This window comes from Ottowia flava (assembly GCF_008017535.1).
GTDB lineage: Bacteria > Pseudomonadota > Gammaproteobacteria > Burkholderiales > Burkholderiaceae_C > Ottowia > Ottowia flava.
The window spans coordinates 332408-388163 of sequence record NZ_VRUA01000003.1; the positions used below are offsets into that span (position 1 = coordinate 332408).

Consider the following 55756-nt stretch of genomic DNA (forward strand, 5'->3'; position numbering starts at 1 on the left):
TTATGCGCGAACGCGCCGCCGATCTGGCTGGCCTGCTGCAGGACGCCAACAGCCACTTCTACGTCTGCGGCCTCAAAAGCATGGAAGAGGGCGTCGTGCTGGCCCTGCGCGACGTGGCGCAGGGCGCAGGCCTGAACTGGGACGACATCGGCCCGCGCCTGAAGAAGGAAGGGCGGCTGCACCTGGAGACTTACTGAAGCGCTGGTCCGCGCAGGCGCGCGGATCGCTTCCAAAACCATAGCTGCCCGCGCTGGCCTGTCCAGCGCGGGCAGTGTTTTTTTGTGCGAAACGGTGCGGGTGTCGCGGACGGCGGCCTGCCACCGATAATCGCCGCATGACCTGGCACGCCGACCTGCACATCGACTACCGCGCCGAGCACGGCCGCTGCGTCGCGCGGCACCGGCACAGCGGCCCGCTGCGCGTCCTGCAAAGCCTGTACCCCGAGGGCGATGCGGTGTGCCACAACGTGCTGGTGCACCCGCCCGGTGGCATCGTGGGCGGCGACGTGCTGGACATACGGGTGAGCGTGGGCGAGGGCGCGCATGGCCTCGTGACCACGCCGGGCGCGACGCGGTTTTACCGCAGCGAAGGCGAGGCTGGCGTGCAGCGCGCGGCGCTGCAGGTGGCCGGCGGAGGCAGGCTTGAATGGCTGCCGCAGGAGGCGATTTGCTACAGCGGTTGCCAGGCCGAGAACCACCTGACTCTGGACGTGGCGCCGGGCGGCGAGCTGATGGGGTGGGACATCACGGCGCTGGGCCTGCCTCTCGCCGACCAGCCGTTTGCCGCGGGCAGCCTGCTGCAGCACATCGAGGTGCCGGGGGGGTGGCTGGAGCGCGGCAAGATTGCCGCCAGCGATCAGCGGCTGCTGGAGAGTCCGCTGGGCCTGGGCGGGCACCGCTGTCTGGCGAGCGTGTTCTTCGTGGCCGGCGCGCCGCTGGACCGTACGCGGCGTGAACAGGCGCTCGACGCGGCCCGCGCTGCCCTGGGTGAGCCGACGGCACAGGCAGCCTGGGACGGCGGGGTGACCAGCCCCGAGCCGCGGGTGCTGGTGGCGCGCGTGGCGGCGCCGGTGGTGGAGCCCGCGGTGGCCGCGCTGCGGCGCGTGCGGGGGGCGTGGCGTGAGGTGCTGTGGGGGTTGCCGGACGTAGTGCCGCGCATCTGGGCGACTTGAGGGGCGTTGAACAGCCTGCGGACAAGCGGCGAGGGCGCTATATTAAGCGTAGCTGCCTGCGCAGGGGGCTGTAGGGCTAGCGCCAGATTTCTTTACAAAGCGCCGGGCGATGGCGCCATTCGAGGAAAAGAGAGTTGGCTGGGCAAACCTGGCTGGCTCTGTCAATGGCGCCTACGGGGCGCCTCCCACGATGAAAGGGTGCGGCGGTCGGGCGGCTGGCGCGGCCCGATGCGGCGTTTATTTGGTCAGGATCAGCTTGCCGAGCTTGGTGGCCTGCAGGCGGTAGACCGAGCCGTTGTGGCTGATCTCGATCGCCTTGCGGCCCTGCAGCAGCTGGTCGCTGGGCATGGGCGCGGCGGCGGGCGCCGCTTCGGGCTGCGCACGCGCGGCAGGGCGGGGCATGCGCAAGGTGGTGGTCGACACGGGTGCGGACGAGAGGCTCATGAGGGGTCTCCGGGGTCAGGGCGCCGTTTTGGGCTCGGTCACGAAGCCGATCTTCTTCAGGCCGGCCTGCTGTGCGGCGGCCATGGCTTGCGCCACGCGCTCGTAGCGCACGTCGCGGTCGCCGCGGATGTGCAGGTCGGGCTGCGGCTGCTTGGCGGCTTCGGCCTGCAGGCGCGGGGCCAGCTGGTCGTCGGCGATCTTTTCGTCGCCCAGCGCGTAGCTGCCGTCGGCCTGCACCGTCAGGTTGACGGTTTCGGGCTTGATCAGCTCCTTCTCGTTGCTGGCGCGCGGCAGCTCGACGTTGACCGCGTGCTTCATCACCGGCACGGTGATGATGAAGATGATGAGCAGCACGAGCATCACGTCGATGAACGGGACCATGTTGATCTCGCTCATCACCTCGTCGTGCTCGTCGGCGATGAATCCGGCCATGGTGTGTGCTCCGATCAGGCTTTCTTCATCGGCACCACGCGGGCGTCCGCCTGGCTGGCGGTCACGCGGGCACCGGTGACGTAGTAGGCGTGCAGGTCGTGCGCGAAGCGGCCCAGCTTGGCCAGGATGTGCTTGTTGCCGCGCACCAGCGCGTTGTAGCCGAGCACCGCGGGGATGGCCACCGCCAGGCCCAGCGCGGTCATGATCAGCGCCTCGCCGATCGGGCCGGCCACCTGGTCGATGCTGGCCTGGCCGGCCTGGCCGATGCTCATCAGCGCGTGGTAGATGCCCCAGACGGTGCCGAACAGCCCGACGAAAGGCGCGGTGGAGCCGACCGAGGCCAGGATCGCCAGGCCCGCCTGCAGGCGGCCGGTGGCGTTGTCGATGCTGTTGCGCAGGGCGCGCGAGATCCAGTCGCTGGCGTCCAGGCTGTCGTGCAGCTGCGCCTTGGTGGCGCGGTGGTGGGCGGCGGCTTCGCGGCCTTCCACCGCCAGTTCGCGGAACGGGTTGCGGTCGGCGTCGCCCAGCTTGTTCAGCCCTTCGGCCATGTCGGCCGAGTGCCAGAAGCTCTCGACGCGGGCGGCCTGACGCTTGGCGCGCATCACGTCCAGCGCCTTGATCAGGATCACCACCCACGAGGCCAGCGACATCAGCACCAAGGCCGCAAACACGCTGCGCGTCACCCAGTCGCCCTGGGCCCAGACGTGCGTCAATCCAAATTGCGAATTCATCTCACTCACTCCAAAACGTCAAACTCTTGAATGCGGCGCCGCTCAGTCGGTCAGCTCGAAATTGATCGGCACGTTGAACCACATCGCCTCGGGCACGCCATTGCGCGTGCCGGGCCGGTAGCGCCAGCGGTCGCGGGCGGTTTCCAGGGCGACCTGATCGAGCCGGTCGAAACCGCTGGAGCGCTGAATGCGCGCTTCCTGCGCGCGGCCGTCCGGGCCGATCAGCACACGCACGATCACGCGGCCGGTTTCGCCCAGCCGCTTGCTCATCGCCGGGTAGGGCGGGCGCGGGTTGTTCAGGTGGGCGGCGTTGGTCGACGGCTGCACCACCACTTCAGGCGCCGGCGCCGGTGGCGCGGGCGGGGCCGGCGGTGGGGGAGACGGCGGCGCCGGCACGGGTGCGGGGGCCGGTGGCGCGGCTTCCATGGCCGGGGCGGTGGGCGCGGCCTCCTGCACCGTTAGCGGCTTGGGGGCGGGCGCCGGGCGCGGCGCGGGTTTGGGCCGCGGGGCCGGAGCGGGCGCGACGCGCGGCTTGACCGGCTCAGGCGGTGGCGGCTGGACCACCGGTGCAGGCGCGGGCGGCGCGGCAGGCGGCGGTGGCGGCGCGATGAACTCGGCCAGGATTTCGGCAGGCACCACCACTTCCACGGCGCGCTGCAGCAGGCCGTTGTTCAGCGCCCACAGGCCGATGCCGTGCATCAGCACGACACTGCCCACGATGGCGGCGTTGCGGCTGATGTGCGGCACGGTTGGGGAAGGGGCGGGCACGGAGGCGGACATTGTGGGCGAAAACAGGCAACCGGGGCCCGCCGGGCGGCAGGCTGTGACAGGTGTCAGGAAAAAGGCAGAAAAAGAGGGCGCGACTCAGCGCCGAAGCACCCACCAGGTGGCGCCCGTCACCAGGGCAAGCGCCACGCAGGCGGCCCACCAGGCGCTGGCGCCCATGGGGCTCAGACTCCCGCCACTACGCCGGGCGCAGCCGGTGTTTGCAGGTGCAGCGCGGCCACGGGGTGGCTGGCGCTGCATTGTTCGACCAGTTCACGCGCGCAGCCTTCGCAGCGGCCGCAGCAAGTCGCCACACCCAGCTCAAGCTGGATGTCGTCAAAGCTCATTCCGGCGTGCGCCTGGCGCGTGATTTCGCGGTCGGAGACTCGGTTGCAGACACAGACAATCATGGTCGAACAGCAGCCCTGAGGCAGGGTGAATCGCAATGTCGCTATATTAAATGCGAGTCATTCTCATTGTCAACAACAATGATGGCGATAGGGCGAAACATGGGGCGGTACGGGCCTGGGTGCCGCGCTCATCGTCTGGTTGATGCTGCCGGGGGGTCTGCCGCCGGTTGGCTGCCTGCCCATCCATCAGGAGAGGCAGCCGGGGTGCTTTCCCTTGACTGAAAACATAGGAAAATGCCGTGCCAGCGCAAGCCAGAATTGCGCGGGCAGCTAGCATTTCGATAGTATTTTCAGGCTCTGTGCAGGTGCGCACGGGCTTGCGCGTGCACCAGGGCCAGCAGCGCCTGTTGCGTGCGCGTGGCGGGACGGCGGGCGCTGACGGCGGTGAACAGCGGAATTTCCAGCGCCAGCGCGCGTGGCGTGCGGATGCGGCGCAGCGTGAAGGCGTCCGGGCGTGGCGCACTCTCCACGGCGTGACGAGAGAGCACCGCGCAGCCGGCGCCGCCCGCGACCAGGTCGAGGATCGCCGGGACGCCGTCCACCTCCATCGCCACGTCCGGCTGCAGGCCGACGGCGGCCAGCGTGGTTTCCACGTGCATGCGGATCGCATTGGGCCGGCTGGGGATGACCAGCGGCAGGCGACTCAGCTCGCCCAGCGTGGCGTAGTCCGTGTCGGGGTCGGCAGGCGCCGCCGGGCCTGTGGCGCGCTCGACCAGCAGCAGTTCCTCACTGCACAGAGGGGTGATTTCCACTTCGGCCAGCGGTGTGGCGTTGTAGAGCACCGCCACATCCAGTCGACCGGCGACCAGGCTTTCGACCATGCCGGTGGACAGGGCCTCGCTGATCGCCAGCCGCGCCTGCGGCAGCTCGGCGCGGAACGCCTGCATCAGCGGAACCGCCAGCACGCGCGCCACGCTCGGCGGCAGGCCGAGCGCCACGCGACCCGACAGGCCGCCGCGCAGGCGCGCCAACTCGTCGTGGGCGTGGGCGACCTGGTGCAGGATGCCGCGCCCGTGCTCCAGCAGCAGTTGGCCAGCCTCCGTCGGCTGGGCGCCGCGGCCGTGGCGCTTGAGCAGGTTCTGGCGCAGCTCCACCTCCAGCAGCCGGATCTGCCGGCTCAGCGCCGGCTGCGCCACGCCCAGCGCGGCGGCGGCCCGGGTGAAGCTGCCGAGTTCCGCCACGCGGACAAAGTACTCGATCTGGCGCAAATCCATGTTTTGAATAGCTGTATTTGAGCTATACCTGAATGATATAGCTGCTAGTCCGGCCGATGGCTGGCACATCACGCCGGCGTCCGGACAATCGGGTCAGGTTCTACAAGCCGAGACGAGAAGAAGAAAGGGCGCGGCATGCGCCCGGAGCGAGAAGGGAATCCCGCGGTGCAAGTCGGCGCTGCCATGAGCCTCGCAATTCGGAGACAGACCTTGAGCGCACCCGCCCACCCGGCCACCGACGTCGTCGACGTCCAGCAATTTCTCAACGAGCACCGGTTTTCGCCCTACCAGTGGGGCATCTTCGTGCTGAGCTTTCTGATCGTGCTGATGGACGGGTTTGACACCGCGGCCATCGGCTTCATCGCGCCTTCGCTGATCAGCGAATGGGGCATCGACAAGCCCGCGCTGGCGCCGGTGCTCAGCGCCGCGCTGTTTGGCCTGGCCTTTGGTGCCTTGGGCGCCGGCCCGCTGGCCGACCGCTTCGGCCGCAAATGGCTGCTGATCGGCGCGGTCACGCTGATGGGCGTGGCGTCGCTGGTGTCGGCCACCGCCACCAACCTGACCGAGCTGGAGATTTACCGCTTCATCACCGGTCTGGGCCTGGGCGCGGCCATGCCCAATGCTGTCACGCTGATGAACGAGTACTGCCCGGACAGCAAGCGCTCGTTCATCACCAACAGCATGTTCTGCGGCTTCCCGATCGGCTCGGCCTTCGGCGGCTTCTTTGCGGCCTGGTTGATCCCGCACTACGGCTGGCGCAGCCTGTTGATCCTGGGCGGCATCGTGCCCTTGCTGCTGGTGGTGGTGATGCTGTTCGTCATGCCCGAATCGGTGCGCTTCATGGTCGTGCGCGGCGCGCCGGTGGAGCGCATCCGCAAGGTGCTGACACGCATCTCGGCCGACGCGGCGCGGGCCAGGGCTTTTGTCATGGGCGAGGTCAAGGGCGCGTTGGCGCCCTCCGAGCAAGGCAAGACCGGGCTCGGCCTGATTCTGTCGCGCCGCTACGTCGTGGGCACGGTGATGCTGTGGCTGGCCTACTTCATGGGCCTGGTCATCGTCTACGGCCTGGTCAACTGGATGCCGGTGCTCTTCAAGGAAGCCGGTATCGAGGCATCGCAGGCATCGATCATTGCGGCGCTGTTCCAGTTGGGCGGCATCGGTGCCATCTTCTTCGGCTACCTGATGGACCGCTTCAACGCCAACCGCATCATCGCCGCCGGCTATTTCCTCACCTGCCTGGCGGTGGGTCTGATCGGCCAGGTGGTCGGCTCGCCGCCGCTGGTGTTGGCCGCTGCGGTGTTCTTCGCCGGGCTGTTGATGAACGCCGCGCAGTCGTCCATGCAGGCGCTGGCGGCCGCCTACTACCCGACGGCCGGGCGCGCCACCGGCGTGGCGTGGACGCTGGGCATCGGCCGCTTTGGCGGCATCGCCGGGTCTTTTCTGGTGGCCGAGCTGGCGCGCCGCCACCTGCCGCTGCCCGAGGTCTTTATCCTCGTGGGTGTACCGGGGCTGATCGCGGCGGCCGCGCTGCTGATCAAGGACCGCTGCGCCCCCGACCCCGGCCAACCCGTTTTGGCGGCGCCTTCGGGCACCCATTGATCTGGCACAAGCGCGCCGTGGGCGCGCTCTGCCAATTTCTTATCTTGCAGGAGACCCCATGATCATCGATTGCCACGGCCACTACACCACCGCGCCCAAGGCGCTGGAGAACTGGCGCAACCAGCAGATCGCCGGCATCAAGGACCCGGCCGCCATGCCCAAGGTAGCCGACCTGAAGATCAGCGACGACGAGCTGCGCGAATCGATCGAGACCAACCAGCTCAAGCTGATGAAGGAACGCGGGTCCGACCTGACCATCTTCAGCCCGCGCGCCAGCTTCATGGCGCACCACATCGGCGACTTCAATGTGTCCAGCACCTGGGCCGCGATCTGCAACGAGCTGTGCTACCGCGTCAGCCAGCTGTTCCCTGACCACTTCATCGGCGCGGCCATGCTGCCGCAGTCGCCCGGCGTGGACCCGGCCACCTGCATCCCCGAGCTGGAAAAGTGTGTCAAGGACTACGGTTTCGTCGGCATCAACCTGAACCCCGATCCGTCCGGCGGCCACTGGACCAGCCCGCCGCTCACGGACCGCATCTGGTACCCCATCTACGAGAAGATGGTCGAGTACGACATCCCCGCCATGGTGCACGTCAGCACCAGCTGCAACGCCTGCTTTCACACCACCGGCGCGCACTACCTGAACGCCGACACCACGGCTTTCATGCAATGCCTGCAGGGCGACTTGTTCAAGGATTTCCCGACGTTGAAGTTCGTCATCCCGCACGGCGGTGGCGCGGTGCCCTACCACTGGGGGCGCTTCCGCGGCCTGGCGCAGGAGATGAAGAAGCCGCTGCTGCAAGACCACCTGCTGCACAACATCTTCTTTGACACCTGCGTCTACCACCAGCCGGGCATCGACCTGCTGACCAAGGTGATCCCGGTCGACAACATCCTGTTTGCCAGCGAGATGATCGGCGCCGTGCGTGGCATCGACCCGGAGACGGGCCACTACTACGACGACACCAAGCGCTACGTGCAGGCCACCGCCAACCTGAGCGACGAAGAGCGCTACAAGGTCTACGAAGGCAACGCACGCCGCGTCTACCCGCGCCTGGACGCGGCGCTGAAGGCCAAGGGCCAGTGAGCGCAGGGCGCAGGGCGCAGGGCGCAGGGCGCAGGGTGTGGAGGCAGGGCTTGCCGTTTTCCGAATGAAATCGGCCTCTAGCCTTACAGCCACCTGCGCGACCAGCTCCTGTTTTTGAAGCATATTGGAGACTTGAACATGTACGAACTGGGTGTCGTTTACCGCAACATCGAGCGCACCGACGCGAAGACCGCCGACGCGCTGGCCGAACTTGGCAGCGCCACCGTGCACGAAGCGATGGGCCGCGTCGGCCTGCTCAAACCCTACATGCGGCCCATCCAAGCCGGCCAGAAGGTCAGCGGCACCGCCGTCACGGTGCTGCTGCAGCCGGGGGACAACTGGATGATGCACGTCGTGGCCGAGCAGATCCGCCCCGGCGACATTGTCGTGGCTGGCGTCACCGCCGACTGCACCGACGGCTACTTTGGCGACCTGCTGGCCACCAGCTTCAAGGCGCGCGGCGCGCGCGCGCTGATCATCGACGCCGGCGTGCGCGACGTGCGCATGCTGGCCGACGAGATCCACTTCCCGGTCTGGAGCAAGGCCATCAGCGCCAAGGGCACGATCAAGGCGACGCTGGGCTCGGTCAACATCCCGGTGGTCTGCGCCGGGCAGATCGTGCACCCGGGCGACGTCATCGTGGCCGATGACGACGGCGTGGTCTGCGTGCCGCGCGCGCTGGCCGCCAAGACGCTCGAAGCCGCTGCCGCGCGCGAAGCCAACGAAGGCGCCAAGCGCGCCGAATTCGCGTCCGGCACGCTGGGGCTGGACTACTACAAGATGCGCGAAGGCCTGGCCAAGGCCGGCCTGAAGTACATCGACTGAAGGAGCCGACATGAGCCAACCCACCACGGGTGACTTCACCAAGACCGCCGGCTGGCTGGACTGGTACGAAGGCCCGAGCAGGCCCACCTTCCAGCTGCCCGCTGGCGCCGTCGACGCGCATTGCCACGTGTTCGGCCCCGGTGCCGAATTCCCCTACGCGCCTGAGCGCAAGTACACGCCCTGCGACGCCAGCAAGGCGCAGCTGTTCGCCCTGCGCGACCACCTGGGCTTTGCCCGCAACGTCGTGGTGCAGGCCACCTGCCATGGCGCCGACAACCGCGCCATGGTCGATGCGTGCGTTTCCAGCAACGGCCGCGCGCGGGGTGTGGCGACCGTCAAGCGCACCATCACCGACAGCGAACTGCAAGCCCTGCACGACGCCGGCGTGCGCGGCGTGCGCTTCAACTTCGTCAAGCGCCTGGTCGACTTCACGCCGCGCGACGAGCTGATGGAAATCGCCGGTCGCATCGCCAAGCTCGGCTGGCACGTCGTCATCTACTTTGAAGCGGTGGACCTGCCCGAGCTGTGGGACTTCTTCACCGCCTTGCCGACGACCATCGTGGTCGACCACATGGGCCGCCCCGATGTGACGCAGCCGGTGGACGGCCCGGAGTTCGAGCTGTTCGTCAAGTTCATGCGCGAACACCCCAACGTCTGGAGCAAGGTCAGCTGCCCCGAGCGCCTGTCCGTCACCGGGCCGAAGGCACTGAACGGCGAACAGAACGCCTACCGCGACGTCATCCCGTTTGCCCGCCGCATCGTCGAAACCTTCCCCGACCGCGTGCTGTGGGGCACCGACTGGCCGCACCCCAACCTGAAGGACCACATGCCGGACGATGGCCTGCTGGTGGACTTCATTCCGCACATCGCGCCTACCGCCGAGCTGCAACGCAAGCTGCTGGTGGACAACCCCATGCGTCTGTACTGGCCCGAAGAGGCTTGACGGCGCGACCGGTCGGCGCCCTGGCGTCGGCCTTCATCGAGGCAACACAGAGGAGAAACCATGGCACTGGAAAAACCCTACCTGGACGTTCCGGGCACCACCATTTTCGACGCCGACCAGAGCCGCAAGGGCTACTGGCTCAACCAGTTCTGCATGAGCCTGATGAAGGCCGAGAACCGCGAGCGCTTCAAGGCCGACGAAGACGCCTACCTGGCCGAGTGGCCGATGACCGACGAGCAGAAAGCGGCTGTGCGGGCGCGCGACCTGAACTGGGCCATGCGCACCGGGGGCAACATCTACTTCCTGGCCAAGCTGGGCGCGACCGACGGGCTGTCGTTCCAGCAGATGGCGGGTAGCATGACCGGCATGTCCGAGCAGCAGTACCGCGACATGATGATCGCCGGTGGCCGCAGCCCGGAAGGCAACCGCGTGGTGGGCGAGGGCGGTGACGCCCAAGGCCCGGCCAGCCAGACGGCAGCGTGGAAGGCCTGGCAGGAGGAAACTGCGCAAAAGCAACTGGCAGCCAAGGTGGAGTCTGCGCAGGCAGCTCCTAAAACCGCAGCGCAAGGGCACGCACGCATCACCGCGTCGGTGTATTCGTCGCACGTGCCGGCGATTGGCGCGGCGATCGATATGGGCAAGACGGAGGAGCCCTACTGGGTGCCGCTGTTCAAGGGCTTCGAACCCTCCAAACAGTGGATGAAGGACAACCGCCCCGACGTCGTTTTCCTGGTGTACAACGACCACGCCACCAGCTTCGACCTGGGCGTGATTCCGACGTTCGCCATCGGCACGGCGGCCGAGTTCGAGCCCGCGGACGAAGGCTACGGCCCGCGCCCGGTGCCCAAGGTGAAGGGCCACCCGGAGTTGGCCAGCCACATCGCGCAGTCGGTGATCCAGCAGGACTTTGATCTGACCATCGTCAACGACCTGAAGGTCGACCACGGCCTGACGGTGCCGATGAACCTGATGTTCGGCAGCCCGGACGCCTGGCCGGTTCAGGTCATCCCCTTTCACGTCAACGTGGTGCAGTACCCGGTGCCATCGGGCCAGCGCTGCTTTGCGCTGGGTCAGGCGATCCGCCGCGCGATCGAGAGCTACGACCAGCCGCTGAACGTGCAGATCTGGGGCACGGGCGGCATGAGCCACCAGCTGCAAGGCCCGCGCGCCGGCCTGATCAACAAGGACTGGGACAACCGCTTCCTGGACCGCCTGATCGCCGAGCCGGCCGAGCTGGCCAAGGTGTCGCACATCGAGTATGTGCGCGAAGCGGGCAGCGAGGGCATCGAGCTGGTGATGTGGCTGATCGCCCGCGGCGCCATGGCCGACGTGGCCGGTGGCAAGCCGCCCAAGCTGGTGCACCGCTTCTTCCACGTGCCTGCGTCGAACACCGCCGTGGGCCACCTTATCCTTGAAAACACGCTGTAGGGCAGACTGAATCTGCGCAGGCAGCTATTCAAACAGGAGTACATCACATGAGCAAACCGATCAAGGTCGCGCTGGCGGGCGCCGGCGCCTTCGGCATCAAGCACCTGGACGGCATCCAGAACATCGACGGCGTGGAAGTCGTGTCGGTGGTCGGTCGAGAATTGGACAAGACGCGGGAAGTCGCCACCAAGTACGGCATACCGCACGTCACGACCGACTTGGCCGAGAGTCTGGCGCTGCCCGAAGTCGACGCGGTCATCCTGTGCACGCCCACGCAGATGCACGCCGAGCAAAGCCTTCAGGCGCTGAAGGCCGGCAAGCACGTGCAGGTAGAGATCCCCCTGGCCGATTCGCTGAAGGATGCGCAAGCCGTGGTCGACCTGGCCAAGCAGACCGGCCTGGTCGCCATGTGCGGCCACACGCGCCGCTTCAACCCCAGCCACCAGTGGGTGCACCAGAAAATCGCCGCGGGCGAGTTCAACATCCAGCAGATGGATGTGCAGACCTACTTCTTCCGCCGCACCAACATGAACGCGCTGGGCCAGGCGCGCAGCTGGACCGACCACCTGCTGTGGCACCACGCCGCGCACACGGTTGACCTGTTCGCCTACCAGGCGGGCAGCCCCATCGTGCAGGCCAACGCCATCCAGGGCCCGATCCACAAGGACCTGGGCATTGCGATGGACATGAGCATTCAGCTGAAGGCGGCCAGCGGCGCCATCTGCACGCTCAGCCTGTCGTTCAACAACGATGGGCCGCTCGGCACCTTCTTCCGCTACATCGGCGACACCGGCACCTACCTGGCGCGCTACGACGACCTGTTCACCGGCAAGGACGAGCAGATCGACGTGAGCAAGGTGGATGTGTCGATGAACGGCATCGAGCTGCAAGACCGCGAGTTCTTCGCCGCCATCCGCGAAGGCCGCGAGCCCAACGCCAGCGTGGCGCAGGTGCTGCCTTGCTACCAGGTGCTGGACAAGCTGGAGAAGCAGCTGAACGCGGCCTGAGCGGCAGCCTGAGGCTGCCAAGCCAGCCGAGTGGGGCCGCAACGCTGTCGCGACCCTGCTGCGCTGGCTTTCGCGTGATATTTGAAAGAATCGGCCTTTAGCCGAGAAGGGGTCTGCGCGACCAGCTATTTAAACGGTAGCGCATCAGCGCGTTCAGCTTGGCGGCTCATGCCGCGCATGAGCGATGTGATCAAGACCCTGCGCGTATGTCGTCACCGCGAAGGATGGAAAGCGTCGCTTGAATTGGGTGGAATCGAACAGGTTGTCCTGCCGGTAGCGTGGCAGCAGCTCGCGGATCTCTCGTGCGGGGCCGGACAGCAGACCGGCCGCCGCGAAGACCCATTGCGGCACGACGGTGTACGCATCGCCGCAGCCCAACGCCTTGGCGGCGAGGGCAACGAAGCTGGCGTATGTGGGGCGGTCGTCGTCGCAGGGCAGGTGCCAGGTCTGACCGTAGGCATCGGCCGTGTTGCCCAGCATCGCCAGTGCGCGGCTGGCGTCGGGCGTCCAGATCAGCGTTCGGCGCGTGTTGGCGCGCGCCGGCACCCACGCGCGCTTGCCGGCCTTCATGCGGTCGATGACGAGCGCGTTGGTGAAGCTTTGCGTCTTGCCGGGGCCGTAGAACTCCGGCGCACGCCCGATCAACACCGGGATCTCACCGCGCGCCATTTCTTCCAGCACCATCGTGGCCGTCGCGGTGCGCACGCGGCCCTTGGCGCCGACCGGGGCGAAGGGCGTGTTTTCCGTCTGCAGGCGCGCGTCCTGCGGGTACATGTAGGTGTTGTCGAAGTAGGCAAAGCGCGCGCCCACCGCGCGCGCCGCGGCCAGGGCGTTGCGCAGCATCACGGGAAACTGCGTTTCCCACAGCTGCGTGTTGGGCGGCAGCCCGGCGGTGAAATACACGGTGTCGCTGCCTTGCACGGCGGCCAGGGTCTGCCCGGCGTCCATCAGGTTGGCAGCGAAGGCGGCGTCACTGGCGTTGACCTTGCGCGGCGTGCGGCTGATCAGGCGCAGGTCTTGCGTGTGGTGGCGGTGCAGCGCGCGCGCCAGCTCGATGGCGATCTGGCCGTTGGCGCCGAGGATGGTTTGCATGACGATGCCTTGCTGCAGGGTGTATGGCAGCATAAGCTTGAACACTGCCGGACGGCGTTGCCCGACCTGCTGCTGGCCGCCCCAGTGAACCTCTGCATGAACGAATCCGACCTTCGCCAACAGTACGAGGCCGCCGTCGCCGCCTTGGCGCGCGACGCGGCCCGGCAGTTGGCTGCGGGCGTGCCGAAAGAAGACGTGGCGCGCTGGGCAGTCGCCGCGCGGGACACGTTGAAGCTGCGCTACCGCGAAGCCACGCCGCCGCACGTGCTGGTGCGCATCGTCGCCAACACGCGGGCGCGTTACGGCAACGACGTCGGCCCGAGCGCAGACGACCTGCGCAGCGAGGGCAAGACCTGGCGGCAGATCATCGAGTCGGCCACGCGCGCAGGCGTCCACGGGGCCGAGTTCTTCTTCGGCGCGTCGCCTGATGAAAGGCTGCCAGAGCGCTGAGCTCGGAAGGGCATGGGTGCAGCTGTTCCGCAACTGCGCCAAGATGTGACGCATGTGACGTGCGCGGTACATGTCGTCCAGCGCGCGTGTCGGGCTTTCGACTCGCCAAGCGTCGGGTCCGAAGGCTTTGCCGTAAGCTCAAAGCATGCAACTACGACACATCGGCCCCTTCGCGGTCAGCCCCATTTCGCTGGGCTGCATGAACCTTAGCCACGCCTACGGCACCACGCCCAGCGCTGAAGATGCCGAGCGCCTGCTGCTTGCGGCGCTGGACGCAGGCGTCACCCACTTCGACACGGCCGCGCTGTACGGGTTTGGCGCCAACGAAACGCTGGTCGGGCGCGTGCTGAGCCCGCACCGCCAACGCTTCATGCTCGCCAGCAAGTGCGGGCTGACACGCGAAGCGGGCGATGGCACGGTGGCGGCGGGCCGCGTGATCGACGGCACTCCCAAGAACATCCGCGCGACTTGCGAAGGCTCGCTGCGGCGCTTGAAGACCGAGGTGATCGATCTCTATTACCTGCACCGCTGGGATAAGAAGGTGCCCATCGAAGAGAGCGTGGGCGCGCTGGCCGATTTGGTGCGCGCGGGCAAGATTCGCACCATTGGGCTGTCGGAAGTGTCGGCTGACACCCTGCGCCGCGCGCACGCCGAACACCCGATCACCGCACTGCAAACCGAGTATTCGCTGTGGACGCGCAACCCCGAGCTGGCGGTGCTGCAGGCCTGCCGCGAACTGGGCGTGAGCTTTGTCGCCTTCAGCCCCTTGGGGCGCGGCTACCTGGCCGGTGCGCTGCCGGATTGGGCGGCAGTCGAGGCGCTGCCGGAAAAGGACATCCGCCGCCCCATACCGCGCTTTTCGGCCGAGCATTTCGCGCGCAATCTGCCGCTGCTGCAGCGCTACACCGCGCTGGCGGCGGAAGCGGGCTGCACCCCTGCGCAATTGGCCCTGGCCTGGGTGCTGCAGCAGGGGCAGGACGTCGTGGCGATCCCGGGCACACGTTCGGTGGCGCACCTGCAGGACGACCTGGGTGCGGCGGCGCTGCGCCTGTCCGACGAAGTGCTGCGCCGCGCCGGCGAACTGGTGAATACCGCCACCGTCAGTGGCCACCGCTATGCGGAGCAGGCGCGGCGTGAGGTGGATACCGAGGACGTCGAAGCGTGAGTGGCGGCTCCTGCCGAGCTTGACGGTTATGCGGGCGCCGGTTCGGCAGGGCCGGTGCGCGTCGGCGCCGACGGGTGCCCGGGGGTGGCCTGCTGCGACCAGTCTTCTCGCGCCATCTGGGCGGTGGCGACAACGTCGGCGGCCAGATTCTCCAGCAGCATGATGTCGCGGTGATTCAGATTGCGCGCCTCGGTGTCCATGACGCACAGGGCGCCCAGGGCGCGTCCTGCGTCGTCGAGCAAGGGCGCGGCGGCAAAGAAGCGGATGCCGCGCTCATTTAGGCCCGGGTGCGTGGCGTAACGCGCGTCACGCAGCACATCCGGCACGATCAGCGGCTGGCCCGAGGCTACCACGTGCGCTGCCATCGAAAGCGCACGTTCGGCAGCGTGCTCGGGTGGCTCATCGTCATCGCCACCGACGGTGGTGGCGCTGCCGTGCAGCAATTCGGCGTCGCGCTCGACCAAGAGCACCTCGGCCATCGGGCAGTCAAACGCATCGGCCACGCGCTTGGCGACCTTGTCGAATTGTCCGCGCAGCGCCGGCGCGAGCAGCCCGCTGGCTTGGAGCGAGGCGAGGCGCTCGTTTTCCTCTTCAGGCAAGTGAGCCGCGGCAAAGGGCTGGGCGTCGGTCGTCGACAGGCGGCTGCGTGCCTGCGCCACCAACTCATCAAGCGAAGTCACCAGCACATCGGCGCCGATCTCTTCGATCGGGTAGGCAGTCGGACCGTCCGGGTTCGTGTGCCACGCAGCCAGGATGACGGAGACGTCCGGCCAGCGGCGCTTGAGACGGCGCACAAAGAACTTGGCCAGCGTGGTGGGATCGGGCGAGAAGTAGCTCAGGCACACGACCTCGACGCCACTCAGGTCCAACTCGGAAAAGTATTCGGTCGACATGGTGCCCACGCGCACCACCTTGGCGCCCACACCCGACAACGCCAACACATGCGCCGTCATGTCAGCGGCCAGCACGTCTACCGCCCAGCGGCCGCCGAAGCAGGCCACGCGCGTCGGTAAATCGGGTGGCGGGGGATACTGCTCGCGCAACTCCTCGATCACGCTTTCCATGCCCGACAGCACGCGCATGCGGTGTTCGGCCGTGGCTACGGTGCCGTGGGCGCTGGAGGCCAGACGCAAAGTGCCCAGGCGGACCCCGTAGTAGAACGCCAGCGGCGAGCTTTCGTCCGCCAGTTCGATGGCGAGGTCGGAGGCTTCTTCGATGTCTCCCGCCAGCAGACGCTGGTGCAGGCGGGTCGGTTCGTCCAGCGCCCGTTCGCTGCCGAGCAGAACCTCCAGAAACTGAAGCTGTGGCAGGTGGTGGCCCAGCACCAGCAGCACGACGGTGATCGGAGTGGACAGGATCAAGCCGATCGGTCCCCACAGCGCCGTCCAGAACATCGCGGCCATGATCAGTGACAGCGTGGACATGCCGGTGCTGGTGCCGTACAACCAGGGCTCGACGATGTTGTTGCTGATGACCTCCAGCGTGATGATCAGCGCCAGCGTCCACAGCACCACGCTCCAACCCGGGTCGACTGCGAAGGCCAGTGCCAGCGGAAAGATCGATGCGATCATTGGCCCCACATAGGGGACAAAGCGCAGCACCGCCGCCAGCAGTCCCCAGACCAGTGCACCCGGAATGCCGATGAACAGCAGGCCGATCGCCAGCGGGATGCCGTACGTGGCGTTGACCATCAGCTGCATCGACAGGTATTTGCTGACGCGCCGGGCGGCGTCGCCCAGCGCATCGGTGGTTCGGTGCAGATCGGCGCCCAGCAGGCGCACCGCACGGTCGCGCAGGTCGCCCTTGTCCAGCAGGATCAGCACCACGAACACGAACACAATGCCCGCCATGGTCAGTGGCGTGGCGACCTTGTCGAGCAGTGCGAGCATGCGCTTGCTGGTCGACTCGGACTGGCCGACGATCTCGACTTGGGTCGGCGCCGTCGCGCGAGCGGCCGGCTTGGGTGCCGGGGTTTCGATCTCCCGCTCGAAGCGGTCGGCGATACGCGAGTAGCGGTCCAGCATGCCTGGCTGGCGCAGAGCCTTGCCGATGGTGCGGACCTTCTGGTTGATGTTGTTCTCGTAGGCTGGCAGGTTGTTGGCCAGCTGTCGCATCTGGCCGTAGATGAACCAGCCTGCGCCTGCCAGCAGTGCGACCGCCGCGGTCACCACGAGCGCCACCGCCACGGTACGCGGAAGGCCCCTTCGCTTGAGCCACGACACCATGGGATCCAACACGAAGCCGAGCAGCGCCGCCAGCGCCAGCGGCATCAGCATGTCGCGTCCGAAATACAGCGCGGCGACCACCACGGCGGCGCTGACCAACCCGTACATCAGCGGTGGCCGCACGGGCGCAGCGCCCGAAGCCGATTCCGCCGTGAGCACGCCCGGGTCTTTAGCGTCGGTGCGGGGGGCGGCCAGCGTGGCCAGAGAACGGATTGGTTCGGGCACGTGAGATGAAGTGGGCGACATGGAATGCGGTGGCGCGATGCCGCCGTGAAGCGGCTGGCGCCCTGGACGCGCATCGGCCAATTGTGCGAAGCAGCGACGTCACCCGCTGTAGGACGAGCGCGCAACGCCAGGGGGCGCCACACGCTTGTCACCTGATGGCCGACAATTCATGGTTTTGCCGAGTACCGAAGTCTGGAGATCTGCCCATGCCCCGCCACCCCGACCGCGCCCTGCCATTGACCGGCGCCAGCAATTTTCGCGACCTCGGCGGCTATCTGGGCGCCGACGGCCGCAGCGTGCGCTGGCGCAAGCTGTTCCGATCCGATCACCTGGGCGCGCTGACCGCCGACGACGCCAGAACGCTGGGCGGCCTGGGCGTCGGCCGCGCTTTCGATTTCCGCGGCACCACCGAGCGTGCGGCCGTGCCGTACGACCTGAACGGCGTATCGCAGTATTCGCTGCCTATCGAACCGACGGTGGTGCAGCGCATGAAGGAACTGGTCGAGGCAGGCCAGGTGGTGAGCCCGCAGCAGACGGTCGAGCTGATGCAGCAGACCTACCGCGCCTTCGTGCACGACAACGCCGCGCGGTTCGCCACCCTCTTTGAGCACCTGCTGGAAAGCGACGCGCCGCTGGTCTTCCATTGCACCGCAGGCAAAGACCGTACCGGCTTTGCCGCGGCGCTCATCCTCATGGCGCTGGGCGTGCCGCGCGATGTGGTGATGCAGGACTACCTGCTGACCAACGAGCATTACCGCATGCCCGAATTGGATGAAAGTCGCGCACCCCGCGAGGTGCTGTACGTGCTATGGCGCGTGCAGGAAGACTTCCTTGACGCTGCGCTGGATGCGGTGGAGCAGGACTACGGCGGCATGCCAGCCTATCTCGCGCGCGAACTGCATGTGGGCGACGCCGAGCGCCGACGTCTCGCCGCCTTGTACCTGGATTGATGCTATATAAAAAGAAGCATTCCGCGCAGATGGTTGTAGGACTCCGCGCAGACTCGAATAGAAATTCGCTCTGACGGTCAGTCGTCCAGCCCCAGCACGCGCAGGCCCCAGGGCGTGCGTTGCCAGGCAACGACTTCCTCGCGCAGCAGGTGCGCAGACTGCGGCCACGCCTTGGCCCAGCCAGTCGGCATGGTCAGACAGAAGCCATGGACCGGCTCGGCGTCGGTGGAGGCATGCAGCGCCTCGTAGGCCGGCGCCTGACGCGCGTGGCACAGCAGCACCGCCAACCGCAGCGCCGCCAGCTGCGCCATGAAAAGGCGGTCATCGAACTGCATTTCCAGCTTGCGCAGCTTGCCATGGTGCCCCAACACCAGCTGGCTGAGCTTGTGCAACTCGTGCATGGCGAAGCCTGGCACGTCGGCGTTGTCGAGAATGTAGGCCCCGTGCTTGTGGTAATCGGCGTGGGCGATGCGTGCACCGATCTCGTGCAGCCGCGCGGCCCAGCCCAGTTCACGTTCGAGCGCCTGGCGCTTGGCCGGCTTGAGCGAAGGCAGCAACTGGTGCAGCAGATGCTGCGCGATGCGGCCGACCCGTTCGGCCTGCTGGGCGTCGGCGTTGAACTTGGCGGCCAGCCGTTCGACCGAGCTCGCACGCACGTCTGTTTGATCGTGCTCACGGTCGAGCATGTCGAACAGCGCACCGTGCCGCAGCGCGCCGTGGGCGTGCTGCATGGTTTCGATGTCGAGCAGATCGAAGATCGCGCGCAGCACCGCCAGACCACCGCCAATGATCGGGCGGCGTTCTTCCTTGATGCCTTCAAGCCGGATCGCGTCCGCTCGGCGCGTCTTGATCAGCTTGTCGCGCAGCCAGTCCAGGCCTTCCCGCGTGATCACCCCGGCGGCGGGCGCCTGGCCCGCCAGGAGCAGCGTGTTGGCCACGGCGCCTACGGTGCCGGACGACCCATAAGCAGCGTCCCATTGGGTGCGGCGGTGCGTATCCAGCGCTTCGTCCAACACCGCCTTGGCTGCGATTTCCGCGTTGTCGAAGTGCCTGACGGTCAGCATTCCGTCCGGAAAATGGCGCATCGACCAGGCCACACTGCCGACACGGTAGGACTCCATGTTGGTGGCGGTGTACCCGTGGCCGATGATCATTTCGGTGGAGCGACCGCCGATGTCCACCACCAGCCGGCGCTCGTCCGACTGGGGCAGCAGGTGGACAACGCCCTGGTAGATCAGGCGCGCTTCCTCGCGCCCGGAAATGACGTCGATCGGAAACCCGAGGATCTGCTGCGCCACGCTCAGAAATTCCTCGCGGTTGCGCGCCTCGCGCAAGGTTTGCGTGGCGACGGCGCGCACCTGGTGTGCCTTGAAGCCGGCCAGTCGTTCAGCAAAGCGTGCGAGGCAATTCCATCCGCGCTGCATCGCGTCCTGTGAAAGGCGACGGTCGGCGTCCAAGCCATTGCCCTGGCGCACGGTCTCCTTGTGGTACTCCATTCGCTGGATCTGGCCCAGCTCAAGGCGAGCGATTTCGAGGCGAAAACTGTTGGACCCGAGGTCCACGGTGGCAAGTCGGCTGCCTGTGTGCATGAATCAAAAAAGGAATAAGTGGCCGCTGCGTGCCGTGGGCGCCGATTGTGGCGCACCTCGATGTAACTTTTTGCGTTGCTTTGCTGAGTGGCAGCGGTCTTTGGTCAGAAAAGTCTGTGACGTCACAAGACTGTCACATTGACTTCATACAGTCCTTTCTGTCGAATCCAACCAACCAAAGGTTTTTTCCGCCATGAAACGCACATTCCTGAAAGCGCTGGCCGTGACCGCCCTGGGCGCCGTCGTCAGCACCACCGCCTTTGCCGCCGACATCACGGGCGCAGGCGCCAGCTTTCCGTACCCCATCTATGCCAAGTGGGCCGAGGCGTACAAGGCTGCTACCGGTGTGGGCCTGAACTACCAGTCGATCGGCTCGTCCGGTGGCGTGCGCCAGATTCGAGCCAAGACAGTGGCGTTCGGCGCAAGCGACGCCCCCGTGAAGGGCGAAGACCTGGACAAGGACGGCATGGTGCAGTTTCCCGCCATCATCGGCGGCAGCGTGCCGGTGCTGAACCTGGAAGGCTTCAAGCCGGGCGAGCTGCGCGTGACCGGCCCCGTGCTGGCCGACATGTTCATGGGCACCATCAGCAAGTGGAACGATCCCAAGTTCGCCGCCCTGAACCCGGGCAAGAAACTGCCTGACCAGGCCATCACCGTGGTGCACCGCGCCGACGGCTCGGGCACGACCTTCAACTGGACCGACTACCTGTCGGCCGTCAGCAAGGAATGGGCCGACAAAGTGGGCAAGGGCAACGCCGTGAAGTGGCCTGCCGCGACGTCCGTCGGTGGCAAGGGCAACGAGGGCGTCGCCGCCAACGTCGGCCGTATCAAGGGGTCGATCGGCTATGTCGAGTACGCCTACGCCAAGAAAAACAACCTGACGCACATGCAGGTGCAGAACCAGGCCGGCAAGTTCGTGAACCCGGACGATTCCTCGTTCGCGGCAGCCGCGAGCGGCGTGGACTGGTTCAGCGCCCCCGGTATGGGCGTGTCGATGGTGAACGCCAAGGGTGACAGCTCGTGGCCCATCTCCACTGCTTCGTTCATCCTGATGTACAAGGAGCCGTCGGACAAGGCACAGTCGGCCGAAGTTCTGAAGTTCTTTGACTGGGCGTTCAAGAACGGCAAAACCATGGCTTCCGAACTGGACTACGTCGGTTTGCCGGACAGCCTGACCAACGACATTCGCAGCAAGGTCTGGTCGCAGATCAAGAACAAGTAAATCCCGCTTCGAAGCCGCCGCGCCCGGCACCCTCGTGGTGCGCGGGCGCGCGTTCGAAATCGCAACGCACCGATAATCCAAGCTGACCGAGGAACCCATGAGTGCGGGAATGTCAACGCTCAACAACGCGCATCAGCCCCCTCTAGAAACCACGACGCGACTGTCCGCCAGTCGCGTGGGTGTCGCGCGCCGCCAGCGCGTGCAGGACGCCCTGTTTCACCGAGGTACGCAACTGTTTTCGCTCCTGGTGCTGGTTGCACTGGTGGGCATCATCGTTTCGCTTTTCATCAACGCCTGGCCGATATTCGAGAAGTTCGGCTTGCAGTTCGTCTGGCGTGTCGAGTGGGACGTCGTCAATGAAGAATTCGGCGCCGCCATCGCGATCGTCGGCACGGTGTTGAGTGCCGGTATCGCGCTGCTGATCGCCGTGCCACTGGCTTTCGGCATTGCGCTGTTTCTGACCGAGAACTGCCCGGTCTGGCTGCGCCGCCCGCTGGGAACGGCGATCGAGCTGCTGGCTGCTGTCCCTTCGATCATCTACGGCATGTTCGGCCTGTTCGTGTTTGCGCCGATCTTTGCGGACTACCTGCAGACACCGCTGCAGCATGTGCTGGGCGGGATGCCGATTGTCGGCTCGCTGTTTGGCGGCGCGATCAACGGCATGGGCATTCTGGCGGCCGGCATCGTGCTGGCGTTCATGATCCTGCCGTACATCGCGGCCGTGATGCGCGACGTGTTCGAGATCGTGCCGTCGATCCTGCGCGAGTCGGCCTACGGTCTGGGTTGCACCACCTGGGAGGTGGTGCGCAAGGTGGTGCTGCCGTACACCCAGAAGGGTGTGATCGGTGGCGTCATGCTGGGTCTGGGGCGCGCGCTGGGCGAGACCATGGCGGTCACGTTCGTGATCGGCAATGCCAACCGGATGCCCACCTCGCTGTTTTCCCCGGGCACTTCGATTGCCTCCACGCTCGCTAACGAGTTCGGTGAGGCTGCCGACCTGCACCTGAATGCGCTGTTCGCCCTCGGCTTCCTGCTGTTCGTCATCACCTTCGTGGTGTTGGCGCTGGCAAAGCTGATGATCATCCGCGCCGAGCGCGCCAAGGGGACGTGATCGGGTTCGTCCCGTTCGTTCCGCTACCAAGATTGGCACACCATGCAATCCGATAACGCGCTCTACAAGAAACGCCGCGCCGCTAACGCCGTTGGCCTCACGCTGTCGATGACCGCCATGGTCCTCGGTCTGATCGTGCTGCTCTGGATCCTGTTCGTGCTGCTGAGCAAGGGTCTCGGCGCCGTCGATCTGAATCTGTTCATCAAGGATACGCCCGCACCAGGTTCGGAAGGTGGCGGCCTGCGCAATGCCATCGTGGGCAGTCTGATGATGCTGGGGCTGACGGTATTGGTGTCTACGCCCGTTGGCATCCTGGCCGGCATCTACCTGGCCGAGTACGGCGATGGCAGCAAGGTGGCGGAGTTCACGCGCTTCGTCACAGACATCATGCTGTCGGCGCCTTCGATCGTGCTGGGCCTTTTCGTCTACGCCATCCTGGTGGCGCCGATGGGGCATTTCTCCGGTTTCGCCGGCAGCCTGGCCCTGTCGCTGATCGCCGTTCCGGTGGTGGTGCGCACTACCGAGAACATGTTGCGTCTGGTGCCAGGTAGCCTGCGCGAAGCCGCTGCGGCGCTGGGCGCACCGCGCTGGAAGGTGTCGCTGATGATCACCCTGCGCGCCGCCAAGAGCGGTGTCATCACTGGCTTGCTGCTGGCTGTGGCCCGCGTCAGCGGTGAAACGGCGCCCTTGCTGTTCACGGCGCTCAACAATCAGTTCTTCAGCACCAACATGGATCAGCCGATGGCCAACCTGCCGGTGGTCATCTTCCAGTTCGCCATGAGTCCGTACGACAACTGGATTCGCCTGGCATGGGGTGGTGCATTGCTGATCACACTCACGGTGCTGCTGATCAACGTGGTGGCCCGTGTCTTCTTCCGCGACAAGGCGGCCGGCCACTGATGGCGTTCCACGCCCCTGTTGAAAAACCACAAGAGTCAAACATGGAAATCGCCACCCCCGTCCCCCAAGTGCAGCCGCGCGGCAATGTTGCAGGCATCGAGAGCGAACGCGCGGCGCTGGCCGTTCGCAACCTGGATTTTTTCTACGCCAACGGTTTCCAAGGCCTCAAGAAGATCAACCTCACGATTCCCGAAGGCAAGGCGACTGCCTTCATCGGGCCTTCCGGTTGCGGCAAGTCCACGCTGCTGCGCACGCTCAACCGCATGTACAGCCTCTATCCCGGACAGCGTGCCGTGGGGGAGATCATGTTCGAGGGCCGCAACGTCCTGCATCCGCAGGAAGACGTGAACTTGCTGCGTGCCAGCATCGGCATGGTGTTCCAGAAGCCGACGCCGTTTCCGATGACGATCTACGAGAACATCGCGTTTGGCGTGCGCCTCTACGAGAGCCTCAACCGCGCCGACATGGACGAGCGCGTCGAATGGGCGCTGAGCAAAGCGGCGCTCTGGAATGAGGTCAAGGACAAGCTGGGCCAGAGCGGCCTGTCGCTCTCCGGCGGTCAACAGCAGCGCCTGTGCATCGCACGCAGCGTGGCGGTCAAGCCTTCCATCCTGCTGCTCGATGAACCGACCTCCGCGCTCGACCCCATTTCCACCGGCAAGGTCGAGGAATTGGTGCATGAGCTCAAGCGCGACTACACCATCGCCATCGTGACCCACAACATGCAGCAGGCTGCGCGCGTGTCGGACTACACGGCTTACATGTACCTGGGTGAGCTGATCGAGTTCGGGGCGACCGAGGAACTGTTCTTCAAGCCCAAGCGCAAAGAAACTGAAGACTACATTACCGGCCGATTCGGCTAAGGAGACAGCGTCCATGCAGGACAAACACCTTTCAACGCAGTTCGACAACGAACTCAACCAGGTGTCCGCCCACGTCCTGGAGCTGGGCGGCATGGTGGAGATGCAGATTCGTCAGGCCATGTATGCCTTGTCGGAGTTCAGCGAGGAAGTAGCCGACCAGGTTGAGGAAACCGAGCAGCGGGTCAACGCCCTGGAGTTGGAGATCGACCGGGAGCTGTCTTCGATCATCGCGCGGCGTCAGCCGACCGCGATTGACCTGCGCCTGCTGCTGGCGATTTCGAAGACCAACGCCAATCTCGAGCGGGTGGGCGACGAGGCCGCCAAGATTGCGCGCATGGTCAAGCGCATCGTTGATTCGGGTAAGGCGCGTGTCCTGCCTTCCGGCGAGCTGCGCATTGCTGCCGATCTGGCCGCCAACCAGTTGCGCCGAGCGCTTGATGCGTTTGCGCGGCTGAGCGCCGAGGATGCGGTAGCGATCATCAAGGGCGATGCAGCGCTCGACCGCGAGTTCGACGGTTTCGTGCGCAAGCTGATCACCTACATGATGGAAGATCCCCGCACCATCTCGGCCAGCCTGGATCTGCTCACTCTCGCGAAGGCGATCGAGCGCATCGGCGACCACGCCACGAACATCGCAGAATTCATCATCTACATCGTCATGGGCGCGGATGTGCGCCACGGCACGATGGAAGAACTGGAGTTGTTGGCCCGATGAGAACCATGCCGAGGGTACTGATCGTCGAAGACGAACCGCCGATCGCCGAACTGATTGCCGTCAACCTGCGCCACAATGGTTTCCAGCCAACCTGGGCCATGGACAGCGAGACGGCGCAGCGCGAACTGGACGATCAGCTGCCCGACGTCATCCTGCTTGATTGGATGCTGCCGGGGGAAAGCGGTTTGGCCCTGGCCAAGAAGTGGCGCAAGGATGCACGCACCAAGTCGGTGCCGATCCTGATGCTGACGGCACGCGGCGATGAGTCCGACCGCGTGGCCGGGCTGGATGCAGGCGCTGACGACTACATCATCAAGCCGTTTTCGACCAAGGAGATGCTCGCCCGGATCCGTGCGGTGCTGCGCCGTCGCTCACCGGAGATGGCTGGTGGTGTCGTGGCGATCGGTTTGCTGGTGTTGGATGCGGCGACCCACCGTGTGACGTTCGACGGGCAGCCGCTCAAGATGGGGCCGACCGAGTTCAAGCTGCTCCACTACTTCATGCAGAACTCCGAGCGCGTTCACAGCCGAGGTCAATTGCTCGACAAGGTGTGGGGCGACCACGTGTTCATTGAGGAACGCACGGTGGACGTGCACGTCAAGCGCCTGCGCGAAGCGCTCGGTACGGCTGGCGTGCTGATCGAGACGGTGCGCGGCGCCGGCTACCGCCTTACCGCGCAGCCGTTGGCCCAGTCCGCTGCAGCGACTCCTGTGTCGTCCTGATTCTTTCGCCAGGGTCACGGTCGGGGATTCGCATGGCCCATATGGCGTTGGTGCTGCTGCTGCAATTGATGGCGGGCTTGGCAGGGTGGTGGTGGCAATCCTGGCCGGGTGCAGTCGCAGGCGTTGCACTGGCCGGCCTGGCAGCGGCGGCTTTGCAACTTCTGCGCGGTCGGCGCTTTCTGAAGTGGATTCGCGAACCAGCCTCCGGCGCGCCGCGCACCCTTCACGGGCAGTGGGGTGACGCGGCCTACCGAACGGCGCGAGCGCTGCGGATGGAGCAGGATGCTGCCTGCGCCAGCGAAGAGCGCCTGCACGCGTTTCTTTCAGCCATCCAGGCGTCTCCCAATGGCGTCGTGGTGCTGGCGCCGGACGGGCGCATCGAATGGTTCAACGACATGGCGTCGGCGCATTTTGGCTTTGTCCCGCAGCGCGACCTGCTCCAGCACATCGGGAATCTCGTGCGCGATCCGGCGTTCACCGCATATTTCAACAGCGGCGCCTTCAAACGCGATGTGCGCATTGCCGGGCGCGAGGATTCACCGGCGCGTCCGGTACGGCTGTCGGTCCAGATACATCCTTACGGCGACAACCACAAGCTGCTGCTGTCGCGCGACATCACGGCACTGTCGCAGGCCGAAGCCATGCGGCGAGACTTCGTGGCCAATGTGTCGCACGAGATCCGCACACCGCTGACCGTGCTCGCCGGGTTCGTCGAAACGCTGCAATCGCTCAATTTGTCAGACGCCGAGCGCGAACACTATCTCGCACTGATGGCGACCCAGGCGGATCGAATGCAGACGCTCGTGAAAGACCTGTTGATGCTTTCACGCCTGGAGGGCAGCCCGCTGCCCGACAGCCAGGAATCGATCGACCTGGGGGCCTTGATGGCCGAGTGCGAAGCCGAAGCGCGCGGCCTGTCCGAACTGCTCCATGCCGACGACGCAGGTCAGTCGTTGCAGTTTGATCCGGCGCCGCCTTTCCGACTCTCGGGTTCGGCGAGTGAGCTGCGCAGCGCTGTGTCGAACCTGATCAACAACGCGGTGCGCTATACGCCGGCAGGCGGCTCGATCCATGTGCGCTGGGAGCGCACGCCCGCAGGCCATGTGCGGCTCGCGGTGACGGACACCGGCGCCGGCATTGCGCCTCAGCATTTGGCGCGTATCGGAGAGCGCTTCTACCGGGTGGACCGCAGCCGCTCGCGAGAGTCGGGAGGCACTGGCCTTGGTCTGGCCATCGCCAAGCATGTGGCGCAGCGCCATGGCGGTGAGCTTCAGGCGGTCAGCGAATTGGGCAAGGGATCGACCTTCAGCCTCGTGTTTCCGGACGCGCGGGTGCGACCGTTGCCGGGCGCGGCGATCACCCCTGCAGCGTAGCGCGACGCGTGGCAATGGCCAGGATTGCGGTCAGCAGCAGCGCCACCGCGCCCAGCGCGACCGAACTCGTGATCCAGAACGCGCGCGCCTGGAACAGTGCGGGCCACGGACCGATGCCTTCATAAGCCAGCCAGTAACCCCCGCTCAGACCAAGGCCCCACAACAGCACTCCGTAGACCAGCAGAGGCGTCATGGTGATACGGTAGCTGCGCAACAGAAACAGCGCCACTGCTTGCAGCGCGTCGCCCAGGTGGTAGAGCGCCACCCAGGGCAACAGCGCCACGACCGCCGCCAGAACGACAGGTTCAGAAACATACAGCCGCGCCACCAGCGGTGCCGAGAAAGCCAACAGGGCTGAGAAACCCGCCGCGATCACACCGGCTGCGGCCAGTCCGAGCCAAGCTGTTTGGCCCGCTCGCCCGATCTCGTTGGCGCCCAGCCAGTAGCTGGTGCGGGCGCTGGCGGCGATGCCCAGTGCCAAAGGCGTCATGTAGAGCACCGCGGCGACGTTGGAGGCGACCTGATGGCTGGCCGACGCCGTGGTTCCCAGGCGTGCGATGAACAGCGCCATCAGCGCGAACGAGGTCACTTCCACCATCACGGCCAGTCCGGCAGGCACACCCAGTCGCAGAAAGGCGCCAATCTGCCGCCAATCGGGCGGCTCCATCCGGCGCCACAGCGCATAAGGGGTATAGAGGCGCTGCGTGCGCAGCAGCCAGGCGGCCACCCCCAGCAGGGCGAAGTTGACTACCAGCGTGGCCCACGCGCAGCCGACGGCACCCTGCGGGCTCAAGCCCCAGCCGCCGAAGGCGAACCAGACTGACAAGGGCACCTTGAGCAGCAGCGATCCGACCTGCAGCACGGACACCAGCCGCGGGTGACCCAGGCTCTGGTTGAGTGTGCTGAACAGGCGAAACAGCAGGGCTGGCGGCAGCGCCCAGGCCAGTACCGCGAGGTAGCGGCGCACTTCCAGCTGGAGCGACGCGGGCACGTCGGTGGCATTCAGCAGCGGCCCAGGCGCCAGCAGCACCGCCATGCCGAGCACAATGGTCAGGCAGCAGACGTAGAGTGCCTGCCGCACCGAAGGGCCGACGTCGGCCGCGCGGCGCGCGCCGTGTAGTTCTGCCCAGACCGGCAGCAGGGCCTGCAAGATGCCCATCAGACCCACGTACACGCTGATGTACACCGCGGTGCCCACCGACAGCGCCGCCAGCGCTGCTTCGGAGTAGCGCGCCGCCACCACGGTGTCGGTAACGCCAAACGCCATCACCGCCAGCTGCCCTGCCAACACTACCCCGGCGTGGCGCGCGATGTGTTTCAGCTCGTCCAGATGGCGGTGAAGACGGGAATGGACCAGGGAAATCAAGGGAAAACGGGCGTATGCCCTACAACCATCTGCGCTGGCAGCTATGAAAAAAGGAGTATCAAGGTGCTGCAGAGCGCCGCATCACCAACAGCGTTTCGTTGTCGTCCGTGGGGCGGCGCACGCGATCGACCAATTGCCATACGCTGGACTCGATGACGGTCGGCAGGTCGGCCTGGGCATCGACGTCCACCAGCAGCCAGGGGCACGAGGTCGCCCCGTTGATTGGCACGGTTGTCCAGCCGCCATGGAAACGCACCCCAACGACCTGCGGTATGGACAGACCATAAACCTCGACGCAAGGTGTATCACCGATGATGCGGCGGACATCCCGGATCTGGGGCGCGAAGCTGCGCCCGTAGTCCAGTGCCGGCAGCCAGAGCGTCATGAGCAGCAGCCAGCACAGTGTGGCGCCCGCCGCGGGCAGCACCAGGCTCTTCCATAAGGCCGTGCGGTGGCGCCCGGTGCGCCAGCGCGCCAGCGCCGCCCAGGCGACGGTGCCGACCAGTGCGGCGACGAAAGCTGGCCACTGGAAGACTGGCTCGAAACCCGGGGCCAGCTTGGCGACATTGGCGGCCGGCTTGGCCGGCACGCCGGTCTGCATGGCCACCCAGACCACCCAGATGATGATCGCCCAGCCGGTGAAAAAAAGCAGGGTGAACCAGTCGATCAGCGCCGACATGCTGCGCCGGAAGGTGGGCAGCGCGAATGCGGCCAAGGCTGCCAGCGCGGGCAGTGCCAGCAACAGGGCGCGGTCGCCGGCCGTGGTGGCCAGCGCGGACGTGACCGGCACGCTGGCCAGCAGCAGCGGCAAGCCCAGGTGGCGGTACACACGCAAGTCCAGCAACTGGCGCCGCCACCGCCACAACGTCCACACCACCAACGGCCAGACCGGCCAGGTGAACCACAGGAACAGGTTGGCCACGGCGCGCCAGTCGTCCCAGCGGGTGCGCAGCGGGGCAATGCGCCAGCGCCAGAGGTCCAAAGTGCTGCTGAGCACCAGCGTGACCGCCAGTGCGAGCACCAGCACCCAGACCAATCGGCGCCGAACGCGCGGCTCGGTCAGGGTCAGCCCGGGCGTCAGAAGGGCCAGCAGGACGATGCTGCCGTAGAACACAGAAGTTGCCGGCGCACCCGACAGGGCCAGGCCTGGCAGGCCGACCAACAGGGCGAGCGTGGCGCGGTTGGGGCGGTAATAGGCGGCCGCAAACCCGAAGAACACCAGCACGCCGAAAAACAGCTGCGCCAGCGCTGGCGTGGTTTCATGGGAGAACTGGGCCAGGCCCAGCGTCGCGACCAGGGCGAGCAGGCTGCCATCCGCAAGCGCCCGGGCGTAGTCGGTCGGTTCGGCCTCGCCGCCAAAGGCAAACGCCACCGGCTGAGCGCTGGGCTGGCGCGCCAGATAGTAGACCGCATACCAGGTGCCGGCCAGCGTCATCGCCAGCATGGCCACGAAGGGCAGGCGCACCGCCAGTTCGGAAGGCACCCAACTCGGCGCCAATTGGATCGCCCAGGCGCCCAGCCAGTAGGGCAGCAGGGCGCCAGCATCGGCCGGCTGCCCCATCAGTGTGGGCTTCAGCCAGAAAGCGAGATCACTGGATTTGGCGAGCTCCAGCATGTAGCCGAACGCGGCGATGTCCGCGTTCTTCCAGGGCTCGCGACCGATGTAGCCGGGCACCACGTAGGCCAGGCACAGCAACAGCAGCGCCCAGCGAGGAAGGCGTCGAACGGCGTCCTGGGCGACGATGGCGGGGTTCGGCTGGTTCAAGCGTGACGTCAGTGGGCGCGCGACACACAGGTCGCCGCCAAGCCGTATCGGATAAGAAAAAGGGCAGCGCGGTTGCCCGTGCTGCCCTGACCAGGCGGGAAATCTGGCGCCGCTGGATTTTAGCGGGCCACCTTGCCGTAGCGGTTGCGGAACTTCTCGACGCGACCACCCATGTTGTCCACCGACTTCTGCGTGCCGGTGTAGAAAGGGTGCGATTCGCTCGAGGTATCCAGCTTGTACAGCGGATAGTCCTTGCCCTCGAAGGTCTCGGTTTCCTTGGTGTTGACGCACGAACGCGTCACGAACTTGAAGCCGTTCGACAGGTCAACGAACAGCACTTCGCGGTAATTGGGGTGAATGCCTTCACGCATGATGAATTCCTTGGGGTCGCTGCGGGAGCCGTGCCGGACCATCCAGCGTACTTTCCGCGAAACCGGCAATTATAAAAGAACTGGTTGGAACAAGGCAATCTGCACCGAAATTGCCTCGAAGGAGGCCGATTCCGGTGCAGCGAGAGTTCTGCGAGCGGAACGAGGTGCTTCAGCCGCCCCGGCGCATCATGTCGAAGAACTCGACGTTCGTCTTGGTGGCCTTCATGGATTTCAGCACCATTTCCATCGCCTCAATCTCGTCCATGTTGTACATGAACTGGCGCAGGATTCGGGTCTTTTGCAGCACCTCGGGTGCCAGCAGCAGTTCTTCACGACGGGTGCCGCTGCGGTTGAGCTGGATTGAGGGGAACACACGCTTTTCGTACAGGCGGCGGTCCAGATGGATCTCACTGTTGCCGGTGCCCTTGAACTCCTCGAAGATCACCTCGTCCATGCGGCTGCCGGTGTCGATCAAGGCAGTCGCGATGATGGTCAGGCTGCCGCCTTCTTCCACATTGCGGGCGGCACCCAGGAATCGCTTCGGGCGGTGCAGGGCGTTCGCATCCACGCCGCCGGTCAGCACCTTTCCGGAAGAAGGAACGACGTTATTGTAGGCCCGCGCCAAGCGGGTGATCGAGTCGAGCAGGATCACCACGTCCTTTTTCAGCTCGACCAGGCGCTTGGCCCGCTCTATCACCATTTCGGCCACGTGCACGTGGCGAGCGGCTGGCTCGTCGAAGGTCGACGCGATCACTTCGGCCTTGACCGAGCGTTGCATGTCGGTCACTTCTTCGGGGCGCTCGTCGACCAGCAGAACCATCATGTGGCTGTCGGGGTAATTGGCCGCGATGGCGTGGGCGATGGTCTGCATCATCACCGTCTTGCCACTCTTGGGCGGGGCCACGATCAGCGCGCGCTGGCCTTTGCCGATCGGCGCGATCACGTCGATCACGCGGCCAGTGATGTTTTCCTCGCCCTTGAAGTTGTCGCGTTCAAGCTTCATTTGCTCGCGCGGGAACAGTGGCGTCAGGTTTTCGAACATCACCTTGTGCTTGTTCTGTTCCGGCGGGCCGCCGTTCACGGCGTCCAGCTTGGTCAGCGCAAAGTAGCGTTCGCCATCCTTGGGAATGCGCACCTCGCCCTCGATCATGTCGCCGGTGTGCAGGTTGAAGCGGCGCACCTGGCTCGGGCTGATGTAGATGTCGTCGGTGCTGGCCGTGAAGCTCGTGTCTGGGCTGCGCAGAAAGCCGAAGCCATCGGGCAGGATTTCCAGCACGCCGTCGGCAAAGACCTGTTCGCCGGCCTTGGCGCGCTTCTTGATGATGGCGAACATCAGCTCCTGCTTGCGCATGCGGCCGGCGTTGTCGATCTCCAGCGTCTCGGCCTGCTTGAGCAGTTCGGAGACGTGCAGCGCTTTCAGTTCATTCAGATGCATGGAGGGTGTCCTGCGGTGGTGCAAGCGGAGGATCGGCGCAAGGGGCCAATCAACAGGCTATCGAAAATCAAATCTGGGGGAGTTGGGCAGACCCGGAGCGGGTCTGGAAGCTCGCATCCTGTGTGCCAGGGCGCGAGGCAAGCGCTCAACTGCGCGCTCGCCTTGGAGAGGAATTATGACAGGAAAAATGCCGGCACCATGATTGCCGGACGCACGCCGCCAAGCTCAGAACATGGCCGGCAGCGTGCGAGCTTTCAGATCAGGCCAGTTGCTGGTCGATGAATTGGGCGAGTTGCGCCTTGGTCATGGCGCCGACCTTGGTAGCGGCCAGTTGGCCATCCTTGAACACCATCAGCGTCGGGATGCCGCGGATCCCAAACTTGGCCGGCACACTGCGGTTCTCATCCACGTTGATCTTGGCGATCTGCAGCTTGCCGTCGTAGGTCTTGGCCAACTCGTCCAGCGTCGGCGCAATCGCCTTGCAGGGGCCGCACCACTCGGCCCAGAAGTCCACCAGCACCGGCTTGGAAGACTGCAGGACATCGGTTTCGAACGAGCTGTCGCTCACGTGTTTGATCAAATCGCTGGCCATGGGCAAATCCTAGGAATGATCGGTCTGGTTGACCGGATAAAGTGCTTTCATTGTGACAGAAACCCCTTGTTCAAGCCCTCGGCGCCCGCGCCAGCATTGCTATGACGGACATAGCTGAATTCGATGATCCGGCCGGCGGCAACGCTGTCCGGGCGACCTGGACCCGCCTGCTCACGGACATTGCTGTCCAGCTGCGCGAACTCGGAGCCCATCCCGCGCGTACGGTGGTGCTGCTGCCCTACGCGCAGTTGATGCCGCTGGCCACGCGCCTGTGGGCCGAGCAGTTTGCGAGCGGCTTTGTGCCGCGCTTCGAGACCACGCGCAACTGGGCTTCGCGGGTTGGCACCTTTCAACCAGGGCCGAGCGACCTGAGCTTCGACCGTGGCCGCGACCTGCTCGCCGCCGGTTCGCTGCTGGACGGGGCGGGCCTGGGCGCGCAGCGCGGCCTGCTGGCGGGCCCGCTGGTTGAGCTGGCCTCGCAACTCGGTCAGATGGCGGCCAGCGTGCCGGCGGCGATGCGGCCGGACTGGGCTGACCATGCGCGTCAGGCCTTGCCGCCGATGGGTGATGGGCCGTTGGCGCTGGAAGCGGCGCTGGGGCGCATTGCCGTGGCCTGGGCGGCCAACTCCGACTACGCCACCGATGTGCTGTTCACCCAGCGGGTGGCGAACGAACTGGATGCGCTGTTCATCGTGGAAGGGCTGCAGGCCGACCCGCTGACCACCAGTTTGGCGCAGCATTATTTTGAGCAGACCGTGGTTCTGCAGCCGCAGATCGGCGCGGCGAATGGCACGGTGGCACTGCACACCTGCGCCGACGGTGAAGACGAGGCCGAGCGCGCCGCCGCCTGCGTGCTCCAGCACCTCGCGGCCGGCCGGGTGCCGGTGGCGCTGAGCGCGGGCGACCGCGTGCTCACCCGGCGCATTACGGCGCTGCTGGCGGCACGCGGTGTTCCGTTGCGCGACGAAACGGGCTGGAAGCTCTCCACCACCCACGCTGCCGCGCAACTGCATGCGCTGTTGCAGGCCTGCGCGCCCATGGCCAGCACCGACGCGGTGCTCGACGCGCTCAAACTGGCCCCGGCATTCGATGCCGGCGCCGTCCGGCGTCTGGAGCAAGCACTGCGCCGACAGCCCGTGCGCAGCTGGATGGAGGCCAGCGTCACCGCTTCGAGCTCGCAGGACCTGGTAGCGCAGGTTGAAGCCTGGCGTGCGCCCATGGATGGGCGGCAGACGCTCGGCCACTGGTTGACGCAGGTGCGCAGCCTGTTGCAAGCCGCAGGCGTGTGGCCAGCACTGGCGGGCGATTCCGCCGGAGCCGCCCTCATCGATGCGCTGGGTTTGGGTGATGCGGCGCTGAACGCCTGGCAACAATGGCCCGCCGCTCAGCGCCGTGTGGGCCTGGCGGAGTTCACGCGCTGGGCGTCCGACACGCTCGAAGCCGCCAGCTTCCGCCCACCGGTCGTGCCGAACGCACCGGTCGTTGTTCTCCCGATGAGCCAGCTGCTGGGGCGGCCGTTTGCCGCACTGGTGGTGCCCGGCGCGGATGAACGGCGCCTGCCCGCCATGCCTGAGCCGCCTGGCCCCTGGAGCGCCGCGCAGCGCGTCGCCTTGCATCTGCCGTCGCGTGAACAGCTGCGCGATGCGCAGGCCGCCGCTTGGCGCCTCGTCTTGCGTGTACCGCAGGTCGACATCCTGTGGCGCACCAGCGACGACAGCGGCGAACACCTTTCGCCTTCACCCCTGGTGCAGGCCTTGCAAATGGGCCTGACCGCCGCCACGCCCCCGCAGCCTGGCACCGACCCGCGCCCGACCCGCACACTGACCGCCACGCCCCAGCTGCGCCCAGCGCCCAGCGGCGCCGCGCTGCCGCCCAAGCCCTTGTCGGCCAGCAGCTACGAAATGCTGCGCGCCTGCCCGTACCGCTTCTTCGCACTGCACCAGCTCGGCTTGCGCGCCGAAGGTGAGCTGGACGTCGACATCGACAAGCGCGACTGGGGCAACTGGGTCCACGCCGTGCTGCGCCACTTTCATGAAGCGCTGCAGGCCGACCCCGCTGCCGACCGCCTGACGCTGATGGAAGCCGCCGCCGCGCAGGCCATGCGCGATCTGGGTTTGGGGCTGGACGAGGGCGAATTCATGCCCTTCAGCGTGGCCTGGCCGGGTCTGCGCGACGCTTACCTGCAATGGTTCAGCGACTACCAGCGGACCGGCATGGCGTTCGAATCCGCCGAAACCGCACTGCGCGCCGAGCCAGCGGGCTTGGCCCTGTTCGGCCGCCTGGACCGCGTCGACCGCCAGCCCGACGGCGCGCCCATGCTGATCGACTACAAGACCGAGCGCGCCGAGCGCAGCAAAGACCGCGTCGCCGCCGGCAACGAAGACACGCAGCTGCCCTTCTACGCGCTGCTGTCCGGCGCCGCCGCGCCGCGCGCCGCCTACCTCAACCTGGCCGAGCGCGAAGCGCCCAAGCTGTACGAACTGAAGAACCTGCCCGCCCTGGCCCACCAGCTGTTGGGCGGCATGCGCGACGACATGGCGCGCATCGCCGCCGGCGCGCCGCTGCCCGCTCTGGGCGAAGGCTCGGTGTGTGACTGGTGCGACGCCCGCGGCCTGTGCCGAAAGGACATGTGGTGAGCAACCCCGCCTACGAACACAACGGCGCGCCCTGCACGCGCGAAGCCTTTTACGCCATCGCCTGCGACCCGCGGCGCAGCGTGGCGGTGGAAGCCTGCGCCGGCGCCGGCAAGACCTGGATGCTGGTGTCGCGCATCCTGCGCGCGCTGCTGGAAGGGGCCGAGCCGCAAGAGATCCTGGCCATCACCTTCACCAAAAAGGCGGCGGGCGAAATGCGCGAGCGCCTGCAGCAGTGGCTGAGCGACTTCGCCCGCCCGCGCCCGGCCGACGCTGACAAAGGCAGCCCGGCTGAAACCGAAGCCGCGTGGCACCAGCGCCTGGTCAATGAGCTGATCATGCGTGGAATCGACCTGCAGCCCGCCACGGATAAGCGCGAGCAGCTACAAAATTTGTATAAAGCGCTGCTGGCTTACGGCCGCACGGTGCAAATCCGCACCTTCCACAGCTGGTTCGCCGCCTTGCTGCGCAGCGCGCCTTTGCAGGTGCTGCAAGACCTGGGCCTGCCCTCGGCCTACGAGCTGCTGGAAGACGACCAGGACGCCGTCGCCGAAGTCTGGCGCCGCTACCTCGGCCAGGTCGCGCGCGACGAAAGCCTGCGCGCCGACTACGCCGCGCTGGTACAGGCGCTGGGCCGCTCCCGCACGCACGCCGCGCTGGAATCGGCGCTGGCCCGCCGCGTCGAATTTGCGCTGGCCGACGAAGTCGGTTGCGTGGACAGTGCCGTGCCCGCGTTCGATGCGGTGTACCCGCGCCTGGCCGGCGTCGCCGCGCCGTCCGACTGGCTGCTGGTGCGCGAGCCCGGTCGCGCTCTGCTGACGGCCGCCGCCGACGCGCTGGCGCCCGGCGCCCGCACCTATGCCGAAGCCGGCGCGAAGCTGCGCCAGGCACTGGCCGACCAAAACTGGCCCGGCGTGCAAGACGCGCTGCTGACCAAGGGGGGCGAGCCGCGCCGCTTCAGCGACAAGCTGGCCGCCATCGCCGACGTGCGCGCCGCGCAGGAAGAGCTGCTGGCGCTCTTGAAAGCCGAGCACCAGCAAACCGCGCGCGACCACCACCTGCGCATGGCGCGCCTCACGCGGCCGATGATCGCGGCGCTCAGCCAGCTCAAGCGCGAACGCGGCTGGGTCGACATGAGCGACGTCGAACGCGCCGCGCTCACCCTGCTGTCCGACCCCTTCCTCAGCGGTTGGGTGCAAGAGCGCCTGGACGCGCGCGTGCGCCACCTGCTGATCGACGAGTTTCAGGACACCAACCCGCTGCAATGGCAGGCGCTGCACGCCTGGCTGGAAAGCTATGTCGGCGCCGGTGGCGGCCAAACACCGCCCAGCGTCTTCATCGTGGGCGACCCCAAGCAAAGCATTTACCGCTTCCGCCGTGCCGACCCGCGCGTGTTTACGGCCGCGCAAGACTTCGTCGTGCACGCGCTGGGCGGCGACCGCCTGGCTTGCGACCACACGCACCGCAACGCCACGCGCGTGCTCGGCAGCGTCAACGACGTCATGCTGGCCGCGCAAACCGCGGGCGAATTCAGCGGCTACCGCGCCCACACCACGCAGTCGGCCGTCACCGGCGCGGTCGACGCGCTGCCGCTGATCCCGCGCCCGCCCAAGGCCGCGCGCGGCGGCGACGATGGCGGTGAAGACCAAGGCCCAGCCTGGCGCGACAGCCTCAGCACCCCGCGCGTCGCGCTGGAAGAAAAGCTCGGCATGCTGGAAGCGCGCCAGGCCGCGCGCTGGATCGCCGCGCGCGTGGCCAATGGGCGTGCGCCCAAAGACATCATGGTGCTGGCGCGCAAACGCCGGCCGCTGGGCCTGCTGCAGACCGAGCTGCGCCAGCTTGGCATCGCGTGTGAACAGCCCGAACAGCAGGTGCTGGGCGAGCTGGCGCCGGTTAAAGATGTGCTGGCCCTGGTCGACGCGCTGGTCTCGCCCGGTAACGACCTGGCGCTGGCACAGGCGCTGAAGTCGCCACTGTTCGGCCTGGACGACGTCGCGCTGACCCAGATCGCGCTGGCCGTGCAGGCCGAACGCTCCGCCGCGCCCGACCAGGCTGCTCCCGCCTGGCTGGATGCGCTACCAAAAGTGAAGCTGCCCGCGCAGTACGCTGTAGGGCTGCACGCCGATTTGATGATTTATCAGGCTTGGCTGCTCAGCCTGCCGCCGCACGACGCGCTGCAGGCCATCTACAGCCACCGCGACGCGCTGGCGCGCTTTGCCGCCGCCGCGCCGCCGGCCGAGCGCGACCACACCGTCGCCCAGCTGCGCGCCTTATTGGGCGCCGCGCTGCAAGTGCAGGGCGGCCGCTTCTTGACTGCCTACCAATGGGTGCGCGCGCTGCGCCGCCAACGCTTGATGGCGCCGCGCCACGCCGCGCCCGAAGCGGTACAACTGCTCACCGTGCACGGCGCCAAGGGGCTGGAGGCCGAAGAAGTGCTGCTGGTCGACAGCGCCGCGGGCCTCGCCAACCGCGGCGAGCCCGGCGCGCTGATCGACTGGCCCGGCGACGCCGCCGCGCCCACCCAGTTCGTCTTCCTGGCCAACACCAACGCCCCGCCGCCCAGCGCCGCCGATCTGGCGGGCGAAGAAGCCGCCGCCCAGGCGCGCGAAGAGCTGAACGCGCTGTACGTCGCCATGACCCGCGCGCGCCAGCGCCTGGTGCTGTCCGGCGTCACCCCGCACCACGTCCCCGCCAGCAGCTGGTGGCAGCGCATCGAGCCCCTGGCCGACACGTTGGACGCGCCCGACTCGGCCCCCGCCGCCACGCCCGACCCAGCGTCGTCGCCCAACCGGTTTTGCATGCTGGATCTGCCGCCGGCCTTACAACCAATTGCGCGGACAGCTCCTGAAAACGTAGCACATGGCGTTGCGACAGACGCCACGCCCGTCACCGAAAAGACCGACGCATCCCGCCTCGGCGAAGCCATGCACTGGTTGCTGGAAAACGCCGCCGACGGCCCTGGTGGCTGGCGCGCCGAAAGGCTGACGCAAGCACTGACCCGCTTCGCCCTCAGCGCCGACCAGGCCGCCCGCGCCGACGCCCTGGCCCGCCGCATCTACACCGGCGCCGGCGCCTGGGCCTGGTCCCCCGACCACGTGCTGGAAGCCTTCAACGAGGTCGAACTGACCCACCAAGGCGAGCGCCTGCGCATCGACCGCCTCGTCCGCCGCCGCGCCACCGACGACGAACCCGAAGCCTGGTGGGTGCTGGACTACAAAAGCGCGGCCCATCCCGAGCGCGACGCCACCCTGCAAGCCCAACTCAGCCGCTACCGCGCGGCCGTGGAACAGCTGTACCCAGGGCAGGTTGTGCGCGTGGCGTTTTTGAGTGGTGAGGGGAGGGTGGTGGGGTGAGGGGAGGGTGGTGGGGTGAGGGTGACGATCACAGAAGCACAGTCTGTATTGCCGTTCTATTCGATGACCGCTTCAGGTTTGGTGCGTTGAATCAGCCTTGAAGGCGACCTCCCTGCGCCCCTGTGGCGCGATATTTCAATGTGGGTCAAAGAATCGCAAGCGCGCGCTGATCTTCTGTGAACGCTCGCCCGACCACGAATTCCTCGACATTCAGCGACGGCGCAATTTGGGACGTTGCAATGATGACTTGGAAGTCCACCTCATAGGTGGAACACTCTTCGGCGATGATTTCTTGTAGCCGATAAGCTCGCGGACGCTCCATGCCGCCATCTTCAATGCCATCCAAGATTAAGAAGCGTGGAAATCGCATCGTCGGGATTTCGGTAGAAGCTGTGAGTAGTGCAAGATGAAATAGATGGCGAAGTACTGCTGTAGAACTTTCAGAGAACTTGGCGGACCCGTCAATAATTATTTGATTGTCAATAAAACTGAAATGCACCTGCTCTGCGGTTCGGAATTCCTGTTGCCGATAGAGGTCTTTCTTGAGCAGTCGACTCAATGCGCTAGCAACCGCGTAGAAAACTTGTGATTTACGATCTTCCTGAGAAACTAGCAGCACCTCAATACTCGAATCGAGCGCATGAATGGTCTGCTGTAAATCATCGCGACGAGCCTGAAGATCCTTGATGACACTAGCAAGTCGTTGATTTTCATAGAGTGATGTAATTTCCCGATCTAAAGAGCCAATCTCTCTCGACGCATTTTCCAAGGAAAGCTCGAGTTCACTTGACCAGAATTGGTTAAGCTCTATGTATCGTTGTTCTAAAATTCTAAGGGTCTGTTTAAGCTCGGGAGCGTTGAGGCGAAGCGCTCGAACTTCATTTTCTCGAATTTGAATTATTCCCTCGGATTCCTTTAGCTGCAAAAGCAGTTCATTGCGCATGCGAAGAATTTGAACCTCGCCGGCGTTGCCATCCATAGGGTTTTTGCATAGGACACATACTTCACCATTTCCGACTTTGAGCTCTGCGAGGCAACAGGGGCAAAAGTTGAAGACAATCGAGCCGAAGTAGCTGCGAGCGTCCTGCGATTCATCAAGGCTTTTAAGTCGTGAGGTCACTTCTTCAATGAATTTCCGGGAATCGGCTATCTCTAACTCAATGCGGACGATGGTGTCCATCGTCGAAGCCAATTCCTTTTTTGCGGAATCGAGAGAAGCGCGTGTCGCGCCGTCGTCTTCGGAGCGCCGTTGATCACTCTTTATTGTTCGCTCCGCCTTCAAGAGTCTGACTTCTTCAAGGAGAGTAGCTCGCCGACGTTGAGCGTCGAGAATCTGTTGACCAAAGTGCTCCAAATCTACATATTGATCTGACTTTGCCAAGACGTGAAATATGCTTTTTAGTTCCGATTCCGCTTGAGACAAATCTTTCTCAAAATTTCTCCGAGATAACTGAGCTGAATATAGCTCTTCATTGTAGGTGCCAGAAAGATAGTTTCCAACTGTCTCTCGGGTCAATGCGCTGTCGAACGAGTCGATCCTAAAAATTGGACTATGAAGAGATGGCTGATCGGCGTAGATCACTCTAAGAAACTGGTGCATTGTTAGATTTGATGCACCATCCCCTTGTGCCTCAGGGAGGCCCAGTGCTTGTAGAAGAATCTGAGTGAAACTGAGCTTGTTTGAGCTACGCCGAAAAGGATATTGCTCCCATTCGACGATTGGTGCAGTCAGCGCCTCGGCCATCTGTCCCCAGTAGATGTAAAGTGGTTGCTGCCTCTTCTCAGAGATGTCTCGACGTAGAGTAACATTTTCCCCATTCAGGGAAACGTCGAGAACGGAGTAGTCGCATAAAAGCGACTCCTTTTTCCATGGAATGTCTTCGGCTCCCATGGTGTATGCAATGAAATCTAGCGCCGTGGTCTTTCCGGAACTATTGTGTCCTCGAATTATGTTTAGCCCTTTGTGGAATTGAATTTCGAGCACCACACGAGCGTCTTTGATCACTGTCAAATGATTTACAATTAAGGTGGGCTTAAATAACGTCATATCGGTGCTCCATCAGTCCGGTGCGTTGCTTAATCCCGCCTGGTCCCGTGAGTTGCATTTTACCCAGTTTGTCCAGTATGAAGTTAAGCACTTCTGTGTGTGCTTCATTGCTTCCTGGTGAATTGGATTTTAGTTCTGAGAGTGTATCTGGCAAATTTTTACTTGTTCTTAGAACAATGCCAGATTCTAGTCTTTTTGGGTCAAATACTTCAGAGGCGGCTAGTAGGCGAGCGGCAGAATTTTGAATCAATTCCATGTCGCGGAAAGCCATTCTGCCGTTGACCGGCCCTCGATACTCGTTCTTTATGCTACTCGCCACCTTTTTAATCCGCATATACTCTCGGGGTAATTGTATGTGCGCCACTTCTGCTGGGAAAGAGAGGTAATAGTCTAGAATTCGCAACTTTGCTAACTCTAGCTCTGACAGCGTATTGGTGGCCACCAACATTCGGTGCACGCAGTGGTAGGCGTCAAACGCAGGGTGGTAGATTAGCATTTGTCCCACCGTATGTGGCAATTGCCACCGAGAAAAAAAAGTAGACCCATTAGGTCAAGATATGTCAATCCAAGGTCGTTCTCTCCAAGCATCGCGTGAGTGGGTTGAATGACTTTTGATATGACAATCTCATCGACTTCTTCGCGGGACTTCTCGGCCTCTATCGCTGGACGCGCGTTAAATATGAACTCGGTGTGTAATTTTGCCAGGATATGAGTGAGGATGTCCTGGGCGGCGGGCGACGTCTGCCATTTCATGACTAGCTTGGAAGCTTTTTGCTTCCATTGCATAGCGTCGTCGATCAAGTCCTGCCGTTTGCCCGCCGTCAGTTTTTCTTTCAGTCCACGGACATCGGCATTTGTCGACGTATTACAGTAGTGCTGTAACTGATCCGCAATCTGTGCGGTGTAAGGCGTTGCTTTATCAGCGTCTCGCAATATTTGATAAAGGCGAGAAAGCGAGGTTGGCGGCGACAGATACGTGTTCTCGATCTTGTCGCGACCGATAACATCTCGACCTGCAGTATTGCCTAATTGCGTAGTAGGCATTCAGTAGCTAACGCTTCGATTTGTCAATACTGTCACCGCCGATAATGTCCCGACCGGCTTGATTGTTGTTTTGTGTTACTGTGTGAGTGCTTGTCGAACGCGTTGATTTGCGATTGAAGGTGAGCTTCAAACGAAACCAACAGCACCGAGCGCAGCAATTGCAGCAATCGCCCAAGCGCCGATTTCTTTCCAATCCATACGTTGATCCTCGATTTAGATAAACTTAGTAGTGATGCGCGAAGGCGGTGTTGCCTGGTAAAAAAATGTAACACATATGTGGGGCTTCACAGATTGAGCAGAGGCGTCGCGTCAGTGCCGTGCATCCGCGTCTAGGTTGAACGTGTGGCTGCTCTCAAACACGCGGTCTTCGGCGATGCGACACATGTTGAAGCGGGTCATCAAGTGGGCCGCTTCGGCCGCGGTCCAGCGGGCGGGGCACGGTGCATTCGGCCAAGTCGAAGTGGTGCAGGCAGGAATAGACGTGGTCGTCGTTGGCCACCAGGACGACGCTGGCGCAGTACAGATCCCGATCTCGACCGCTGCCCAGCAGTTCTAACCAGCGTGCCCAGGGGTGTGCAACGCCAGAGGATTTGTCGGGCTCCGTTTGATATGTGCTGCGTGCACTGACCCCCCCCCCGCAATTGCCCTCATTCACGTCGTTGCCGCCAATAGACCGCCCAGCAGCTGCCCCGTATGCTGCAGCCTCGGCCGCGCGCTGTGCAGCCAGCGGCCGTGCAACACAACGGGGACACAGCGATGCAATTTCTGGTGGTGGGTGCCGGTGCGGTCGGCGGGTATTTTGGGGGTCGGCTGGCGCAGCACGGGCAGGACGTGACGTTTCTGGTGCGCCCGGCGCGGGCGGCGGAGTTGGCGGCGCGCGGGCTGGTGATCCATAGCCAGGTGGGTGACGCCACGATTGCGTCGCCGCAGACGGTGCAGGCCGCTGCCATCACGCGTCCGGTCGACGTGATCATCCTCAGCAGCAAGGCCTACGATCTGGCGGCGTGCGTGGCCGACATCCGCCCGGCTGTGGGGCCGGACACGGTCATCATCCCGCTGCTGAACGGCATGCAGCACCTGGCCGTGCTGGACGGCGAGTTGGGCCGGCGCGCGGTGTTCGGCGGCCTGGCCGAGATCTCGTCCACGCTGGGCGCCGCCAAGGAGATCGTGCACCTGAACACCATGCAAAGCCTGGCCGTTGGGGCGCGCGACGCGGCCATGCAAGGCCGCGCCGTCGCCATCCACGGCGTGATGGCGCAGGCCTTTGGCGCGCGCCTGTCCACCGATATCGAACACGACATGTGGGAGAAGTGGGTCTTTCATCGCCTCCCTGGCGGCCATCACCACGCTGATGGGCACGTCCATCAACCACATCGTCGCCGCGCCGGGCGGGCTGGAATTTGCCAAGGCGGTGGCGGCCGAATGCGACGCCGTGGCGCGCGCACACGGGCACCCGCCGCGGCCCGAGATGTGGGCGCGGCTGGAGCCGCTGCTGTTCAGCCCCACGTCGCCGCTGATGGCGTCGATGGCGCGCGATTTGCTGTCGGGCCAGCGCATCGAAGCCGACGCCGTCGTCGGCGACCTGCTGCGCCAGGGCGCAGCCAAGGGCGTGGCGACGCCGCTGCTGGCGGTGGTCTACACGCGGCTGAAGGCCTACGAGCACGCACGCGCCGCGGCATCCTGACGATGGCGCTGGGGCTTGCGGCGAACCCGGCGCGCGCGCTTCGGCGTCGGCGGCTCAGCGCGTCGTGACCTTCACCAGCGCAGTCACCGGCTTGCCGCCCACCAGCACCGGCTTGTGGTGGTCGTCGGCCAGCAGGATGCCGATGACGTGTTCGCCGGTCGGGGTGGCGCAGGCGCCGAAGTTGGCCTTGATCAGCGGGCCGCCAAAGTCGCTGTTCATGCTGTTGTAGGGGCGCCCGGGCAGGTTGCAGGTGTCGCCGTCGGGGTCGATCTTCATGTGCACGTGGCCGCAGCGCGGGTCGCTGCCGCACTGGCCGGCGGGCTTGAGCTTGAAGTTGCTGTCGACCACCACGCCAATGGTGCGGCCGGCGGCGTCGGGGCCCAGCGGCAGCGTGGCGCCGTCCAGCGGCCAGGTGATGCGCAGCACAGGCGCTTCTTGCGCGGTGGTGGTCAGCGGGGCGGCCAGTGTGGCCACGGCGGCCAGCGTGGGCAGCAGGGCAGAGGCGAACTTCGCGGTCATTCGGTTGCGCATGTGGTTCCTTGGAAAGAAGGTGTTGAAGAAAAAACCGCTTGATGTGATCGCAGATTACATAAAGCGACGCGAGTCTAGCGCAAAATAAGCGTTGATTACATGACAATGTGCAAATGCCTGAAAAAACCGATGCCCCCCGTGATCCACCCGCCCGCAACGACCGCGCGGCGGCCGTGAAGCCTGGGTCCAGGACGAAGCCAGCCCAGCGCGGTGCGCCGGCGGCGTCCGCACCGTCGCCCCGGCGCAGCCGTGCGGCCCCACCCGCGCAGCCCGGCGGCGCGGGGCAGCACGTAGCGTCCGCGATGCCCGCCAAACCCGCCGCGCATGCCCAGCGCCGCGCCGCCGATGCGGCTGCCCAGCGCACCGAAGCGGCCCGCGGCCAACCGGCCGAGGCGCAGGCCGCTGCGGCCCGCGCGCCGCGCCCCTACCACCACGGCAACCTGCGCGAGGCGCTGATCGAAGCGGCCGTGGCCATCATTGACGAACAGGGCGTGGAGCAGCTCAGCGTGCGCGAAACCGCCAAGCGCGCCGGCGTGTCGCCCGGCGCGCCGTTCCGCCATTTCGCGTCGCGCGCCGCGCTGCTGACGGCCGTGGCCGAACAGGCGACCGAGCGCCTGGCCGCCAGCGCCACGCAAGCCCTGGCCGCCGCCGCCGGCCAGCCGCCGCTGCAGCGCCTGGCCGCCATCGGCCACGCCTACCTGGACTGGGCCAGCGCTTACCCCACGCACTTTCGCGTGATCAGCGACCGCACGCAGCTGGACGGCGGCGGCTCGCCCGCCACCGCAGCGGCCAACGAAGGGCTGCGCCGCCAGATGCGCAGCCTGCTCGATGAAGCGCTGGGCACACACGTCAGCGCCGCCGAGCGCGAACACGCGCTGGTCGCGTCACGCGCCATGGTCTATGGCCTGGCGCGCATGGCGGCGGACGGGCACTTTCCCGAATGGCAGCTGCCGCAGACCGACACGCCGGCCACGCTGCACGGTGTGCTGGACTTCTTCATCGCATCGCTGGCGCAGCGCGCGCGCGATGGGTGAGGCGCGCGCGAGCGCTGCTCGCGCCCTGGGCGCTCGCCGTGAAGGGCGCCGCCCAGCACCTCAGAGCAGCAGGGCGTTTGCAACCAGCCACACGGCAAAGCCCGCCAGCACGGTCCCTGCGAGCCGCTGGAATGTCTGCGGCTGCAGCCAGCGCACGCGCCCGCCCATCAGCGTGGCGCCAAGGCCGATCCACAGGCTGCCGATGCTGATCACCAGCGTCAGGAAGGCCGTCATCACCACGCCCCAGTTGCACAGGCTGTCCCAGGTGGTCGGCGGCAAGAGTGCCATGCCAAACACCGCCGCCTTGGGGTTAAGCAGGGTCGCGATGAACAAGGCGCGGCCGCCCACGGCAGACGCGCGCTCCGTCACCGCGGGGTGCGCCGCGGTGCGCCACAGCCGCCAGCCCAGCGCGGCGATGTACAAGCCGCAGATCAGCTTGATGGCGCGCAGCGCCAGCGGGTGGTCGTCCGCGAGGTTGTGCAGCAGCCCGCCCCACATACTGGTGGCCAGCAGGTAGCCGAAACCTTCAAAGGGCAGCAGCATGAGCGAGCGGCGCAGTCCAATCCTGCTGCCCGAAGCCGCGAGCAGCGTGTTGGTGGGGCCGGGCGTCAGCAGAATGGCCGCCACGGCCAGCAGAAACGACCCCTCGTTCAGCGAGGAAAACATGGGTGGGTATTGCCCTTGGGGCGCGCGGTGCAAGCGCGCCCGAGCGCAGGTGAAAATAAGCCTAAAAGCATAGCAAGATGTGCCGACCGGGCATCTCTGGCGCTTTCTGTGCGGGCACGGCACGATGTGCTTCAGCCACCCCATGAGCGCAGCGGCCAACAGCGACAATCACGTCGTGCCTTCTGCCCTATCCGACGCCCTTGCGCCCACCCTCCAAGCCGCGCACCCGTTGCCCGACACCGCCATCACCCCACAAGTCGCCGTCATCGGCGCCGGCCCTGCCGGCCTGATGGCGGCCGAGGTGCTGGGCCGCGCCGGGGTCGCCGTCGACGTGTTCGATGCCATGCCCTCGGTGGGCCGCAAGTTTCTGTTGGCCGGCCGCGGTGGTCTGAACCTGACGCACGCCGAGCCGCTGGACGCCTTCGTCACCCGCTACGGCGAGCAGGCCGGCGCGGTGGCTGACTGGCTGCGCGACTTTGGCCCGCAGGCCACGCGCGATTGGGCGGCCGGGCTGGGCATCGACACCTTTGTCGGCACGTCCGGGCGCGTCTTCCCGACCGAGATGAAAGCCGCGCCGCTGCTGCGCGCCTGGCTGCACCGCCTGCGCCAGCCCGCGGCGCCCGGCGCGGCGCCGGTGCGCTTTCACATGCGGCAGCGCTGGGTCGGCTGGGCGCCGGCGGACGCGCAGAATGCTATTGATAGCGTAGCTGGTCGCGTAGATGGCTCTAGGGCTGCAGGCCAATTTCTTTTGAAAACGCCGGCCGAGGACCGCGTCATCGCGCCGCGCATCGCCGTGCTGGCGCTGGGCGGCGGCAGCTGGCCGCGTTTGGGTTCTGACGGCGCCTGGCTGCCCTGGTTGGCCGACGCGGGCGTGGACCTGGCGCCGCTGCAGGCGGCCAATTGCGGGTTTGACGTGGCGGGGCGCGAGACGGCTGAAGCGGCAGACCAGCGCGCGGCAGCCGACGGCGGCTGGACGCCTTACTTCGCCGAGCGTTTCGCCGGCCAGCCGCTGAAAAACGTGGTGATCGATTTCACCGACAGCCAGGGCCGCCGCTTCACGCGCCGCGGCGAATTCGTGCTGACCGCCACGGGCGTGGAGGGCAGCCTGGTCTACGCCGCCAGCGCGCTGCTGCGCGGCGAGATCGCGCGCAGTGGCCACGCCACCTTCCGGCTCAACCTGCTGCCCGCGCGCAAACCCGATGAGGTGCGCGCCGCCGTCGCCCACCCGCGCGGCAGCCGCAGCCTGTCGTCGCACCTGAAAAGCCGGCTCGGCCTGCAGCCCGTGCACACCGCGCTGCTGCACGAACTGCTGACGGCTGCCGAATTGAAGGACCCCGCGGCCCTGGCCACCGCCCTGCAAGCGCTGCCGATCACCCTGCGCGCGCCGCGCCCGATGGCCGAGGCGATCAGCACCGCCGGCGGCGTGCGCCTGAACGCGCTGACGCCCGATCTGGAACTGCGGGCGCGCCCCGGCATCTTCTGCGCCGGCGAAATGCTGGACTGGGAGGCGCCCACCGGCGGCTACCTGCTGACCGCGTGCCTGGCCAGCGGCGTGCGCGTGGCGCAGGGTGTGCTGCGGACGCTCGATTTGGTCAAGAAATAGGCCTGTAGCCCTACAACCACCTGCGCGGGCAGCTACTGAAAGGGAAGCGCTGACCGGTCGGATCTGATTTTTAGATCAAATCGGCCACCAGCCCTACAACCACCTGCGCAGCCAGCTACCAAGATCAGAGCGCACTGGCCTCGTCGTCGTCCCGGTAACGCAGCCAGCCGGCGACCTGCGGCCCGGTGCTGCCGTCCACCCGGTCACGCGGGTGCGTGCGGCCTTCCATCACCGCCACGTCGGCAAAATCGAAGGGGCTGACGCCTTCGATGCAGGCCGCGTTCACGCCGTACTGGTCGGGGCGCGAGCGGCGCTGGTGGAAGGTGTAGATGCCGCAGCGCGAACAGAAGAAGTGCTGCGCCTGCCCCGTGTTGAACTGGTAGCGCGTCAACACGTCCTGCCCCTGCAACACCGTGATGTCCGTCAGCCGCGCCGACAGCGCCACCGCGCCGCGCATGCGGCAGTACGAACAGTTGCAGCGCCGCGCCTCGGCCCAGCCGCCCTCCAGCAAGACGGAGAAGCGCACCGCGCCGCAGTGGCAGGCGGCGGCGAGCGGTCGGCTGGCGTCGGGGAGGGCGGTGTCGGTCATGGTGCGGGAGCCATGCGTGGGGCCGGATCACGGCGCCGGCACGTGGTGCGAATCGCGGGCGGGCTGTTGGTCACGAAGGCTCCCCAGCGCTGTGGGGAGGCGGCGGGCGGCGCGCCCCACGACGCGCGAGCGCGGCACTGGCGCCGCGCACTAGCCCCAGCTGCGCACGCGCCCGGTGTCGATGTGCACGAAGTTGTCGTGCGCGTAGTAGCCCACACCACCCAGTTTGAGGCCAATGGCGGCGTCGCGCAGGTCGGTCAGTGCCACGCCGGGCAGGCGCACGTCGATCGCCTTGCCGTCCATGTGCAGGCTGCGCTTGGCCACGCCGCCGCCGCGCGTGGTGCGCAGGGTTTCGTTGGTGTGCGGGCTGCGGTAGCCGGAGATGACGTGAAAGGGTTGCTCGGTGCCCAGCTCGCGCCGCACGGCATGCAGCAGGTTGAACAGATCGGGGTCGATCACGCCCACGTCACCGCTGTAGTGGTCGCGCAGGAAGTGGTTGAGGCTGTTCAGCGCCGGCGGCACGAAATGGTTGCCGTTGGCGTAGACCAGCGCAATGCGCTCGTTGGTGTGCAGGTGGTTGAAGGCCAGCTGGCGCGCGTCGACCGAGGACGCGGGCGCTGCGGCCAGCGCACGGCCGGCGCCCGGCAGCAGGACGGCGGCGGCGGCCACGTGGGCAGCGCCCAGACTGCGGCCCAGGAACAGGCGGCGTTGCGGGTTCTTCATGACGTTACAAATCGGGGGGGCAAAAACACCGACTGGCGGGCGACGGCGCTCATTGTGCAGCTATCAGGTTCGGAGCGCCAGCGGAAAAGTGCAACGGTGGCGCGGCGAGCTGCGCCTTGGAGGTGGCGTTTGGCGCCACCGCCTGCGCCGCGCGGGGCGCTGCCAGGGCGCGCTCCAGCCGAGCGTCCAGCCCGTACAGGTCGGGCACGAAGCCGACCTTGCCCTCCGGCAGGGCGACCGCGGTGCGGTAGACGATCAGTACCGGCACGGGCGCCTGCAGGTTGGCCGTGACCGGGCGCGGCTTGTGCATAGCCTGCTGGATGCGCGACTCGGTCCAGTCGGGCTGGTCCTGCAGCAGCCATTGCGCCAGCGACACCGGCTGTTCGACGCGGATGCAGCCATGGCTGAAATCGCGCCGCGTGCGGCCAAACAGGCTGGGTACGTTCGTGTCGTGCAGGTAGATCGCCTGGTTGTTGGGCAGCATGAACTTGACGTTGCCCAGCGCATTGCGCGGGCCGGGGCGCTGGCGGATACGCCACTGCCCGGCCAGCACGGCGTTCAGCGCCTCCGGCGAGACGGCGGTGCTGATGCCGCTGCCGTGCACAAATTCCATGCCCTGCGCCGCCAGGTAGCCCGGATTGGCGCGCAGCTTCGGCACGGTTTCCTTGCGCGCGATGGAACTGGGGATGTTCCAGTACGGGCTGAATTCGATCCAGCGCATGTCCTCGTCGAACAGCGGCGTGCGCGTGTCCAGCGCCTTGCCGACGATGACCTTCATCGCGAAGTCCTGCCGCACGACCGGAGGTTGGGCTTCTGCCGTCGCCGCGGTGGCCTGCGAGAACGCGCGCAACCCGAACTCGGGGATGTTGACGGTGATGAAGCGCGCGGCCGACGGCATGGGCGTGAGCCGCAGGCGCTCCAGCGCCAGCGCGATCTGCCGCGCGCGGGCGGCGGGCGGCACGTCCAGTGCGTCGATCGTCGTCTTGCCGACCACGCCATCGCCTTCCAGGCCGTGGCGCAACTGAAAGGCCTTGACGGCCGCCTGCAGCGTGGCGTCGTACGACGCGGGCGCCGCCGCACCCGCGGGCAGATCGCCCAGCAGCGCCAGCCGCTCGGCCAGGCGCGGGAGGTTGTTCCAGCGCTGGCCGGGCTGCAGCTTGCCGCCGGGCGGCGCGCCCAGCTTCTGCTGCCAGGCCGCCGGTTCGCCCATCGCCTGGTATGCCACCAGGGCCTCGCGCAAGTGCCTGTACTGCGGCCAGGGTGGGGTGGCAGCTCGCAGCGCTTCATCGGGCGCACCGCGCGCTACCGCGTCGCGCAGCAGCTGCGCCAGGTCGGGTGAAGGCGCGGTGGCGCTGTCGTAATGCGCGTTCAACTCGCGCTGGGCGTCCACCCGGCCAAAGCGCAGGTGCTGGAGGTAGCGTCCGACCGCGTCGGTCAGCTGGGCGTCCAACCGAGCGGCTTCGTCGGCGCTGGGTAGCTGGGCCTGGGCCGCCGTGAGCGCCTTGTCCAGCGCAGCGGCGTCGTAGTCGGCCGGGCGCAGGCCGTCTTTGTCCGACTGGACGAGCCACTTCACCACCTCGCGCGCTGGCACATTGGGATGGCCGCTAGCGTCGAGCCAGAGCGGTTGCGCGCTGGCCTGGGCCGCCAACGCGCCCAGCAGCAAGGCGGCCAGCGTGGCCGAGCGTCGGTAGCGAGAGATCCTGGAGTCCATGGCGGGAATGGGTAGCAACAGAGGCCAAAGCCCGTGGCGCCGGCGGCGCGGCGCGACGGCGTCCCACCCATGATAGCGGCCGATGGTGCGTGTCAATTCACGTTTCGAGCCAGACCGAACGGCGCCAAAATTTGCGTGCAATAGGCCAATATGCTTGTGGAGACAAGCGCAGCCAGCTACCAAATAATGAGTCTTCCAGGGTCAATGTGCTCCCCCGACCAGTGCTGCATGAGCAGTCCAGGCCCACCGTTGCCACTTACGCGAGCAACGTGGCGCAGCCGCGCAGCGATTGTTATGCCCGTCGCGCTGCGCCGCCTCTGCGGGCGTCGGCATGACAGGGCCCGGTCGCTGCGTCGGCGGTCGCTCAGGCGCGGCGCCCGCGCCGATGGCGCGCCGCGAAGGCGCCCGCCGCCAGCAAGGACAGCATCCACAGGCTCCAGTCGGTCAGCGCGGGCACTGCAGTCGCAGGCGCCGCGTAACAGATGCGCAGTGACCCATTGCCCGCGTTCACACCGTTGGCACTGGCAAAACCGGACAAGCCGATCCCCGCACCCGACGTACCGCCCGCGCCACCGCCGCCCGCGCCTATTCCATTACCGCTGCAGCCAGACGTGCCGGCAGAGCCACCACCGCCACCACCGCCCACGAGCCAACCGCCGCCGCCGCCGCCTCCACCACCAGCCAGGCTGGAAAAGGGGGCGTTTTGTGCGCCCGCGCCGCCCGCACCTCCCGCGGTGCCCGCAGTGCCCAGAAAGCCCGCGCAGCCGACACCCGCCGCGCCGCCCGTGCCCACCGTGCCCCCCGACCCGCCCACACCAGCGACGCCAGAAGACAGTGCGTCACCACCTGCGGTACCCGCCGCACCGCCGCCAGCGCCGCCGGCACCGCCATTGCCAGAGGCGACGCGCGGGCTGACAAAGACCTCTTGAATGCCACCGCCACCACCACCGCCACCACCACCCGCCGCCAGCACCCGGTCGGCCAGCGCACCGGCGCCCGTGCGCACGTCCGTGGCGCCGCCACCGCCGCCGCCGGGGTTGGTGAGGCCGCTGGAACCGCCCCCGTTGTAGCCGTTGGTGCCCCCCACGTAGATGCGCAGCACATTGCCCGGCGCGACCGACAGCACGCCGCTGGCCTGGGCACCCAGGCCGCCTGCGCCGCCGAGCGCGCTGGTGCTGGTGCCGCCCGCTGCGCCCAGTGCGGTCAGGTTCAGTTGCGTGACCCCGGCGGGGACGGTGAAGGTCTGTTCAGATCCGGTCAGGCCGAAGCTGGCCAGTGTCTGGCCGGGCGCGCAGGCCGATTGCGCGTGCAGCAGACCGCTGGGTAGCGCCAGCGCCAGGGCGCCAATGGCGGCGAGCGCGCCTACATGGTGTGCAGGGTGGGTGGCGTGTGCACGGGTGAAGCGGACGCATTGACCGGTGGTTCCTGACATTTGTGGGTTCCTTCGCACGCAAAGCGGGTGCTCAGAAAAGTATTGAAACAAATGTCCGAAAAGTCAAATTTTCGTGTTCAATTTTCTCTATAAAAATTCAAAGCCGCATTTAATAGTAGTGTTTTGTTGTAATTTTGTTGCGGCAATGGAATGCGGATCGGCTGGTCGTTCGCGATGATGGGGTGCGACGGAGTCAACTACCAGGCGCAGCAGGTGCGCAAGTCCCTATCGGCCGCCATCATGCCGCGCACGGCGCGTGACGCTCACTTCTGAATATCACCCAAGCACAGGTACTTGATTTCCAGGTACTCATCCATGCCGTGGCTGGAGCCTTCGCGGCCCAGGCCGGACTGCTTGACGCCGCCGAAGGGCACGTGCTCGGTGGAGATGATGCCGGCGTTGATGCCGACCATGCCGTATTCCAGGCCTTCGCTGACGCGGAAGATGCGGCCGACGTCGCGGCTGTAGAAGTAGCTGGCCAGGCCGAATTCGGTGGCGTTGGCGGCGTCGATGCCTTCCTGCTCGGTCTTGAAGCGGAACACCGGGGCCAGCGGGCCGAAGGTTTCTTCGCGCGCGACCAGCATGTCGGCCTGGGCGCCGGCGATGACGGTGGGCTCGTAGAACTGGCCCTTGAGCTTCTTGCCGCCGGTGATGACCTTGCCGCCCTTCTTGACGGCGTCCTTCACGTGCTTTTCAACCTTGGTCACGGCCGACGGCTCGATCAGCGGGCCCTGCACCACGCCGGGCTCGAAGCCGTTGCCGACCTTGAGCGTCTTGACCTTGGCGGCGAACTTCTTGACGAAGGCGTCGTACACCTTGTCCTGCACGTAAAAGCGGTTGGTGCACACGCAGGTCTGGCCCGCGTTGCGGTACTTGCTGGCCACGGCGCCTTCGACGGCGCTGTCGAGATCGGCGTCGTCAAACACCAGGAAGGGCGCGTTGCCGCCCAGCTCCAGCGCCAGTTTCTTGATGGTGGGCGCGCATTGCGCCATCAAGATGCGGCCGACTTCGGTGGAGCCGGTGAAGGACAGGTGGCGCACCACGTCGCTGTCGCACAGCACCTTGCCGATGGCCGGGGCGTCGGTGCCGGTGATGACGTTGATCACGCCCGCCGGAATGCCGGCGCGCACGGCCAATTCTGCGGCGGCCAGGGCGGTCAGCGGCGTCAGCTCGGCCGGTTTGATGACCACGGTGCAACCCGCGGCCAGGGCCGGCGCGACCTTGCGCGTGATCATGGCCAGCGGGAAGTTCCACGGCGTGATGGCGGCGCACACGCCGATGGGCTGGCGCGTGACCAGGATGCGCTTGTTGTTGTCGAAGGTGGGCAGCGTCTCGCCGTTGGCGCGCTTGGCTTCTTCGGCAAACCATTCGATGAAGCTGGCGCCGTAGGCGACCTCGCCCTTGGCTTCGGCCAGCGGCTTGCCCTGCTCGGCCGTCATCAGACGCGCCAGATCGTCCTGCGCCTCCATCATCAGCTTGTACCAGGCCATCATCAGGCCGTGGCGCTGCTTGGCGGTCAGCGCGCGCCAGGCCGGCCAGGCGGCATTGGCCGCATCGATGGCGGCCTTGGTCTCGCGCTGGCCGAGGTCGGCCACGTCGGCCAGCTTGCGGCCGGTGGCCGGGTCGATCACGTCGAAGCGCGTCTTGCCCTTGACCCATTTGCCGCCGACCAGGCCGTCGGTCTTGAGCAGCGTGGGGTCGATCAGTTCATCCAGCGGGTTGTCGAACGTTGCGGCGGGCATGCGGGTCTCCACGAAAGTTTGCATCGGCATTGTAGGCACCGGCGTTGGGCGGGCACCCGAGGCGCGGGGCGCCGCAGCGCCCGCGCGGGCTGCTATGGTGTGCGTGCTTGCTATCTAAACAGAAGCTGACCGCGCTGATCACTGTAGGGCCAGGGCCGTATTCGGCTTGAAACTACCGCGCCCATGCAGCGTGCTCTTTACCCAGGGCTGCCGGCGCACTGGCGGACAGCGCCCCACAGCAGCGTGTGCGGCCCGATCAAGTGACGATTTGACTTAAATCGGCCTCTGTCCCTACAGGAGCTTGCGTGGTCAGCTACCAATTGCGTAGCAAATCCGGTGCGCACTGTCGCGCGCATGACGCCCGCCGCCGGGCTACAGCAGCGGAGAGCCCAGCCGTGCCACCGCCTCGAACACGTACTGCGCGGCAGGCGCCTTGCGGTCGGTCGGCACCAGCTTGCAGTGCGACAGATCGTCTTCGAACATCTGGGCCAGGCCTTGGTTGAAGTCGCGCTCCATCACGGCGGCGGCGACTTCAAAGTTCAGGCGGAAGCTGCGGTTGTCGAAGTTGGCGCTGCCGACCATGCCGTAGTGCTGGTCCACCAGCAGCGTCTTGGCGTGGAACATGCGCCCGTGGTATTCGAAGATCAGCACGCCCGCGGCCTGCAGCTCCTTGTAGTACGAGCGCGCGGCGGCGGTGACGATGCGCGAATCGCTGCGCTCGGGCACGATCAGCTTGACCTGCACGCCGCGCAGCGCCGCGTTGGTCAGCGCCAGCAGTGCGGGCTCGGTCGGCACGAAGTAGGGCGTGGCCATCCAGATGCGTTCGCGCGCCATGTTCAGCGCGTCGATCATGGCGCGGTGAATCGCTTCGCCGTCGGTGTCGGGGCCGGACGCGACGATCTGCACCGGCACTTCGCCCGGTGACACGTCGGGCAGCATCTCGTGCTCGCTGCGCGGCGGCTTGCCGTTGGCGTAGCGCCAGTCCTGCAAAAACACGTACTGCAGCCAGCGCACTGCGCCGCCGCGCAGCAGCAGGTGCGTGTCGCGGTAGGCGTCGTGCGGGCGGAAGTTCTCGTTCTCGTCGTCGGTGACGTTGATGCCGCCCAAAAGGCCCACGCGCCCGTCGACCACCACGATCTTGCGGTGCGTGCGCAGGTTGACGAGCGGGCGCAGGCGGTCGAGCCGCGTGGGGTGGAACACGGCGAATTCGCCGCCCGCGTCGCGAAAGCGGTTGACCAGCTGGCGGTGCTTGCGCGACAGCAGCTTGGGTGAACCGATGCCGTCGACCAGCAGGCGCACCTCGACACCGGCACGCGCTTTTTCGGTGAGCGCGTTCAGCAGCAGCGTGCCGGTCTGGTCGGGCTCGAAGATGTAGTACTCCAGATGCACGTGGTGCTCGGCCGCGGCGATCTTGCGCAGCAGCGCCGTCAGCGTGGCACCGCCGCTGGCCAGAATGTCGATCGACTGCACGCTGCTGATGGGGATGCCACAACTGGCCTCGATCAGGCGCGCGTGCTGCACCGCCCAGGCGGGTACGTCGGGCCGGTGGGCGCGCAGCCGCTCCAGGTCGCGCTGCGACATCAGCGCCGCGCGCGTGTGCCAGCGGCGCAGGCGCTGGCGCTTGACGCGCTGCGGGCCAAAGTAGGCGTACACCGCCAGCCCGATCACCGGCATCATGTTCAGCACCATGATCCAGGCCAGCGTCGACACGGGCGAGCGCCGCTGCATCACCACCCAGCTGGTGACGATGATGCTGGAGATGGTCCAGACCCAACCCAGCCAGAAGGTCCAGTTGTGGCCCGCGATGGCGTAGCGGGGCAGTTCGACGTCCATGGCGGTCTTCGGGCAGCGGCGGCGTCAGCCCACGCGCTGGGACCAGTCTTCCGGCGAAAAACCGACGGTGATGGCGCCGTCCGGCCATTCGACCACCGGGCGTTTGATGGCGCTGGGCGCGCGCTGCAGCAGCGCGGCGGCGCTGGCGGCGTCGTGCACGGCGGTCTGCTCTTCGGCGCGGAGCTGGCGCCAGGTCGTGCCGCGGCGGTTCAGCACCGTTTCCCAGCCGGCGGCGGCCAGCCAGCGCGCTAGGTGGTCGGGCGGCACGCCTTGCTTTTTGAAGTCGTGGAAGACCGCGTCCACACCGTGGTCGGCAAGCCAGGTGCGGGCCTTTTTGACCGTGTCGCAGTTGGGAATTCCGTAGAGCGTGGGGGTGGCGGTATCGGGCATCGCGGGCGATGATGCCACGCACGCCGCGCCCGTCGGTGACAATTCCGCCGTTATGAAAACCTTGGAAGACTGGCTCGCCCACTGCGAGCACCTGCACCCCACCACGATCGAGCTGGGCCTGGAGCGCGTGCGCACCGTGGCCGAGCGCATGGGGCTGCGCTTTGACGTGCCCGTGTTCACCGTGGCGGGCACCAACGGCAAGGGCTCGACCTGCGCCATGCTGGAGGCGATTTTGGGCGAGGCCGGCTTTCGCACCGGCGTGTTCACCTCGCCCCACCTGGTGCGCTTTGAAGAGCGCTGCCGGATCCGCGGCGTGCCGGCGGATGCTGCGGATTTGGTAGCTGCCTTCGCACGTGTGGAAAGCGCCAGAGCCGAAATCTCCTTGACGTATTTCGAGTTCACCACGCTCGCCATCCTGGACGCGTTGGCGCAGGCGCCGCTGGACGCGGTGGTGCTGGAAGTCGGTCTGGGCGGGCGCCTGGACGCGGTCAACATCATCGATACCGACTGCGCCATCCTCACCAGCATCGACATCGACCACGCCGAGCTGCTGG

Annotated in this window: 51 protein-coding genes and 2 pseudogenes (2 of these 53 cut by a window edge); 27 read left to right on the top strand and 26 right to left on the bottom strand. The window is 66.1% G+C overall.

Annotation, left to right across the window (positions count from 1 at the left end):
- Together boxA and FVQ98_RS05765 are read left to right on the top strand one after the other, a co-directional pair.
- Positions 1 to 197, top strand: partial view of a benzoyl-CoA 2,3-epoxidase subunit BoxA gene (gene boxA / locus FVQ98_RS05760; protein ID WP_147912466.1) — the end only. The gene continues 1105 nt to the left of window position 1, outside the view; 197 of the gene's 1302 nt are visible here — the last part of the coding sequence; its start codon lies off the left edge, out of view; its stop codon occupies positions 195 to 197.
- A 137-nt stretch (positions 198 to 334) separates the two neighbouring features.
- Positions 335 to 1171, top strand: coding sequence for an urease accessory protein UreD (locus tag FVQ98_RS05765; RefSeq protein WP_147912467.1), 837 nt, complete (start codon positions 335 to 337; stop codon positions 1169 to 1171).
- Between the two features lie 237 nt (positions 1172 to 1408).
- Here the strand turns inward: FVQ98_RS05765 and hemP are convergent, their stop codons facing one another.
- From hemP to FVQ98_RS05795, 6 genes are all read right to left on the bottom strand, one after another.
- Complete coding sequence (gene hemP, locus FVQ98_RS05770; RefSeq protein ID WP_255507653.1) at positions 1409 to 1573, bottom strand: hemin uptake protein HemP; 165 nt, start codon at positions 1571 to 1573, stop codon at positions 1409 to 1411.
- A gap of 57 nt (positions 1574 to 1630) precedes the next feature.
- Positions 1631 to 2047 (bottom strand): ExbD/TolR family protein, encoded by a 417-nt coding sequence (locus FVQ98_RS05775; RefSeq protein WP_147912469.1) that lies wholly within the window; start codon positions 2045 to 2047, stop codon positions 1631 to 1633.
- Between the two features lie 14 nt (positions 2048 to 2061).
- Positions 2062 to 2778 (bottom strand): MotA/TolQ/ExbB proton channel family protein, encoded by a 717-nt coding sequence (locus FVQ98_RS05780; RefSeq protein WP_147912470.1) that lies wholly within the window; start codon positions 2776 to 2778, stop codon positions 2062 to 2064.
- A 42-nt stretch (positions 2779 to 2820) separates the two neighbouring features.
- Positions 2821 to 3558 carry an energy transducer TonB gene (locus tag FVQ98_RS05785; protein WP_147912471.1) on the bottom strand — a complete coding sequence of 246 codons (738 nt, stop codon included), beginning with the start codon at positions 3556 to 3558 and terminating at the stop codon, positions 2821 to 2823.
- A gap of 170 nt (positions 3559 to 3728) precedes the next feature.
- The gene (locus FVQ98_RS05790; protein WP_147912472.1) at positions 3729 to 3953 is read right to left on the bottom strand and encodes a (2Fe-2S)-binding protein; all 225 of its coding nucleotides are present in this window, start codon (positions 3951 to 3953) and stop codon (positions 3729 to 3731) included.
- 290 nt (positions 3954 to 4243) lie between these two features.
- Positions 4244 to 5167, bottom strand: coding sequence for a LysR substrate-binding domain-containing protein (locus FVQ98_RS05795; protein ID WP_147912473.1), 924 nt, complete (start codon positions 5165 to 5167; stop codon positions 4244 to 4246).
- A gap of 183 nt (positions 5168 to 5350) precedes the next feature.
- Here FVQ98_RS05795 and FVQ98_RS05800 point away from each other — a divergent pair, with 183 nt between their 5' ends.
- The 7 genes and pseudogenes from FVQ98_RS05800 (at position 5351) to FVQ98_RS05825 (ending at position 12056) form a co-directional block, all read left to right on the top strand.
- Positions 5351 to 6766 (top strand): MFS transporter, encoded by a 1416-nt coding sequence (locus FVQ98_RS05800; protein ID WP_147912474.1) that lies wholly within the window; start codon positions 5351 to 5353, stop codon positions 6764 to 6766.
- A gap of 58 nt (positions 6767 to 6824) precedes the next feature.
- On the top strand, positions 6825 to 7853 hold the full coding sequence (locus FVQ98_RS05805) for an amidohydrolase family protein (RefSeq protein WP_147912475.1): 1029 nt from the start codon (positions 6825 to 6827) through the stop codon (positions 7851 to 7853).
- 138 nt (positions 7854 to 7991) lie between these two features.
- Positions 7992 to 8678, top strand: coding sequence for a 4-carboxy-4-hydroxy-2-oxoadipate aldolase/oxaloacetate decarboxylase (gene ligK, locus FVQ98_RS05810; RefSeq protein ID WP_147912476.1), 687 nt, complete (start codon positions 7992 to 7994; stop codon positions 8676 to 8678).
- 10 nt (positions 8679 to 8688) lie between these two features.
- Entirely contained in the window at positions 8689 to 9621 is a 933-nt protein-coding gene (locus tag FVQ98_RS05815; protein WP_147912477.1) for an amidohydrolase family protein, read from the top strand.
- 60 nt (positions 9622 to 9681) lie between these two features.
- Positions 9682 to 10050: pseudogene (gene ligA, locus FVQ98_RS20015) on the top strand (protocatechuate 4,5-dioxygenase subunit alpha); the annotation flags it as partial.
- A gap of 99 nt (positions 10051 to 10149) precedes the next feature.
- Entirely contained in the window at positions 10150 to 11049 is a 900-nt protein-coding gene (locus FVQ98_RS05820) for a class III extradiol dioxygenase subunit beta (RefSeq protein WP_255507654.1), read from the top strand.
- A 47-nt stretch (positions 11050 to 11096) separates the two neighbouring features.
- The gene (locus tag FVQ98_RS05825; protein WP_147912479.1) at positions 11097 to 12056 is read left to right on the top strand and encodes a Gfo/Idh/MocA family oxidoreductase; all 960 of its coding nucleotides are present in this window, start codon (positions 11097 to 11099) and stop codon (positions 12054 to 12056) included.
- A gap of 153 nt (positions 12057 to 12209) precedes the next feature.
- On the opposite strand, the gene FVQ98_RS05830 is transcribed toward FVQ98_RS05825, so the two are convergent.
- Complete coding sequence (locus FVQ98_RS05830; RefSeq protein WP_147912541.1) at positions 12210 to 13148, bottom strand: NAD-dependent epimerase/dehydratase family protein; 939 nt, start codon at positions 13146 to 13148, stop codon at positions 12210 to 12212.
- Between the two features lie 96 nt (positions 13149 to 13244).
- Here FVQ98_RS05830 and FVQ98_RS05835 point away from each other — a divergent pair, with 96 nt between their 5' ends.
- Positions 13245 to 13598, top strand: a complete 354-nt coding sequence (locus tag FVQ98_RS05835) for a hemagglutinin (protein WP_147912480.1) — start codon at positions 13245 to 13247, stop codon at positions 13596 to 13598.
- A gap of 145 nt (positions 13599 to 13743) precedes the next feature.
- A complete protein-coding gene (locus tag FVQ98_RS05840; RefSeq protein WP_147912481.1) occupies positions 13744 to 14763 on the top strand; it encodes an aldo/keto reductase in 1020 nt (339 codons plus the stop codon).
- A gap of 26 nt (positions 14764 to 14789) precedes the next feature.
- Here FVQ98_RS05840 and FVQ98_RS05845 read toward each other — a convergent pair whose 3' ends face one another.
- The gene (locus FVQ98_RS05845; RefSeq protein ID WP_147912482.1) at positions 14790 to 17234 is read right to left on the bottom strand and encodes an AI-2E family transporter; all 2445 of its coding nucleotides are present in this window, start codon (positions 17232 to 17234) and stop codon (positions 14790 to 14792) included.
- 185 nt (positions 17235 to 17419) lie between these two features.
- Between FVQ98_RS05845 and FVQ98_RS05850 the strand changes: the two genes are divergently transcribed.
- On the top strand, positions 17420 to 18163 hold the full coding sequence (locus tag FVQ98_RS05850) for a tyrosine-protein phosphatase (protein WP_147912483.1): 744 nt from the start codon (positions 17420 to 17422) through the stop codon (positions 18161 to 18163).
- 77 nt (positions 18164 to 18240) lie between these two features.
- Here FVQ98_RS05850 and FVQ98_RS05855 read toward each other — a convergent pair whose 3' ends face one another.
- Entirely contained in the window at positions 18241 to 19752 is a 1512-nt protein-coding gene (locus FVQ98_RS05855) for a Ppx/GppA phosphatase family protein (RefSeq protein ID WP_147912484.1), read from the bottom strand.
- Positions 19753 to 19945: 193 nt separating this feature from the next.
- On the opposite strand from FVQ98_RS05855, the gene pstS reads away from it, so the two are divergent.
- The 7 genes from pstS to phoR all read left to right on the top strand — a co-directional run bounded on the left by pstS (position 19946) and on the right by phoR (position 26658).
- Positions 19946 to 20974, top strand: coding sequence for a phosphate ABC transporter substrate-binding protein PstS (pstS, locus tag FVQ98_RS05860; protein ID WP_147912485.1), 1029 nt, complete (start codon positions 19946 to 19948; stop codon positions 20972 to 20974).
- 109 nt (positions 20975 to 21083) lie between these two features.
- The gene (gene pstC / locus FVQ98_RS05865; protein WP_255507640.1) at positions 21084 to 22085 is read left to right on the top strand and encodes a phosphate ABC transporter permease subunit PstC; all 1002 of its coding nucleotides are present in this window, start codon (positions 21084 to 21086) and stop codon (positions 22083 to 22085) included.
- Between the two features lie 42 nt (positions 22086 to 22127).
- Entirely contained in the window at positions 22128 to 22985 is an 858-nt protein-coding gene (pstA, locus tag FVQ98_RS05870; protein WP_147912487.1) for a phosphate ABC transporter permease PstA, read from the top strand.
- On the top strand, positions 22985 to 23848 hold the full coding sequence (pstB, locus tag FVQ98_RS05875; RefSeq protein ID WP_370512923.1) for a phosphate ABC transporter ATP-binding protein PstB: 864 nt from the start codon (positions 22985 to 22987) through the stop codon (positions 23846 to 23848). Before pstA ends, pstB begins: the two co-directional genes overlap by 1 nt.
- A gap of 13 nt (positions 23849 to 23861) precedes the next feature.
- A complete protein-coding gene (gene phoU, locus FVQ98_RS05880; protein ID WP_147912488.1) occupies positions 23862 to 24563 on the top strand; it encodes a phosphate signaling complex protein PhoU in 702 nt (233 codons plus the stop codon).
- The gene (gene phoB / locus FVQ98_RS05885) at positions 24560 to 25285 is read left to right on the top strand and encodes a phosphate regulon transcriptional regulator PhoB (protein ID WP_147912489.1); all 726 of its coding nucleotides are present in this window, start codon (positions 24560 to 24562) and stop codon (positions 25283 to 25285) included. Before phoU ends, phoB begins: the two co-directional genes overlap by 4 nt.
- Positions 25286 to 25326: 41 nt before the next feature.
- Positions 25327 to 26658 (top strand): phosphate regulon sensor histidine kinase PhoR, encoded by a 1332-nt coding sequence (phoR, locus tag FVQ98_RS05890; protein ID WP_370512924.1) that lies wholly within the window; start codon positions 25327 to 25329, stop codon positions 26656 to 26658.
- Here phoR and FVQ98_RS05895 read toward each other — a convergent pair.
- From FVQ98_RS05895 to trxA, 5 genes are all read right to left on the bottom strand, one after another.
- Positions 26642 to 27988, bottom strand: a complete 1347-nt coding sequence (locus FVQ98_RS05895; protein ID WP_147912543.1) for an MATE family efflux transporter — start codon at positions 27986 to 27988, stop codon at positions 26642 to 26644. The genes phoR and FVQ98_RS05895 overlap by 17 nt on opposite strands.
- Before the next feature lie 94 nt (positions 27989 to 28082).
- Complete coding sequence (locus FVQ98_RS05900) at positions 28083 to 29789, bottom strand: hypothetical protein (protein ID WP_147912491.1); 1707 nt, start codon at positions 29787 to 29789, stop codon at positions 28083 to 28085.
- A 119-nt stretch (positions 29790 to 29908) separates the two neighbouring features.
- Positions 29909 to 30160 carry a type B 50S ribosomal protein L31 gene (locus FVQ98_RS05905; RefSeq protein WP_147912492.1) on the bottom strand — a complete coding sequence of 84 codons (252 nt, stop codon included), beginning with the start codon at positions 30158 to 30160 and terminating at the stop codon, positions 29909 to 29911.
- 169 nt (positions 30161 to 30329) lie between these two features.
- Positions 30330 to 31595 (bottom strand): transcription termination factor Rho, encoded by a 1266-nt coding sequence (rho, locus tag FVQ98_RS05910; protein ID WP_147912493.1) that lies wholly within the window; start codon positions 31593 to 31595, stop codon positions 30330 to 30332.
- Between the two features lie 259 nt (positions 31596 to 31854).
- Positions 31855 to 32187 carry a thioredoxin TrxA gene (trxA, locus tag FVQ98_RS05915; RefSeq protein ID WP_147912494.1) on the bottom strand — a complete coding sequence of 111 codons (333 nt, stop codon included), beginning with the start codon at positions 32185 to 32187 and terminating at the stop codon, positions 31855 to 31857.
- Between the two features lie 101 nt (positions 32188 to 32288).
- Here trxA and FVQ98_RS05920 point away from each other — a divergent pair, with 101 nt between their 5' ends.
- Positions 32289 to 34823 (top strand): PD-(D/E)XK nuclease family protein, encoded by a 2535-nt coding sequence (locus FVQ98_RS05920; RefSeq protein WP_147912495.1) that lies wholly within the window; start codon positions 32289 to 32291, stop codon positions 34821 to 34823.
- Positions 34820 to 38173, top strand: coding sequence for a UvrD-helicase domain-containing protein (locus tag FVQ98_RS05925; RefSeq protein WP_147912496.1), 3354 nt, complete (start codon positions 34820 to 34822; stop codon positions 38171 to 38173). The genes FVQ98_RS05920 and FVQ98_RS05925 overlap by 4 nt, the downstream gene beginning before the upstream one ends.
- A 145-nt stretch (positions 38174 to 38318) precedes the next feature.
- Here FVQ98_RS05925 and FVQ98_RS20020 read toward each other — a convergent pair whose 3' ends face one another.
- Genes FVQ98_RS20020 through FVQ98_RS05940 form a run of 3 tightly spaced genes read right to left on the bottom strand, consistent with a single transcriptional unit; the run spans position 38319 to position 41264 of the window.
- A complete protein-coding gene (locus FVQ98_RS20020; RefSeq protein ID WP_147912497.1) occupies positions 38319 to 40220 on the bottom strand; it encodes an AAA family ATPase in 1902 nt (633 codons plus the stop codon).
- A complete protein-coding gene (locus FVQ98_RS05935; RefSeq protein WP_187265637.1) occupies positions 40207 to 40668 on the bottom strand; it encodes an ABC-three component system middle component 5 in 462 nt (153 codons plus the stop codon). Before FVQ98_RS05935 ends, FVQ98_RS20020 begins: the two co-directional genes overlap by 14 nt.
- A gap of 41 nt (positions 40669 to 40709) precedes the next feature.
- Positions 40710 to 41264 carry an ABC-three component system protein gene (locus tag FVQ98_RS05940; protein ID WP_147912499.1) on the bottom strand — a complete coding sequence of 185 codons (555 nt, stop codon included), beginning with the start codon at positions 41262 to 41264 and terminating at the stop codon, positions 40710 to 40712.
- Positions 41265 to 41646: 382 nt separating this feature from the next.
- Here FVQ98_RS05940 and FVQ98_RS19595 point away from each other — a divergent pair, with 382 nt between their 5' ends.
- The 3 genes and pseudogenes from FVQ98_RS19595 (at position 41647) to FVQ98_RS19865 (ending at position 42948) form a co-directional block, all read left to right on the top strand.
- Positions 41647 to 41820: a hypothetical protein gene (locus FVQ98_RS19595; RefSeq protein ID WP_187265638.1), complete on the top strand. Its 174-nt coding sequence runs from the start codon at positions 41647 to 41649 to the stop codon at positions 41818 to 41820.
- 200 nt (positions 41821 to 42020) lie between these two features.
- Positions 42021 to 42413: pseudogene (locus FVQ98_RS20265) on the top strand (2-dehydropantoate 2-reductase N-terminal domain-containing protein); the annotation flags it as partial.
- 202 nt (positions 42414 to 42615) lie between these two features.
- A complete protein-coding gene (locus FVQ98_RS19865; RefSeq protein ID WP_222707561.1) occupies positions 42616 to 42948 on the top strand; it encodes a ketopantoate reductase C-terminal domain-containing protein in 333 nt (110 codons plus the stop codon).
- A gap of 54 nt (positions 42949 to 43002) precedes the next feature.
- Here FVQ98_RS19865 and FVQ98_RS05950 read toward each other — a convergent pair whose 3' ends face one another.
- Positions 43003 to 43479, bottom strand: coding sequence for a hypothetical protein (locus FVQ98_RS05950; RefSeq protein ID WP_255507642.1), 477 nt, complete (start codon positions 43477 to 43479; stop codon positions 43003 to 43005).
- Positions 43480 to 43781: 302 nt separating this feature from the next.
- Here FVQ98_RS05950 and FVQ98_RS05955 point away from each other — a divergent pair, with 302 nt between their 5' ends.
- Positions 43782 to 44513 (top strand): TetR/AcrR family transcriptional regulator, encoded by a 732-nt coding sequence (locus tag FVQ98_RS05955; RefSeq protein WP_147912500.1) that lies wholly within the window; start codon positions 43782 to 43784, stop codon positions 44511 to 44513.
- Positions 44514 to 44573: 60 nt separating this feature from the next.
- Here FVQ98_RS05955 and FVQ98_RS05960 read toward each other — a convergent pair whose 3' ends face one another.
- Positions 44574 to 45179: a LysE family translocator gene (locus tag FVQ98_RS05960; protein ID WP_187265639.1), complete on the bottom strand. Its 606-nt coding sequence runs from the start codon at positions 45177 to 45179 to the stop codon at positions 44574 to 44576.
- Between the two features lie 175 nt (positions 45180 to 45354).
- On the opposite strand from FVQ98_RS05960, the gene FVQ98_RS05965 reads away from it, so the two are divergent.
- Positions 45355 to 46782, top strand: a complete 1428-nt coding sequence (locus FVQ98_RS05965; RefSeq protein ID WP_370512925.1) for a BaiN/RdsA family NAD(P)/FAD-dependent oxidoreductase — start codon at positions 45355 to 45357, stop codon at positions 46780 to 46782.
- 124 nt (positions 46783 to 46906) lie between these two features.
- Here FVQ98_RS05965 and FVQ98_RS05970 read toward each other — a convergent pair whose 3' ends face one another.
- The 7 genes from FVQ98_RS05970 to FVQ98_RS06000 form a co-directional block, all read right to left on the bottom strand.
- The gene (locus tag FVQ98_RS05970) at positions 46907 to 47371 is read right to left on the bottom strand and encodes a GFA family protein (protein WP_147912503.1); all 465 of its coding nucleotides are present in this window, start codon (positions 47369 to 47371) and stop codon (positions 46907 to 46909) included.
- A gap of 150 nt (positions 47372 to 47521) precedes the next feature.
- Positions 47522 to 48094 carry a YcbK family protein gene (locus FVQ98_RS05975; RefSeq protein WP_147912504.1) on the bottom strand — a complete coding sequence of 191 codons (573 nt, stop codon included), beginning with the start codon at positions 48092 to 48094 and terminating at the stop codon, positions 47522 to 47524.
- A 49-nt stretch (positions 48095 to 48143) separates the two neighbouring features.
- Positions 48144 to 49805: a L,D-transpeptidase family protein gene (locus tag FVQ98_RS05980; RefSeq protein WP_255507643.1), complete on the bottom strand. Its 1662-nt coding sequence runs from the start codon at positions 49803 to 49805 to the stop codon at positions 48144 to 48146.
- Positions 49806 to 50169: 364 nt separating this feature from the next.
- The gene (locus FVQ98_RS20225; protein ID WP_147912505.1) at positions 50170 to 51237 is read right to left on the bottom strand and encodes a hypothetical protein; all 1068 of its coding nucleotides are present in this window, start codon (positions 51235 to 51237) and stop codon (positions 50170 to 50172) included.
- Positions 51238 to 51500: 263 nt separating this feature from the next.
- Complete coding sequence (locus FVQ98_RS05990) at positions 51501 to 52979, bottom strand: NAD-dependent succinate-semialdehyde dehydrogenase (RefSeq protein ID WP_147912506.1); 1479 nt, start codon at positions 52977 to 52979, stop codon at positions 51501 to 51503.
- 372 nt (positions 52980 to 53351) lie between these two features.
- On the bottom strand, positions 53352 to 54812 hold the full coding sequence (gene cls, locus FVQ98_RS05995; RefSeq protein WP_147912507.1) for a cardiolipin synthase: 1461 nt from the start codon (positions 54810 to 54812) through the stop codon (positions 53352 to 53354).
- A 24-nt stretch (positions 54813 to 54836) separates the two neighbouring features.
- Complete coding sequence (locus FVQ98_RS06000) at positions 54837 to 55202, bottom strand: ArsC family reductase (RefSeq protein ID WP_147912508.1); 366 nt, start codon at positions 55200 to 55202, stop codon at positions 54837 to 54839.
- Positions 55203 to 55254: 52 nt separating this feature from the next.
- On the opposite strand from FVQ98_RS06000, the gene folC reads away from it, so the two are divergent.
- Positions 55255 to 55756, top strand: the 5' portion of a protein-coding gene (folC, locus tag FVQ98_RS06005; protein WP_147912509.1) for a bifunctional tetrahydrofolate synthase/dihydrofolate synthase. The gene runs 800 nt beyond the window's last position; only the first 502 of its 1302 coding nucleotides appear in the window; the start codon lies at positions 55255 to 55257; its stop codon lies beyond the right edge, outside the window.

Excerpts from the sequence above, each read along its gene's own strand:
- trxA (WP_147912494.1), bottom strand. The coding sequence starts at position 32,187 with ATGGCCAGCGATTTGATCAAACACGTGAGCGACAGCTCGTTCGAAACC.
- FVQ98_RS05780 (WP_147912470.1), bottom strand. The coding sequence starts at position 2,778 with ATGAATTCGCAATTTGGATTGACGCACGTCTGGGCCCAGGGCGACTGG.
- FVQ98_RS20225 (WP_147912505.1), bottom strand. The coding sequence starts at position 51,237 with ATGTCAGGAACCACCGGTCAATGCGTCCGCTTCACCCGTGCACACGCC.
- FVQ98_RS05955 (WP_147912500.1), top strand. The coding sequence starts at position 43,782 with ATGCCCGCCAAACCCGCCGCGCATGCCCAGCGCCGCGCCGCCGATGCG.
- FVQ98_RS05835 (WP_147912480.1), top strand. The coding sequence starts at position 13,245 with ATGAACGAATCCGACCTTCGCCAACAGTACGAGGCCGCCGTCGCCGCC.
- phoB (WP_147912489.1), top strand. The coding sequence starts at position 24,560 with ATGAGAACCATGCCGAGGGTACTGATCGTCGAAGACGAACCGCCGATC.
- FVQ98_RS05935 (WP_187265637.1), bottom strand. The coding sequence starts at position 40,668 with ATGTTGGTGGCCACCAATACGCTGTCAGAGCTAGAGTTAGCAAAGTTG.
- ligK (WP_147912476.1), top strand. The coding sequence starts at position 7,992 with ATGTACGAACTGGGTGTCGTTTACCGCAACATCGAGCGCACCGACGCG.
- FVQ98_RS05855 (WP_147912484.1), bottom strand. The coding sequence starts at position 19,752 with ATGCACACAGGCAGCCGACTTGCCACCGTGGACCTCGGGTCCAACAGT.
- FVQ98_RS05805 (WP_147912475.1), top strand. The coding sequence starts at position 6,825 with ATGATCATCGATTGCCACGGCCACTACACCACCGCGCCCAAGGCGCTG.
- FVQ98_RS05905 (WP_147912492.1), bottom strand. The coding sequence starts at position 30,160 with ATGCGTGAAGGCATTCACCCCAATTACCGCGAAGTGCTGTTCGTTGAC.
- FVQ98_RS05795 (WP_147912473.1), bottom strand. The coding sequence starts at position 5,167 with ATGGATTTGCGCCAGATCGAGTACTTTGTCCGCGTGGCGGAACTCGGC.
- phoU (WP_147912488.1), top strand. The coding sequence starts at position 23,862 with ATGCAGGACAAACACCTTTCAACGCAGTTCGACAACGAACTCAACCAG.
- FVQ98_RS05990 (WP_147912506.1), bottom strand. The coding sequence starts at position 52,979 with ATGCCCGCCGCAACGTTCGACAACCCGCTGGATGAACTGATCGACCCC.
- FVQ98_RS19865 (WP_222707561.1), top strand. The coding sequence starts at position 42,616 with ATGGGCACGTCCATCAACCACATCGTCGCCGCGCCGGGCGGGCTGGAA.
- FVQ98_RS05790 (WP_147912472.1), bottom strand. The coding sequence starts at position 3,953 with ATGATTGTCTGTGTCTGCAACCGAGTCTCCGACCGCGAAATCACGCGC.
- FVQ98_RS05975 (WP_147912504.1), bottom strand. The coding sequence starts at position 48,094 with ATGAAGAACCCGCAACGCCGCCTGTTCCTGGGCCGCAGTCTGGGCGCT.
- FVQ98_RS19595 (WP_187265638.1), top strand. The coding sequence starts at position 41,647 with ATGTTGAAGCGGGTCATCAAGTGGGCCGCTTCGGCCGCGGTCCAGCGG.
- FVQ98_RS05940 (WP_147912499.1), bottom strand. The coding sequence starts at position 41,264 with ATGCCTACTACGCAATTAGGCAATACTGCAGGTCGAGATGTTATCGGT.
- FVQ98_RS05815 (WP_147912477.1), top strand. The coding sequence starts at position 8,689 with ATGAGCCAACCCACCACGGGTGACTTCACCAAGACCGCCGGCTGGCTG.
- FVQ98_RS05840 (WP_147912481.1), top strand. The coding sequence starts at position 13,744 with ATGCAACTACGACACATCGGCCCCTTCGCGGTCAGCCCCATTTCGCTG.
- FVQ98_RS05845 (WP_147912482.1), bottom strand. The coding sequence starts at position 17,234 with ATGTCGCCCACTTCATCTCACGTGCCCGAACCAATCCGTTCTCTGGCC.
- pstC (WP_255507640.1), top strand. The coding sequence starts at position 21,084 with ATGTCAACGCTCAACAACGCGCATCAGCCCCCTCTAGAAACCACGACG.
- pstB (WP_370512923.1), top strand. The coding sequence starts at position 22,985 with ATGGCGTTCCACGCCCCTGTTGAAAAACCACAAGAGTCAAACATGGAA.
- FVQ98_RS05825 (WP_147912479.1), top strand. The coding sequence starts at position 11,097 with ATGAGCAAACCGATCAAGGTCGCGCTGGCGGGCGCCGGCGCCTTCGGC.
- phoR (WP_370512924.1), top strand. The coding sequence starts at position 25,327 with ATGGCGTTGGTGCTGCTGCTGCAATTGATGGCGGGCTTGGCAGGGTGG.
- pstS (WP_147912485.1), top strand. The coding sequence starts at position 19,946 with ATGAAACGCACATTCCTGAAAGCGCTGGCCGTGACCGCCCTGGGCGCC.
- FVQ98_RS20020 (WP_147912497.1), bottom strand. The coding sequence starts at position 40,220 with ATGACGTTATTTAAGCCCACCTTAATTGTAAATCATTTGACAGTGATC.
- FVQ98_RS05850 (WP_147912483.1), top strand. The coding sequence starts at position 17,420 with ATGCCCCGCCACCCCGACCGCGCCCTGCCATTGACCGGCGCCAGCAAT.
- FVQ98_RS05785 (WP_147912471.1), bottom strand. The coding sequence starts at position 3,558 with ATGTCCGCCTCCGTGCCCGCCCCTTCCCCAACCGTGCCGCACATCAGC.
- cls (WP_147912507.1), bottom strand. The coding sequence starts at position 54,812 with ATGGACGTCGAACTGCCCCGCTACGCCATCGCGGGCCACAACTGGACC.
- FVQ98_RS06000 (WP_147912508.1), bottom strand. The coding sequence starts at position 55,202 with ATGCCCGATACCGCCACCCCCACGCTCTACGGAATTCCCAACTGCGAC.
- FVQ98_RS05775 (WP_147912469.1), bottom strand. The coding sequence starts at position 2,047 with ATGGCCGGATTCATCGCCGACGAGCACGACGAGGTGATGAGCGAGATC.
- FVQ98_RS05960 (WP_187265639.1), bottom strand. The coding sequence starts at position 45,179 with ATGTTTTCCTCGCTGAACGAGGGGTCGTTTCTGCTGGCCGTGGCGGCC.
- hemP (WP_255507653.1), bottom strand. The coding sequence starts at position 1,573 with ATGCCCCGCCCTGCCGCGCGTGCGCAGCCCGAAGCGGCGCCCGCCGCC.
- FVQ98_RS05830 (WP_147912541.1), bottom strand. The coding sequence starts at position 13,148 with ATGCAAACCATCCTCGGCGCCAACGGCCAGATCGCCATCGAGCTGGCG.
- pstA (WP_147912487.1), top strand. The coding sequence starts at position 22,128 with ATGCAATCCGATAACGCGCTCTACAAGAAACGCCGCGCCGCTAACGCC.
- FVQ98_RS05765 (WP_147912467.1), top strand. The coding sequence starts at position 335 with ATGACCTGGCACGCCGACCTGCACATCGACTACCGCGCCGAGCACGGC.
- rho (WP_147912493.1), bottom strand. The coding sequence starts at position 31,595 with ATGCATCTGAATGAACTGAAAGCGCTGCACGTCTCCGAACTGCTCAAG.
- FVQ98_RS05800 (WP_147912474.1), top strand. The coding sequence starts at position 5,351 with ATGAGCCTCGCAATTCGGAGACAGACCTTGAGCGCACCCGCCCACCCG.
- FVQ98_RS05950 (WP_255507642.1), bottom strand. The coding sequence starts at position 43,479 with ATGCGCAACCGAATGACCGCGAAGTTCGCCTCTGCCCTGCTGCCCACG.
- FVQ98_RS05920 (WP_147912495.1), top strand. The coding sequence starts at position 32,289 with ATGACGGACATAGCTGAATTCGATGATCCGGCCGGCGGCAACGCTGTC.
- FVQ98_RS05980 (WP_255507643.1), bottom strand. The coding sequence starts at position 49,805 with ATGGACTCCAGGATCTCTCGCTACCGACGCTCGGCCACGCTGGCCGCC.
- FVQ98_RS05970 (WP_147912503.1), bottom strand. The coding sequence starts at position 47,371 with ATGACCGACACCGCCCTCCCCGACGCCAGCCGACCGCTCGCCGCCGCC.